The organism is Streptomyces sp. CA-106110, assembly GCF_050936285.1.
Classification (GTDB): Bacteria; Actinomycetota; Actinomycetes; order Streptomycetales; family Streptomycetaceae; genus Streptomyces.
This window is the reverse complement of the sequence record NZ_JBNJNB010000001.1, coordinates 6,829,156-6,885,792: the sequence shown is the minus strand read 5'-3', so window position 1 is coordinate 6,885,792 and position 56,637 is coordinate 6,829,156. Positions and strand designations below refer to the sequence as shown.

45 protein-coding genes and 4 pseudogenes are annotated in these 56,637 nt (G+C 70.0%); 25 read left to right on the top strand and 24 right to left on the bottom strand.

Annotated features, from left to right (window positions below; all coding sequences use genetic code 11):
* Positions 1–294 precede the first annotated feature (294 nt).
* On the top strand, positions 295–915 hold the full coding sequence (locus ACQEXA_RS31725) for a DUF4328 domain-containing protein (protein ID WP_432929173.1): 621 nt from the start codon (positions 295–297) through the stop codon (positions 913–915).
* Positions 916–1,005: 90 nt separating this feature from the next.
* Here the strand turns inward: ACQEXA_RS31725 and ACQEXA_RS31720 are convergent, their stop codons facing one another.
* The 3 genes from ACQEXA_RS31720 to ACQEXA_RS31710 all read right to left on the bottom strand — a co-directional run bounded on the left by ACQEXA_RS31720 (position 1,006) and on the right by ACQEXA_RS31710 (position 4,005).
* Positions 1,006–1,797, bottom strand: a complete 792-nt coding sequence (locus tag ACQEXA_RS31720) for a PP2C family protein-serine/threonine phosphatase (RefSeq protein WP_432929175.1) — start codon at positions 1,795–1,797, stop codon at positions 1,006–1,008.
* Between the two features lie 60 nt (positions 1,798–1,857).
* On the bottom strand, positions 1,858–2,973 hold the full coding sequence (locus ACQEXA_RS31715) for a PAS domain-containing protein (protein WP_432929177.1): 1,116 nt from the start codon (positions 2,971–2,973) through the stop codon (positions 1,858–1,860).
* A gap of 540 nt (positions 2,974–3,513) precedes the next feature.
* A complete protein-coding gene (locus tag ACQEXA_RS31710) occupies positions 3,514–4,005 on the bottom strand; it encodes a YfbM family protein (protein ID WP_432929179.1) in 492 nt (163 codons plus the stop codon).
* A 263-nt stretch (positions 4,006–4,268) separates the two neighbouring features.
* Between ACQEXA_RS31710 and ACQEXA_RS31705 the strand changes: the two genes are divergently transcribed.
* From ACQEXA_RS31705 to ACQEXA_RS31695, 3 genes are read left to right on the top strand one after another with little or no spacing between them, the layout of a single operon-like run.
* Positions 4,269–4,424, top strand: a complete 156-nt coding sequence (locus ACQEXA_RS31705) for a hypothetical protein (RefSeq protein ID WP_432929181.1) — start codon at positions 4,269–4,271, stop codon at positions 4,422–4,424.
* A 42-nt stretch (positions 4,425–4,466) separates the two neighbouring features.
* Positions 4,467–4,928 (top strand): fumarylacetoacetate hydrolase family protein, encoded by a 462-nt coding sequence (locus tag ACQEXA_RS31700; protein WP_432929183.1) that lies wholly within the window; start codon positions 4,467–4,469, stop codon positions 4,926–4,928.
* 34 nt (positions 4,929–4,962) lie between these two features.
* Entirely contained in the window at positions 4,963–6,291 is a 1,329-nt protein-coding gene (locus tag ACQEXA_RS31695) for an IS701 family transposase (RefSeq protein WP_432933157.1), read from the top strand.
* Positions 6,292–6,644: 353 nt separating this feature from the next.
* Here ACQEXA_RS31695 and ACQEXA_RS31690 read toward each other — a convergent pair whose 3' ends face one another.
* Entirely contained in the window at positions 6,645–7,412 is a 768-nt protein-coding gene (locus ACQEXA_RS31690; protein ID WP_433134663.1) for a transposase, read from the bottom strand.
* A gap of 81 nt (positions 7,413–7,493) precedes the next feature.
* Positions 7,494–7,714 (bottom strand): annotated as a pseudogene (locus ACQEXA_RS31685) (TIGR00730 family Rossman fold protein); the annotation flags it as partial.
* A gap of 468 nt (positions 7,715–8,182) precedes the next feature.
* On the opposite strand from ACQEXA_RS31685, the pseudogene ACQEXA_RS31680 reads away from it, so the two are divergent.
* Positions 8,183–9,301: pseudogene (locus ACQEXA_RS31680) on the top strand (ATP-binding SpoIIE family protein phosphatase); the annotation flags it as partial.
* Positions 9,302–9,451: 150 nt separating this feature from the next.
* Here the strand turns inward: ACQEXA_RS31680 and ACQEXA_RS31675 are convergent.
* The 3 genes and pseudogenes from ACQEXA_RS31675 to ACQEXA_RS31665 form a co-directional block, all read right to left on the bottom strand.
* A complete protein-coding gene (locus ACQEXA_RS31675; RefSeq protein ID WP_433131772.1) occupies positions 9,452–10,654 on the bottom strand; it encodes an MFS transporter in 1,203 nt (400 codons plus the stop codon).
* A 299-nt stretch (positions 10,655–10,953) separates the two neighbouring features.
* The gene (locus tag ACQEXA_RS31670; protein WP_356006332.1) at positions 10,954–11,730 is read right to left on the bottom strand and encodes an alpha/beta fold hydrolase; all 777 of its coding nucleotides are present in this window, start codon (positions 11,728–11,730) and stop codon (positions 10,954–10,956) included.
* 488 nt (positions 11,731–12,218) lie between these two features.
* Positions 12,219–12,584 (bottom strand): annotated as a pseudogene (locus ACQEXA_RS31665) (transposase family protein); the annotation flags it as partial.
* A 153-nt stretch (positions 12,585–12,737) separates the two neighbouring features.
* On the opposite strand from ACQEXA_RS31665, the gene ACQEXA_RS31660 reads away from it, so the two are divergent.
* Genes ACQEXA_RS31660 through ACQEXA_RS31650 form a run of 3 tightly spaced genes read left to right on the top strand, consistent with a single transcriptional unit; the run spans position 12,738 to position 15,322 of the window.
* Complete coding sequence (locus tag ACQEXA_RS31660; protein ID WP_433131770.1) at positions 12,738–13,355, top strand: IS607 family transposase; 618 nt, start codon at positions 12,738–12,740, stop codon at positions 13,353–13,355.
* Positions 13,352–13,489 (top strand): hypothetical protein, encoded by a 138-nt coding sequence (locus ACQEXA_RS31655; RefSeq protein ID WP_432929191.1) that lies wholly within the window; start codon positions 13,352–13,354, stop codon positions 13,487–13,489. The genes ACQEXA_RS31660 and ACQEXA_RS31655 overlap by 4 nt, the downstream gene beginning before the upstream one ends.
* 18 nt (positions 13,490–13,507) lie before the next feature.
* Positions 13,508–15,322 (top strand): zinc ribbon domain-containing protein, encoded by a 1,815-nt coding sequence (locus ACQEXA_RS31650; protein ID WP_433131768.1) that lies wholly within the window; start codon positions 13,508–13,510, stop codon positions 15,320–15,322.
* 5 nt (positions 15,323–15,327) lie between these two features.
* Here ACQEXA_RS31650 and ACQEXA_RS31645 read toward each other — a convergent pair.
* Positions 15,328–15,900, bottom strand: a pseudogene (locus tag ACQEXA_RS31645) (hypothetical protein); the annotation flags it as partial.
* A gap of 281 nt (positions 15,901–16,181) precedes the next feature.
* Positions 16,182–16,961 carry an SDR family NAD(P)-dependent oxidoreductase gene (locus tag ACQEXA_RS31640; protein ID WP_360993473.1) on the bottom strand — a complete coding sequence of 260 codons (780 nt, stop codon included), beginning with the start codon at positions 16,959–16,961 and terminating at the stop codon, positions 16,182–16,184.
* A 482-nt stretch (positions 16,962–17,443) separates the two neighbouring features.
* Here ACQEXA_RS31640 and ACQEXA_RS31635 point away from each other — a divergent pair, with 482 nt between their 5' ends.
* From ACQEXA_RS31635 to ACQEXA_RS31625, 3 genes are all read left to right on the top strand, one after another.
* Positions 17,444–18,550: a hypothetical protein gene (locus ACQEXA_RS31635; RefSeq protein ID WP_432929196.1), complete on the top strand. Its 1,107-nt coding sequence runs from the start codon at positions 17,444–17,446 to the stop codon at positions 18,548–18,550.
* 275 nt (positions 18,551–18,825) lie between these two features.
* On the top strand, positions 18,826–19,527 hold the full coding sequence (locus ACQEXA_RS31630; protein ID WP_432929198.1) for a DUF4232 domain-containing protein: 702 nt from the start codon (positions 18,826–18,828) through the stop codon (positions 19,525–19,527).
* Positions 19,528–19,688: 161 nt separating this feature from the next.
* Positions 19,689–20,198: a hypothetical protein gene (locus ACQEXA_RS31625; protein WP_432929200.1), complete on the top strand. Its 510-nt coding sequence runs from the start codon at positions 19,689–19,691 to the stop codon at positions 20,196–20,198.
* Positions 20,199–20,345: 147 nt separating this feature from the next.
* On the opposite strand, the gene ACQEXA_RS31620 is transcribed toward ACQEXA_RS31625, so the two are convergent.
* Positions 20,346–20,924 (bottom strand): hypothetical protein, encoded by a 579-nt coding sequence (locus ACQEXA_RS31620; protein ID WP_432929202.1) that lies wholly within the window; start codon positions 20,922–20,924, stop codon positions 20,346–20,348.
* 307 nt (positions 20,925–21,231) lie between these two features.
* Here ACQEXA_RS31620 and ACQEXA_RS31615 point away from each other — a divergent pair, with 307 nt between their 5' ends.
* Together ACQEXA_RS31615 and ACQEXA_RS31610 are read left to right on the top strand one after the other, a co-directional pair.
* Positions 21,232–21,765, top strand: coding sequence for a SigE family RNA polymerase sigma factor (locus ACQEXA_RS31615; RefSeq protein ID WP_433131766.1), 534 nt, complete (start codon positions 21,232–21,234; stop codon positions 21,763–21,765).
* A gap of 9 nt (positions 21,766–21,774) precedes the next feature.
* Positions 21,775–22,641 (top strand): hypothetical protein, encoded by an 867-nt coding sequence (locus tag ACQEXA_RS31610; RefSeq protein ID WP_432929206.1) that lies wholly within the window; start codon positions 21,775–21,777, stop codon positions 22,639–22,641.
* A 114-nt stretch (positions 22,642–22,755) separates the two neighbouring features.
* Here the strand turns inward: ACQEXA_RS31610 and ACQEXA_RS31605 are convergent, their stop codons facing one another.
* On the bottom strand, positions 22,756–24,288 hold the full coding sequence (locus tag ACQEXA_RS31605) for a PH domain-containing protein (RefSeq protein WP_433131764.1): 1,533 nt from the start codon (positions 24,286–24,288) through the stop codon (positions 22,756–22,758).
* A 733-nt stretch (positions 24,289–25,021) separates the two neighbouring features.
* Positions 25,022–27,463, bottom strand: a complete 2,442-nt coding sequence (locus tag ACQEXA_RS31600) for an N-acetylmuramoyl-L-alanine amidase (protein ID WP_433131763.1) — start codon at positions 27,461–27,463, stop codon at positions 25,022–25,024.
* A 402-nt stretch (positions 27,464–27,865) separates the two neighbouring features.
* On the opposite strand from ACQEXA_RS31600, the gene ACQEXA_RS31595 reads away from it, so the two are divergent.
* The 4 genes from ACQEXA_RS31595 to ACQEXA_RS31580 all read left to right on the top strand — a co-directional run bounded on the left by ACQEXA_RS31595 (position 27,866) and on the right by ACQEXA_RS31580 (position 30,774).
* Positions 27,866–28,132 carry a hypothetical protein gene (locus ACQEXA_RS31595; protein ID WP_433131761.1) on the top strand — a complete coding sequence of 89 codons (267 nt, stop codon included), beginning with the start codon at positions 27,866–27,868 and terminating at the stop codon, positions 28,130–28,132.
* 210 nt (positions 28,133–28,342) lie between these two features.
* The gene (locus ACQEXA_RS31590; protein WP_432929213.1) at positions 28,343–29,230 is read left to right on the top strand and encodes a slipin family protein; all 888 of its coding nucleotides are present in this window, start codon (positions 28,343–28,345) and stop codon (positions 29,228–29,230) included.
* Between the two features lie 80 nt (positions 29,231–29,310).
* Complete coding sequence (locus ACQEXA_RS31585; RefSeq protein ID WP_432929215.1) at positions 29,311–29,820, top strand: glutathione peroxidase; 510 nt, start codon at positions 29,311–29,313, stop codon at positions 29,818–29,820.
* 96 nt (positions 29,821–29,916) lie between these two features.
* Positions 29,917–30,774: a MerR family transcriptional regulator gene (locus tag ACQEXA_RS31580; protein ID WP_433131759.1), complete on the top strand. Its 858-nt coding sequence runs from the start codon at positions 29,917–29,919 to the stop codon at positions 30,772–30,774.
* Positions 30,775–30,800: 26 nt separating this feature from the next.
* Here the strand turns inward: ACQEXA_RS31580 and ACQEXA_RS31575 are convergent, their stop codons facing one another.
* Both ACQEXA_RS31575 and ACQEXA_RS31570 read right to left on the bottom strand, forming a co-directional pair.
* Positions 30,801–32,801, bottom strand: a complete 2,001-nt coding sequence (locus ACQEXA_RS31575; protein ID WP_432929219.1) for an MFS transporter — start codon at positions 32,799–32,801, stop codon at positions 30,801–30,803.
* Positions 32,802–33,051: 250 nt separating this feature from the next.
* Complete coding sequence (locus ACQEXA_RS31570) at positions 33,052–35,931, bottom strand: D-alanyl-D-alanine carboxypeptidase (RefSeq protein WP_433131757.1); 2,880 nt, start codon at positions 35,929–35,931, stop codon at positions 33,052–33,054.
* Positions 35,932–36,159: 228 nt separating this feature from the next.
* On the opposite strand from ACQEXA_RS31570, the gene ACQEXA_RS31565 reads away from it, so the two are divergent.
* The 3 genes from ACQEXA_RS31565 to ACQEXA_RS31555 all read left to right on the top strand — a co-directional run bounded on the left by ACQEXA_RS31565 (position 36,160) and on the right by ACQEXA_RS31555 (position 38,613).
* Positions 36,160–36,912 (top strand): GOLPH3/VPS74 family protein, encoded by a 753-nt coding sequence (locus ACQEXA_RS31565; RefSeq protein WP_432929223.1) that lies wholly within the window; start codon positions 36,160–36,162, stop codon positions 36,910–36,912.
* A gap of 424 nt (positions 36,913–37,336) precedes the next feature.
* Positions 37,337–38,194, top strand: coding sequence for a helix-turn-helix domain-containing protein (locus ACQEXA_RS31560; protein WP_432929225.1), 858 nt, complete (start codon positions 37,337–37,339; stop codon positions 38,192–38,194).
* Between the two features lie 230 nt (positions 38,195–38,424).
* The gene (locus ACQEXA_RS31555; protein ID WP_359394126.1) at positions 38,425–38,613 is read left to right on the top strand and encodes a DUF397 domain-containing protein; all 189 of its coding nucleotides are present in this window, start codon (positions 38,425–38,427) and stop codon (positions 38,611–38,613) included.
* A 230-nt stretch (positions 38,614–38,843) separates the two neighbouring features.
* Here the strand turns inward: ACQEXA_RS31555 and ACQEXA_RS31550 are convergent, their stop codons facing one another.
* Positions 38,844–39,683 carry a hypothetical protein gene (locus ACQEXA_RS31550; protein ID WP_433131755.1) on the bottom strand — a complete coding sequence of 280 codons (840 nt, stop codon included), beginning with the start codon at positions 39,681–39,683 and terminating at the stop codon, positions 38,844–38,846.
* Between the two features lie 81 nt (positions 39,684–39,764).
* Between ACQEXA_RS31550 and ACQEXA_RS31545 the strand changes: the two genes are divergently transcribed.
* Both ACQEXA_RS31545 and ACQEXA_RS31540 read left to right on the top strand, forming a co-directional pair.
* Positions 39,765–40,550 (top strand): SDR family oxidoreductase, encoded by a 786-nt coding sequence (locus ACQEXA_RS31545; RefSeq protein WP_432929230.1) that lies wholly within the window; start codon positions 39,765–39,767, stop codon positions 40,548–40,550.
* A 372-nt stretch (positions 40,551–40,922) separates the two neighbouring features.
* Positions 40,923–42,476 carry a sodium:solute symporter family protein gene (locus ACQEXA_RS31540; protein WP_432929232.1) on the top strand — a complete coding sequence of 518 codons (1,554 nt, stop codon included), beginning with the start codon at positions 40,923–40,925 and terminating at the stop codon, positions 42,474–42,476.
* A gap of 26 nt (positions 42,477–42,502) precedes the next feature.
* Here the strand turns inward: ACQEXA_RS31540 and ACQEXA_RS31535 are convergent, their stop codons facing one another.
* Positions 42,503–43,618 carry an ADP-ribosylglycohydrolase family protein gene (locus tag ACQEXA_RS31535; protein ID WP_433131752.1) on the bottom strand — a complete coding sequence of 372 codons (1,116 nt, stop codon included), beginning with the start codon at positions 43,616–43,618 and terminating at the stop codon, positions 42,503–42,505.
* A gap of 167 nt (positions 43,619–43,785) precedes the next feature.
* Here ACQEXA_RS31535 and ACQEXA_RS31530 point away from each other — a divergent pair, with 167 nt between their 5' ends.
* Positions 43,786–44,295, top strand: a complete 510-nt coding sequence (locus ACQEXA_RS31530) for a DUF2165 domain-containing protein (RefSeq protein WP_433131750.1) — start codon at positions 43,786–43,788, stop codon at positions 44,293–44,295.
* Positions 44,296–44,304: 9 nt separating this feature from the next.
* Here the strand turns inward: ACQEXA_RS31530 and ACQEXA_RS31525 are convergent, their stop codons facing one another.
* Positions 44,305–46,893 (bottom strand): bifunctional FO biosynthesis protein CofGH, encoded by a 2,589-nt coding sequence (locus ACQEXA_RS31525; RefSeq protein WP_432929237.1) that lies wholly within the window; start codon positions 46,891–46,893, stop codon positions 44,305–44,307.
* Between the two features lie 215 nt (positions 46,894–47,108).
* Between ACQEXA_RS31525 and ACQEXA_RS31520 the strand changes: the two genes are divergently transcribed.
* Together ACQEXA_RS31520 and ACQEXA_RS31515 are read left to right on the top strand one after the other, a co-directional pair.
* The gene (locus ACQEXA_RS31520; protein ID WP_432929239.1) at positions 47,109–48,629 is read left to right on the top strand and encodes a CehA/McbA family metallohydrolase; all 1,521 of its coding nucleotides are present in this window, start codon (positions 47,109–47,111) and stop codon (positions 48,627–48,629) included.
* A 102-nt stretch (positions 48,630–48,731) separates the two neighbouring features.
* On the top strand, positions 48,732–49,127 hold the full coding sequence (locus ACQEXA_RS31515; RefSeq protein ID WP_432939272.1) for a nitroreductase/quinone reductase family protein: 396 nt from the start codon (positions 48,732–48,734) through the stop codon (positions 49,125–49,127).
* 26 nt (positions 49,128–49,153) lie between these two features.
* Here ACQEXA_RS31515 and ACQEXA_RS31510 read toward each other — a convergent pair whose 3' ends face one another.
* The 6 genes from ACQEXA_RS31510 to ACQEXA_RS31485 form a co-directional block, all read right to left on the bottom strand.
* On the bottom strand, positions 49,154–50,605 hold the full coding sequence (locus tag ACQEXA_RS31510) for an aldehyde dehydrogenase family protein (RefSeq protein WP_433131748.1): 1,452 nt from the start codon (positions 50,603–50,605) through the stop codon (positions 49,154–49,156).
* Positions 50,602–52,332 (bottom strand): N-acyl-D-amino-acid deacylase family protein, encoded by a 1,731-nt coding sequence (locus ACQEXA_RS31505; RefSeq protein ID WP_433131746.1) that lies wholly within the window; start codon positions 52,330–52,332, stop codon positions 50,602–50,604. Before ACQEXA_RS31505 ends, ACQEXA_RS31510 begins: the two co-directional genes overlap by 4 nt.
* A gap of 139 nt (positions 52,333–52,471) precedes the next feature.
* The gene (locus ACQEXA_RS31500; RefSeq protein ID WP_432929245.1) at positions 52,472–53,590 is read right to left on the bottom strand and encodes an LLM class flavin-dependent oxidoreductase; all 1,119 of its coding nucleotides are present in this window, start codon (positions 53,588–53,590) and stop codon (positions 52,472–52,474) included.
* A gap of 100 nt (positions 53,591–53,690) precedes the next feature.
* Entirely contained in the window at positions 53,691–54,467 is a 777-nt protein-coding gene (locus tag ACQEXA_RS31495) for an SDR family NAD(P)-dependent oxidoreductase (protein ID WP_432929247.1), read from the bottom strand.
* Between the two features lie 8 nt (positions 54,468–54,475).
* Positions 54,476–55,417: an LLM class F420-dependent oxidoreductase gene (locus ACQEXA_RS31490; protein WP_433131745.1), complete on the bottom strand. Its 942-nt coding sequence runs from the start codon at positions 55,415–55,417 to the stop codon at positions 54,476–54,478.
* A 138-nt stretch (positions 55,418–55,555) separates the two neighbouring features.
* A complete protein-coding gene (locus ACQEXA_RS31485; protein ID WP_432929249.1) occupies positions 55,556–56,509 on the bottom strand; it encodes a hypothetical protein in 954 nt (317 codons plus the stop codon).
* Positions 56,510–56,637: the final 128 nt, after the last annotated feature.

The following is a 56,637-nucleotide window of genomic DNA, read 5'->3' as shown; positions in this document are numbered from 1 at the left end:
AACAACGGACCGGACAGGCGAGTTTGCAGTAGTCAGGCCCATGCAGCGCACCGCAGGTCACTCGCCGAGTCGGCGGCAGGTGATGCTTGACGTCTGGCCCAGACATCGTGGCTTCCTGTCTGGGCGACCCCGCCAGGGCTACGTCAAGCCCGGCAAGCGGGCCGTGACTTCCGTTCGGACCAACGACTAAAATCCGCTGCGACCTGCGGAAAGTCCGCACAAGCGGGCCTCCGGAGGTACGGCATGCGTGGAAAAGTGGCGTTGCCGCGTGGGCTCGCCCCATGGACGTGCGGCATGCTCGTCTGCTTTGCGTTGCTGACGGTGGCCACCGAGGTGGCAGGCTGGCACAAGTACCAGGTGCTACAGGCACTGCCGCTGAGGAAGTCGGACGACGGCGAGGCTCTGGTCAGGGCCGACATGTGGTTCGGGAACCTGACCGGGTGGTTGCAGGGGTCGTTCCTCGTGACCATGCTGCTGTTCTTCCTCTGGCTCGACAGCATGCGCTCACTCGCAGAGACCGTTTGGCCTCAGGGACAGCGCCGCCACCGTGCTTGGGAGCTCTTCGGCTGGCTGATTCCACTGGCGCAGCTGTTCGTACCGAAGATGTTCGTCAACGACCTGTGGGCTGCCGCCCAGCCAGAGGCGCGACGCCGTCGCGGTAACCCCCTGCTGACCGTGTGGTGGCTCACCGTTCTGGCCGCCGGCTACTGGGCCACGCTCGACTACTCGCCCCTGAAGCACGCTGTGACAGCAGACAAGGCCCGCCAGGCGCTGCGGCATGTGATGCTCAGCGATGCTCTGCACATCGGAGCCGCCGCGCTGACGATCGCCGTCGTCTGGCGGCTGAGCGGCATCCTGCACCGCGCCGTGATCGAGGGGCAGCAGCGAAGCACCGGCGGATTCGCACAAGGATGAGGCCCGGCAAGGACGAGGCTGGATCTCAAAGCCTGCGCCGGAGTGGGCGTCGTCTTCGGCCGATCGATGGCGTCCGCCGGCCCGCGGCAGTCACGTACGCCGGATGACCAGCACCGCCACGTCGTCGAGGTGGTCCACCGCGACCGCGGCGTCGAGGACCCGGTCGGCGGTCCCCTCCGCGTCCAGTCCGTCGCGAAGTGCCTGGGCGGCCAGCGTTCCGGCTCGCTCCAGTCCGGCCTCCAGCGTGAGACCCGGTCCCTCGACCACGCCGTCGGTGACCATGACCAGGGCGCTGTCCTCGTCCAGGATGAAGCTCTCCTCGCGGTACTCGGTGTCAGGCAGGATTCCCAGGACCGGCCCGCCCGGCAGTTCGTGGATGCTGTGGCTGCCGTCCGTGCGCGGGCACAGCATCGGCACATGGCCGGCGCTGGCGCCGATGATCCGTCGGTCGCGCGGGTCGAGATGCAGCATGGTGCAGCTGGCGAACCGTGCCACGCCCATCGTGACGAGCAGTTCGTTGGCGCGCGTCAGCACGGTTGCCGGATCCGGTTCGTGGGCGGCGATCGCGCGTATGGAGGCGCGTATCTGCCCCATGGCCGCAGCGGCGTCCACGTCGTGGCCTTGGGCATCGCCGATCTCCAAGGCGATCGCGCCGTCGGGCATGACGAAGGCGTCGTACCAGTCTCCGCCGATGTCCAGTCCGTCCCGGCTGGGCCGGTAGCGGGCGGCGACCTCAAGGCCCGCCAGGTGCGCGGGCAGCCTGGGCAGCATGGTCTGCTGCAGCGCCGTGGCCAGCTCAACGCGCGCCTGCTGCAACCTGATGCGCCGCAGCGCCTGGCCTGCCAGGTCGGCCAGCGTGCCCATGAGGGTCCGCTCGTCCAAGGACGGCTGGTGTCCGCTGCCGAAGAACACCATCCACGCCCCGAGTGGCTGATTGCCGGTCTAGCTGAGGGGCGTGATGGAGATGCTGTAGTCGCTGCCTTGCCGGTCGATCCATGGAAATCCGGCTCCATGCGGCCGGCGGTGGACGTAGTCGTCCAGGTCGGGGATGAACTGCGCCCGGCCGCGGCGTATCGCCTCGGGCAGCGGGCTCGGCTGGTCCAGCCGCAGGCCGCGCAGGGCATCGACCTTCTCCATGGCCACTCCGGCATCGACGCAGACGCGCAGGCGGTCGTCGTCGACGAGTGCGAGCAGAGCGCCTGCACCGCCGAAGGTCGCGGTGAGACGGGTCAAGATGACCTGGTGCAGTTCCTGTTCCGTCGCTGCGGCGATCAAGGCGGAGGAGAAGTCGGCGATCTCTTCGGCGCGCTCTCGCTCGGCACCCAGCGCGGCTTGCAGTTTCTCCCTGCGTTTCTCCTGCTTGGTGTCGTCGCGGACCATCCCGAAGATCAGTTCGGGGCCGTCATACCCCAGCCGGATCCGGCGGATCTGGGCGGCCAGTCGGTGCCAGCCGTCGTGCTCGGTGAGGTACCGAAACCTGATCCAGGGGGACTGGGAGGCGGTCAAGCGCATGAGGTGCCGCAGGGGCTCCCGGTCATCAGGGTGGACTCGCGAGATCACGCTGGACATGGCGACAGTGGCCTCCGGGAAGACCGCGGCCAGGGTGGGTGCGCCACCCATCCATTCCAGCCGCTGCTCCTGAGGTGAGTACATCCACAGGCCGAGGTCGTTGGCCTTTGCCGCCAGCCGGAACGGGATCAGCAGGCTGGCCAGGTCGTTTCGCGCGTCCAGGGCGTGCACCCATACCAGCCGCTCGCCACGTGCGGGATCCTCCACCGGCCGCGCCTCGATCAAGCAGGCAACGGTGGCTCCGTCCGGCCCGGGGAACTCCAGCGCCCGCATCGCGATCGTCTTCGTCCTCGCGGCGTGGGCCACGAGATTCTCGGCCAACATCTGCTGACTTTCGGGCCACAGACCACCGAAGTCACGTCCCAGACATTTCTCCACCGGCCTGCCCAGCGCGGTGGCCATCGCGACGTTGAGATCGCGGATGCATCCGTCCAGCGTCAGCAGAGCCGCCGGCTCAGGCTGATGAAGGAGTTCGTCCGAGGCGTCCATTCCGTGACTCCCTGGCACATACCAAAACGACCACTTCAGCCATGTTCGCGCATTTTGCTCTGATGTCTCGATGAAGGGCGTGTTCGACCGCCTGCATCGAGTGACGATGGCCGAGGAACCCGCTGGAAACAGAGGACGGGCAGCCCGGTGAAGAGGGGGCAGTGAGCATGGCTGCGGTACGGCCCACGCCGCCGACCGGCTCCGGTTGTGCAGGGTCAACCGGCTCCTGCGCGTACGAGGCGGCCACCGACCAGGCTGCCCTCGCCCGCCTCCTCGGCGCGGGCTTCCGTGAGCTCGCGCGCACGGACCGAGGCTGGAAACACCCGTCCGTACGGCCGTGAGCGGGTGGGCAGTTGGGGTCGTGGACGCCTCAGTGCAGGCAGTGTTTGCGGTGCTCGCTGTCTACGTCGAGTCGAGCCGCGAACACGGGATCACCGCGCGGCTGGGCCGGCTGATGTCACCGGGCTTGCCACGCCCGTGGCGCGGAGGATCAGGTCTCCTCGTCGCACCGCCGCCGCCTCGTCCAGACGCGGCCCCGGTCTACTGGTCGACCGTGAAGATCACCGCTCGGCCGTTCTCCGCCGCCGTACGGTAGAAGTCCTGGAGTCCGGGCAGAAAGACCTGGGTGTAGGCGATGTCTCCCGCGTCAGCGGCGCCCTGGTAGTCGGCGAACGTGAGCGTGGCGAAGCGATCGCGCAACCACTGCGCGCCGAGGGGTTCGAGCGCGGACGCGACCTCGCGGACCTCATCCGGGTCGACGTAGCAGACGATGTAGTCGTCGCCGCCGTACAACGGCACGCCGCCCAGGATGACGTGCGACAGCGGGAACTCGCCGTTCTCGAAGGACAGATCGCCGTCCGTGAAGCAGCGGTGCAGCGCGTCCCAGGACTTGTCGAGCTCGCAGAGATGGTCCAGGTCCCAGCGTTCTTCGATCTCCTCGACGAGTTCCATCACCTCGTCGTCCTCCCGGCACGCCAGGAGACGTTCAGCGTCTTTGGCATCCAGGGCGAAGAGCACTCCGCGCGCCGCCATCGTGTCCTCCCACCGATACGAAGAATCGCTCGGCGTGAGCGAACCACACGCCCCCGACGGTGAGCCGGTCAGGGTCGACGATCGGCCGGTCCGCTACATCGGCAACGGGGACGACTCGGGGAGCGGCTGGGTGCCGTCTCGGGGCCGCCGGAGTCCGGCCGTTCCCGAGTTGCCGGAGGTTGAGGCCCGTGCCGTAATTGGTGAGGGCGTATCTGCGAGCGGCGGAAGCCGGTCGAACGGGCACTGCTACCGAAAGGTGAGCAATGAAACTCGCGACGTTCGACGCCGGTGCCGGCCAGCATGTCGGTTTCGTCGACGATGAGGAAGTGGTGGACCTGACGGCAGCCGATCCATCGATAAAGACGATGATCGATCTGCTGGAGCTCGGTCCGAGGGAAGCGTGGACGTCCGCCGGCTAGGCCCCGAGGCTGCCGCTGTCGGAAGTACGACTGTGCGCGCCGGTGCCCAGGCCGCCCAAGTTTCTCGCCATCGGCTACAACTACGCCGCCCACCTTGAAGAGACCCACATGGAGCGGCCGAGCCGCCAGGCCTGGTTCAACAAGCAGCAGACCAGCATCATCGGGCCCGGCGATCCGATCTGGATCCCGGCGATCGCCCCGGACGAGATCGACTACGAGGGCGAACTCGGTCTGGTGATCGGCAAGCGGTGCAAGAACGTCCCGAACGAGAAGAACGCGGTGCTGGACGTGACCGCGGGGTTCACCATCGTCAACGACGTCAGTGTGCGCGACTGGCAGGCGCTTGAGCCGGGCATGGTGGTCAGCAAGTCCTTCGACACCCACGGCCCGATCGGCCCGTGGATCGTCACCACGGACGAGATCGGTGACCCGCTCGATCTGCGGTTGCGTACGTACGTCAGTGGGGACTTACCCTTCAGTTGGAGATCAGCGGCCCCGCTGTAGTTCCTCGGTCATCGTGTGGGGGTAACTGCCTTGTATGAAGGCGGAGTTACTGGACATTATGCCGGAGATCACCGATCGGGAGCGGGCCGAGGAGTTCTCCGATCAGTTGGAGAACCTGCTGGTGGAGGTTGGCGGGATCTTCCCGCGGGCGGATCTGCGGATGCGGGCCGCGCGGTGCATCCGCGGCCTGCTCTCCCCGGTGTCACGCAAGAATGGCTGGCAGCTTGCCGAGTACGGCGGCGACGCCGAGCCGTGGGGGCAGCAGCATCTGCTGGACCGCTCGGTCTGGGACGTCGATGCGCTGCGGGACTTCACCCGACGCTACGTCATCGATGGCCTGGACGACGGCGGGAGGGGAGCTGGGCCCGGCGGAGCGGGGGTTTTGGTGGTCGACGAGACCGGCTTCGCCAAGAAGGGCCGGGCCTCGGTCGGGGTGGCCAGGCAGTACTCCGGCACGCTCGGCGGGGTCTTCCCGTGCCAGATCGGGGTGATGGCCGCCTGGGCCACCGGACGCGGGCAGGCACTGATCGACCGGGAGATCTACCAGCCCCGGGAATGGACCGAGGACCGGGCCCGCTGCCGCGCCGCACACGTCCCCGACACCGTCGGTTTCGCCACCAAGCCCCGCCTGGCCGAGCAGATGATCGCCCGTACGCTGCCCAACCTTCCCGAGGACCGGGTGTGGGTGGCCGCCGATGAGGTCTATGGACGCGACGGCGCCTTCCGCGTCTTCCTGGAGGAGCACCATCTGCCCTACGCGGTGAACGTGCAGGCCAACCACACGGTGCTGCCCCGTCCCGGCTGGCGGCACGCCGCGAGGCTGGTGGAGCGGCACGCCGCCGAGGACGACTGGGTCACCCTGCCGGCCGGCCCCTCCCAGCTCGACTCCCGCGTCTGGCAGTGGTGGGTACGCCCTATCCCCGACCCTGAGGCGGAGACCGGCGACGGGGCGTGGGCGCGGTGGTTCATCGCCCGGCGACGGCCGCAGACCCCCACCGGGCGCGACTACTACCTGGCCTGGGGCCCGCCCGAGACCACCGTGGAAGAGCTGGTCTGTGTACCCGGGGCCCGCTGGCGAGTGGAGGAAGCGATCAAGCTCGCGAAGTCGGCCGCCGGGATGGCCGATTACGAGGTGCGTTCCTTCCACGGCTGGTACCGGCACATCACCCTGGCCCAGCTGGCCGCGGCCTTCCTGGCTGTCCAGGCCGCGGCCGCCACCCGCGACGAGGAGCCCGCCCCCGGCCCCGACCGCGTCGCGGAGATCCTGCACGCCAGCTTGGACACGCCTCCCGGCCACACAGGGGGACCTCGCCGATCCCACCAGCCCTACCGGCACCGCCGCTATCGCGTTCACGGCGTATGAAATCGCCCGACTGCTGTGGGTGATGGCACCCCAGCCCACCCCGGCCGAGCGGATCCGCCACGGCCTGCACTGGTCCTGGTGGCGACGCTGCCACCAGGCCGTCGCCCGCGCCTGTCACAGGCGGCGCAACCATGCCCGCGAAGCCGAACACCCCACGGCACGGCCGCCACCCACCGGTCCTCAAACTACAGCGGGGCCGCTGATCTCCAACTGAAGGGTCTGTGCGAGACTTGGTGGCCGAGGGCCTGGAGCTGGCGGACGAGGTCGCGGGTTTTGCTGGCGGGGTCGAGGTGACGGCGGTGCCAGTCGACACCGAGCTCCTGGGAGTCGGCATCTGGATCGTTGATCAGGCGTCAGGCGATGACGAGAATCGAGCGGGCGACGCCGACCAGAGCGTTGGCATGGCAGCGGCGTTTGACGATGCGCCGGTAGCGGGCGCCGAGGAAGGTGCCGGTGCGGGCGGCGGCGTTGGCGGCCTCACCGAGCGCGCCCTTGAGCCAGGGGTTTCCCTGCCCGGCCGGCCCCGAGGGGTTCTTCGCTCCGGACTGGATCGTGCGGGGGCACAACTTGGCCCAGGACACCAGGTGTTCAGGGGTGGGGAAACGGCTCATGTCCGCGCCGATCTCGGCGAGGATGATCTGCGCGATGGTCGGCCCGATCCCGGGCACAGCGTCCAGCTTTTCGGCCAGAGTCCGCGCACTGACCGAGGTGGCCTCCTCCTCGGTGCCTGTGCTGCCTAGCGGGGTGGTGATCTCCTCCAGCGTCCGGGCGATCAGCCGGTCGAGTTCGTCGATCCGTGCGGTGAGGTGGTCGACGGTGGACAGCAGCACCGGCAGCAGCCGGGCGTGGTGGTCTTCGAACTGCCCGGTCAGGGCCTCGATGAGGGCCGGCTTCTTCTTGACCAGGTTGCCCTTGCCGAGGTCGGCCAGGGTGCGCGGGTTGCGTTCTCCGGCGACCAGCGCGTCGAGCATGGCCCGCCCGGACATGCCGAACAGGTCCGAGACGACGCCGGACAGTTTGATCTGCGCGTCCTGCAGGGCCTTGTCGACGCGGTGCTTGTGCCGGGTGCGTTCCTGGACGAACACGGTGCGGGTGCGGGTGTAGTCCCGCAGCTGTCGCACCGGCTTCGGTGGGACGAACGAGGCGCGGACCCGCCGCGTTCGGCGATCTTGGCCAGCCAGACCGCGTCCAGCTCGTCCGTCTTCGGACGCCCTGGGACGTTCTTCACGTCGATCGACCGAGATCGCCGTGAGCCGCCCTCCCGGCGCCTGCACTCCGTCGGCGACGATCTTGATCAGCCCGGTATCGGATCCGCCCGCACCAGGGCGTGGTCGGCCCTGCCGATGAGTTCCGCAAACTCGCGAGTGGTCAGGGTGTAGTGCTCGTCGAGGTCAGTGGCTGAGAGGAAGACACCGATGTTCATCGGGCGTGGGCGCTGTTGCAGCCATGATCGGAGCGTATGCGTGCGTCCGCCCACACGTGTGGACCATTTTCACTTCGCGTCGAACGGCCAGGCGGGTCCCTGGGCGCCGCCTGTGAGACCAGTTGCACCGCGAAGCCGGGGCGCCACGTCGCATGCTCGGGGCGCCACGCTTGGGAGTGGGTCAGAGTCCCAGCTCCGTAGATCGCGATCTTGCTTTGTCCGCAGAATTGGTCTGGGAGTCTTTCATAGAAATGGACCATACTCCGGTGCCACTGGGTACGTAGCGTTGTGGGCATGAGCAGGAACGAAGCACAGGGAAGCCCGCAGCGCCTCCCCGAGCACAGGGCCTGGAGGAAACGATCCGCGTCGACCGAGGCGAATCACGGGCCGACTGGCTGTTCGTAGCAGGTCACCACGCGACGCTGCCCGACCTCCTGAAGATCGGCTTCCCTCGCACCTACGCACGTGATGGGAACCGGAATGGCGACCACCGACCAAACCGCATTCGCTGAACCGCCGAAGCCCCGCGAGATATCCGACGCGACGACAGCCCTCGCGCTGCAGTGCAGCCTGCTCCCGCATTGTTTGAGGGGCGGCGTCGCGGTGGAGGCGGCCTCGCGCTACCTGCCAGCCGACATGGACGCAGGGGTGGCTGGCGACTGGTTCGACGTGATCCGGCTGTCCGGCGCCCGGGTGGCCCTCGTCGTTGGGGATGTGGTCGGACATGGCATTGATGCTGCATCGACCATGGGCAGGCTCCGCACCGCCGTCCGCACGCTCGCGGACCTGGATCTGCCTCCCGACGAGCTGCTGGGCCATCTCGATGCCAGCGTCCGGCGGATGACCGAGGAAGACGGCGACGCGGACCAGGCCCCGGTGGTGGGCGCGACCTGTCTGTACGCCGTCTACGACCCGGTCACGGGGCGGTGCACGATGGCACGGGCCGGGCACGTCCCGCCCGCGATCATCGACCCGCAGGGGCAGGTCACCTTCCCCGACCTGCCCACTGGGGCGCCGCTCGGCCTCGGTCTCGGGCTGGTTCCCTTCGACGCCATAGAATTGGAGCTGCCCGAGCGAAGCCGGCTTGCGTTCTTCACGGACGGCTTGGTCGAGTCCCGTGACGAGGACATCGACGTCGGCCTGCACCGACTGGGCACCGCCCTGGCGCAGCCTGAGCAGTCCTTGGATGACTTGTGTTCCTCGGTGATGGAAACCGTGCCGACTCAGGCACCGTCCGACGACGTCACCTTGCTCCTTGTCCGGACCCGCGCACTCAGCGCGGCACAGATCGCCTCCTGGGAGCTGCCGACTGACCCGGCCGTCGTCTGCACCGCGCGCCATGTGACCGCCTGTCAGCTCAGTGAATGGGGACTGGAGCATCTCGTGTCCACCACGGAGCTGGTCGTCAGTGAACTGGTCACCAACGCCATCCACCACGGCGCCAGCCCGATCCGGCTACGGCTCATCCAGCACCAAGTCCTGACCTGCGAAGTCTTTGACAGCGGAAAGTGTTGCCCGCGCCTGCGCGATGCTCGCATCGCCGACGAGAATGGCCGGGGCCTATTCCTGGTTGCTCAGTTGTCCAGCGGGTGGGGCTTCCGCTCCGCAACGGGCGACGTCACGCTTGTGGGCACTGGTGTTCTGTCTGCCAGGACCGTCTTCCCGGACCGGGTTCGTGTCACCGGTACCGGCGTGCTGAGCCTGGTCCTCGAAGGGCTCGTCGTGTGCGACAGCGGCTCAGCGCTTGGTGAGCTGGCTCGGCGCCGGGCCGGGGTCAGCGGTCACGGCGGTGCGTCGGCCGCGGCGTTCCAGGGCGGTGGACCACAAGGCGAGCCCGAGGGCGGCGGCGGCCATGAGTGCGCCGACCCAGTTGGGGGCGGTGTAACCGAAGCCGGCGGAGATAACGAGGCCGCCGAGCCACGCGGACAGAGCGTTGCCGAGGTTGAAAGCACCGACGTTGAGGGCGGAGGCCAGGGTCGGGGCACCGTGGGCCTGGTCGAGAACACGCTTGTTCAGTGGTGGCACGGTGGCGAACCCGAACGCGCCGACGAGCATGGTGGTGATCGCCGCGAGGATCTTGTTGTGTGCGGTGAAGGTGAACAAGGCCAGCACCACGGCCAGTCCGCCGAGCGCGACGTAGAGCATCGGCATCAGCGCACGGTCGGCGAGTCTGCCGCCGGCGAGGTTGCCGATGACCATGCCGATGCCGAGCAGGATCAGCAGCCAGGTCAGTGAGCCCTCGGAGAAGCCCGCGATCCGGGTCATCATCGGGGCGATGTACGTGATCGCGGCGAAGACGCCGCCGAAGCCGAGCACGGTTATCGCCATCGCGAGGGGAACCTGCGGGTTGCGCAGGGCGGCGATCTCGTGCCGCAGGTGGACGCCTTCGGGGCGGGGCATGGCGGGGACGAATTTGGCCAGCGCGAGCAGTGCGATCACGCCGAGGGCGGCGACAAGGGTGAAGGTGACGCGCCAGCCGGCGGCCTGGCCGATGTAGGTACCGAGCGGGACGCCCACGACGTTGGCGACGGTCAGGCCGGTGAGCGTGATGGCGATGGCGTTGGCCTTCTTCTCCGGGGCGACCAGTTCGGTGGCGAGGACCACGCCGATGCCGAAGTACGCGCCGTGCGCGAGCGAGGTGACGACGCGCCCGGCGAGCATCAGCCCGAAGTTGGGGGCGAGCGCGGACAGCAGGTTACCGAGGACGAACAGGGCCATCAGCAGCAGCAGTATCCGCTTGCGGGACATCTTCGTGCCGAGTGCGGTCATCAGCGGGGAGCCGAACACGACGCCGAGGGCGTAGACGGTGACCAGCAGTCCGGCGGTGGGAATGCTGATGTGGAAGTCGGTGGCGATCTGGGGCAGCAATCCCGTGGGGATGAACTCCGTGGTTCCGAGGCCGAAGGCACCGATGGCGAGAGCAAGAAGCGCCAGGGGCATGGGTTCAACCCTTCCGTGTTGCTTGAGTGAGTACTTGATGTCCATGCCGCTTCCGGACTGCCGGGCAACAGTGCGCTGGAGATTGTGTGGGGTAGAGGGGAAGCTGAAGCCGGCCGGCCGCGACCGCGGCCTCGGGCCTGACCGGGCGGTGAACCACGTCCTGTTCATCCGGTCCCTCGACCGTTGCGGCACGGGATCGCGCCGGTGGAGACTTTCGTGACCACCGACGCGATCCTGTCTACGGAGCTGTTCCTTGCCGTCCGCGGGGATGGCCGTTGCTCATCCCTGGATGGTGAGAGTTACTTCTGCAGGAAGGACTGCAGTGCGGCGGTCACTTCCTTCGGCCTCTCCTCGTTCACGAAGTGGCCGGTCTTGGCTAGGACTCGTCCCTGGACGTCCTCGGCGTACTCGTGCCACTGGTTGGGGACTCCGGAACCGAAGGAGTACTCACCACCGATCGCGAGAATGGGCATCTTCAGCTTGCCCTGGGCCAGGAACTCCTTGTTCTGCTGAACATCCGTGCGGAGCCCACGGTAGACGTTCATCCAGGCCGTCGCACGGCCGGGCTCCTTCAGGAAGTGGGAGTAGTAGTCGAAGTCCGACGCCGTGAACGGCGACTTGTCGCGGTTCACGTACTCAAGCATCATGTCGTGGACGATGACGCGCTCGTGACCGGCGATGAGCTTTTCAGCGAGAGGCATCTGGAACAGGCCGAAGTGCCACGGCGAGGGCCTGTTCGGGTCGGCGTTGAGCGCGGCGTAGGTGTAGATGCTCTTGTCCGGGACGGGAGCTTCCATCACAGCCATGCTCCGTACCTCCGAGCGGTACTGCGCCGCGTAGCCGTAGGCGACCCACATACCGATGTCGTGGGCGACCACCTGGACGCCGTTGTTGAGCTTCAGCTGTGTCAGCAGCTGATGTACGTCCTTCGACAACTGCACTGCGTCGTAGCCACTCTTGGTGACCTGGGACTGGCCGGCACCACGCAGGTCGACGGCGATCACGGTGTGGTTCTTGGAGAGCGGAACCATCTCCTTGCGCCACTCGGACCAGTCCTCGGGGAACCCGTGGATCATCACCACAGGTGAACCCTTACCACCCCGAACGTAGTGCATACGGAAGCCATTCACTTCCGCGAACTTGGACCGAAAACCAGCGGGTGGCTGAGACTGCGGGTAAGACGACGTCGGGCGGAGTGCCGAGGAGTCATGCTCGCGACTCTCACCCCATGCTCCGGAGCTCAAGGCCACGGAACCCACCAGGAGAGCCACCACAGCCGTGATGAGCGCGATGAGCTTGTTGATCTTCCCTGCTCCGGTACGTGGATCTTCGCTGGACAGCTTGCTGTCGCTCATCTTCTTGCTCTCTCTGTGTGTCGGGGTTCACTGCAGGCGCCGTGTACGCGGTGCTGCCGGGCTCCCGTACGGGTTGGTGCCGACGGTCGCTTTGGGCTTGTCGGCCCACTCCTGGAGTTAACGCTGTCCGGGACTGGGCTGTCAAGCCCAATCCAGGTATCGTCCGAAGCATGAAACCCACCACAGAAGCTCGGGAGCCCCAGCGCGGTGGCGCTCTTGGAGCACTCCGAGGCCATCCAGGCGGCCTGCTGATCGAAGGCGTAGGTGTGTCCGGTGCCGTGACGGGCCCAGGGCACCGCCGTCACCGTCACCCCGTGTCGGCGGCAGTCCACCCGCGGCGCGTCGGCCTCCAGGAAGACCCGCATCACGCCGTGGTCGAGGTCTCGCCACCGACGCCGGCCCCGCCCCGCGTCGAACCAGGGCGCCGGCCGTCCGCACCGGCCGCACCGCTGCCGACGGCGGGCATCGGGCCGTACCGACACGACCACACATTGTTCGTTCTCATCGATCCGGACGCCCTCGACCACGGTGTTTTCCGCCGTCAGGGTCCGCTTCCATATGCTGAAGACAGACACGCCGTTTCTCTGCTTGATCAAACTTGAGCCTAGACACCTCAAGGATCACAGGAAGCGGCGTGTTTCACGTATCAGCCCAGGCCACAGCACCCACGCATACGGCAGGAGAGCCTCAATTTGCTTAGAGCTCCTCAGTGATCGTACGGTGATCGTGTGGAACTTCTTCGACTCTCAAAGGCCGCCAAACGCTTGGGTGTTCACCCCGTGACGCTTCGTCTTTGGGCTGACTCAGGCAAGATCCCGGTGACTTGGGTCGGGCGTGAGCGCCGGTTCTCCTCGATCGATGTGGAGGCGATGAAGGTCTCCACCGGTGGCGAGCGTGTCCGCCTGGAGGGCCTGTACGTGCGCGTGTCCGGCTCCCACGGGCAGGAATCCTCGCTTCAGGCGCAGGAGAAGGAGCTGCGGGTCACCTCCACCGGCGAGATCGTCAAGGTCTTCCGTGACCGGGCCTCTGGCCTGCGGGAGGACCGGCCCGGTCTGAGCCGGCTCCTGCGGGCCGTTGCTGACGGCTCGGTGACCGTCGTGCGGGTCACGCACGAGGACCGGCTCGCCCGGTTTGGTGTCGGCTGGCTCAAGCACCTGCTGTCCGTGTACGGCGCGCGTCTTGAGGTGCTGCACCCAAAGAAGCTCGGCGACCGGGACGAACTCCTTGAGGACTTCGCGTCGCTGGTCACCACGTTCGCAGGCCGCCTGTACGGGATGCGGTCGGCTGAGAACCGGCGTCGCCTGCTGGCCGAGTCCGGGCAATGCCAGGCCGGTAGCCACCAGTGAGCCGGAAACCGCAGCTCGCCCACGGTGAGACCTCCCGCACCGCGTGCGCCCGCACCCTTGTGCGCACCGGCGTGGATGAGAAGACGGGCGAAGTCCTGACCCAGGCCGTGCTGGCCGAACGCATCGGCTGGTGAAGCGACCTGGTGGCGGGCATGGTGTCTGTCGTGCTCGCCGAGCGTTGGAACAGCCGTGATGTGAAGGTACTCGCCTCCGGCGTGGACGAGGTCGGTCGGAAACTGCCGTCGAACGCGTGGATGGCGCTGCGGCGTCTGGGCTGGAGTACCGCCCCGCCCGAGGGCGTGAAGGTCAACGACCGGATCGTGCGCATGGCCCAGGAGCAGGCCGGGCGGGCGCTGCGCTCGGCGAAGTGGCGTGCCGAGATGACTGCCGGAGTCCTGGCGACGTGGCCCATCGATCCGGGCAAGCGCACTCCCAGCGAGTGGGACGCCGTACGCGCAGCGGTCCCTGGTGGAAAGTATCTGCCGTCCAGCATCATCAAGGCCCGCACCCGGCAGGCCGCCACGTATCTCAAGGCCAACGGCCGTCTGCCCGTGGACGTGTTCGAACTCGAAGGCGCCCCGAAGGTGGCGCGCCTGCTGCTGCTCGCCGCATGCGACGGGCAGCAGGCCACGATCGAACGCTCCGAAACCGGCACCGGGCAGGCGCTGCTACGGCTTCAGCTGCCCACCCGCCCCGACCCACAGACATACCGGGACTGGACGTGGGTGGCCTGCCCCATCGCTTTGCCGCCGACGGTCCCGGCATCGGCGGTGCTCCACCTTCCCACCCTTCGCCTCGCGGGTGACACCGTGCGCGCTGACCTGGCCTACACCCACGCCGTTCCCAAGGCCCACCGCACTGGTCATGCGGTGGCGCTCGGCGTGGACTGGGGCCTGAACACGCTCCTCAGCGCGGGCGCCGTGCAACTGAACGGCGAGGGGCGGATCACCGCGCTCGGTGCCGGCGGCCAGTTCCGGTCCGCCGGTGTGCTCGCCAAGCAGCACCGCCTGCGCCGCCTCTCGGAGCGACTGCACACCAAGGCCGACCAGTATGAACGGCTGATCGCAGGCCACGACCACCAGCTTGCCCCCAAGCTGGACGTGCTCCGCAGCGAGATCCAACATGTCTCGCAGCGCCGGTCGAGCCTCAATGACGCGCTTGCGTGGGCTGCCGCCAGGTGGGCCGTCGACCAGGCGATTGCCGCCGGGGCCACGGTGATCTATGTCGAGGATCTGCGGTCGATGGAAGCCGGGGGCATGGGCCGCACCCTGAACACCCGCCTGTCCCAGCAGGTCCGCGGACAGATCGCCGACCGCATGCGGCACCTCGCCACCGAACAGGGCATCGCCGTCGTCACGGTTCCGGCCCGCAACACCTCCAAACTGTGCCCGCACTGCCTGACCCCGCTGCGGCACCGCAAAACCCCCGACCGGCCCACCCTTGCGGGATGGAAATGGGCCATCTGCCCCCACCAGGACTACCGTTGGCAGGGCGACCGCGACCACGGTGCCTGGCGACGAATCGCAGCCCGCGGCCTGGCCCACCAGGCCACGACCGTTACCGACCACACCAGCGGCCACATGGCGATCCGGACGGTCCTCGACAACCTCGAAGCGAACGCCGTCCTCACACCGACTCCCAAGACCAGCCGGAAGGACCGGACCAAGACCGGCCCCACCCGGCCACGTTCCACACGCCCCGCGCCCAGGCGACGCAGGGCACCCTCCCCAGCACGGCCTCACGGTCGTGCCGGCCAGCGTCCGGAGGGACACGCTCACACGGACCGGACCCGGCTGCCCCGCGCAGCCCACCGACACCAGGGCATGAACACGACCAGCACACCCACCACCGGCCACCGGCCACAAGGGGCAGCACTCGGCGCGGGATTCCACCTCCACGCCCACGCCCCCCCACCACGGTGGGAAACGATCCCGGAAACTCAATCCGACTCAGGATCGCATAGCTAATCAGAGACGCTGTCCCCCAGAAGCTCGTACTCCCATTGCGCCGCCGCCTCGGCGAGACGCCGGTCGCTGAGGTACCCGGTCTGCTTCTCCCATTCGGCAAGCCAGGGGCCGAGCGTTCCGGACGCCTCGGCACACAGCACGAAGACCTGGTGCGCCGGGACGACCGCGTCCGGATCGGTGAGGCTCTGCTCCCACCAGGCATGCAGAAACTCGCGTACCGGACCGGCGTGTTCGTCAGGCCATTGCTGCCAGCGGCCGCGGGCGAAGGAGTACCCGGCCTCTTCGAGTCCGAACAGCGGTTCCACGCGACCGGCGACCAGAGCTGTGGCGAACTGCGGCAGGATGCGCCGCAGCACGGCTGCGTGATCGGTCCAGTCGATGGCCCGCCAGGTCCGGTACAAAAGATCCGGCTCCAGCTCCACGTCCGGCGTCTTCAACAGGGAGAGCTCCTCCGAACTGCCCCAGTGACACTCGCAGTTGTTCTCGTCCGGGTGCGCTGTCATACCGCGGAAGGTGACGGCGAGGTTGTCCAGGGCGGCGCTGAGGCGGCGGCGTGCGGGACGGTCGGCGAGATGCATGATGTGCCCGGCCTTCGAGGACTCCGTACGGCGTCTGCCGACCGAAGGTCACCACTTTACCGGGTGAGGCCGGGCGGACACCGGCCGATTGAGAGAGGTGCGGGGCCGGGTGGCCGACAGGGTCGGTGTACGACGTCAACGGCCTCGTCGAGGCATCGCGCGACCCTCCCTTTCAGGCCCGCCCCGCAGTCGCGCACGTAGTTCCCGAGTGCGATCTCCACGTGCTTGGCCAGGCTGTGGGACCCGTCCTTTCGGACTGCCCTCAGAACCGGCTGCACGCATCAGTGGACCGAGAGGCCGCCGTCGATGAAGATCGACTGGCCGGTGATGTACGCGGATGCGCGGCTCGCCAGGAACACCGCCGCGCCCGCGAAGTCCTCCGCCAGACCGTTGCGCCCGATCATCGTCCGGGCGGCGAGCTCCGCCACCTTGGCCGGATCGGCGGACAGGCGCTCGTTCAGCGGAGTCATCACAAAGCCGGGGACCAGCGTGTTGCTGGTGACGCCGTACGGGGACCACGCCTCCGCCTGCGAGCGGGCCAGCGACTCGAGGCCGCCCTTGGACACTCCGTACGCACCGCTCTGGACGAAGGCCCGGTGGGCCTGCTGCGAGGTGATGTGGATGATCCGTCCGAAGCCCCGCACGGCCATGCCAGGGCCGAAGCACTGTCCGAGGAGATATGGGGCCTCCAGGTTCACCGCCATGGTGGCGTCCCACACCTCGTCCGTCAGCTCGCCCAGCGGTGGGCGCAGGTTGATGCCTGCAGAGTTGACGAGGATGTCCGGCTCCCCGAACACCGTCGCCGCCTCGCGAGCTGCCGTCCGTACCCCGTCGCGCGTGCCCAGGTCGGCACTCACCCACGCCGCCTGGCAACCGTCGACCACCAACTCCTCGACCACGGCGGCCAGTTCCTTCTCCTTGCGCGCCACGATCACGACCCTCGCCCCGGCGTGGGCGAGGGCCCCAGCGATGGCCCGCCCGATCCCTGAACTCCCGCCGGTGACAAGGGCGACCCGGCCCTCCAGTGAGAAGAGTTCGGTGAGGTAGGGCTGCGAGGTCATTTTCGTCCTCCGGGCACGAGCTCTGCAGGCAGGTGGTGGGCACCACGTCCGACTGGCGACTCTACGTGAACGGTGTCGAACCGGCTCTCCCGCAACGAACGTGTCCAACGGGTCGCGCCGTGGCTGGCTATTGATTGCCCACGTAGTTCTGCGGTCTCGCCGACACGGGGGCCTGCCGTGATGGGCTCCACTACGTGAATTCGGCCGACACCACCGACAGCGGCAGGGCCCGTCGCGTCCGAACTGGTCTAAGCCCCAGGCTTCTTCTGTCGTACCCGTCAGTCTGGAGGGGTCTGCTGACGGCGGCAGGCAGGTGAACTCCTCTCTGCCGGGGAGTTGGCGTATCGGCCGTTCGTCCTTCACCTTTCCTTCGTCCTCGATTGCAGCGACGAATGCACCCTTGCGCGATGCGGTCGAGGTCCAGGGGGTGGCCCTCGACGCAGTACGGGCACGGGCATCGTGCTTCACCACAAGGGGGGACGATGACGCGACCGCGCGTGCCGGCACTACGGGGGAACTCCCCACGGGCACGGCTTCGGCGCTGGTCCAGGGGCGCCGCTGCCACGGCGACAGCGGTGTTCCTCGTCGCCATGGGCGGTGCCTCCCCCGCCCACGCGGCCGGAACGCCGGTTGCGGGCGCCGGCTCGACATGGGCCCAGGACCCGACCGCCGAACTGCTGAACCGCGCGGGATATTACGCAGCCCCCAGCGCCGGCGCCGTGGCGATCGGGCTCTCCTCAGCCCCGTCCGACCCGTCCGGCCCCGTCGGTCTCAGCGCTGCCTACAGCAATCCGGATCCGCGGACCTATCCACTTCCGCTCGTCAGCTATCTGATCGTCCCGACCACGACGGGCGGCACATTCACCACGGCGAAGGGGCAGTCGCTCAGCTCGTTCGCCTCCTATGCGCTGTGCCACCAGGGTTCACAGAGCGGCCTGGGCTACGCACCGCTGCCGCCCGATCTGGTCCGAAGCGGCCTCGACGTCATGTCCCGCATTCCCGGATCCTCGCTCAGCGAGGTCGACACGTCGGGCTGCGCCACCTCGTCCGCCGCCGAGCTCCAGGACGTTCCGCAGCCGCAGGAGTGCGACCGGGTGGGCAGCCCGTCGTGCGACATCCCGGGAGGCTGGACGGAGTCGATCAGGACAACGCTCGAGCCTGGGGCGCTGGCGATCTCGATCGCGGGCGACGAGCACATCATGCTGCCCAGTCCGGTGCTCGACCCGTCGGGCGCGTACCTCCACACCTCAGGGCAGATGAGCCCCATCACCGTCACCGACAGCCGCCCCGGCAACGTCGGCTGGACGGCCTCCGGCCAGGTCGGCGACTTCACGGATTCCGCCGGCGGCACCATCGACGCGGCCAGCCTGACCTGGACCCCCGCCGTCGTCGACCGCGGCAATGTCCAGACCGTCACGGCAGGCGCCCCGCTCGTCCCCGGCAACGGCAGTGGGTTGAAGAACCCCCGGACCCTGGCCACCGGGATCGGCCCCGGCACCGCGGGTCTCGGGGCGACGCTCGACCTCGACGCCCCGACCTCCACGACACCCGGTACCTACACCACGGTCCTCACGGTGACCGTCATCTGACGGGAGGACGGAACACGCGGGACGAGCATCTCGTCCCGCGTCCGGACCCGCCGACTGCGTGGCTTCCTCACGTGTCCAGTGCTGCTGCCTGCCGCCAAGAGGCGCTGGCCTGACCACGTGTCACGGGCTCGTGACACTCCTCGTGACAGACGTGACACACCCGCGACGGGCCCGTGACAGCGATCTTCGAACTTCCCCGCAGAGGGCCACATCACATGGAGTGTCCGGCAAAAGAGCCGGACCGAAGACCGGACCACGAATCCCTGGGGGACCCCATGTCGAACCGTCGTGCGAACCTTCGCCTCCGCAAGAGCGCCGTGGCCCTGACGGGCGCCGCCGTCCTGATGGCCCTGCTCACCGCCTGCAACGGCGACGGCACCCCGCCGAAGGCCGTCTCCGGCAACGCCGCCCCCGCACCCGGCGACTCCGCCACCAAGGACACCACCACGGGAGGCGGCACCGCCTCCGCACCGTCGGCGGCCTCCACCGGTTCGGCCGGCTCCACGGGGAGCAAGGGCGGCGCCACCGGCACCGGCACCGGCACGGCGGCCAGTGGCTCGGTACCCGCCTGCCAGGCCTCCCAGCTCGGCTACGCCTGGGCGGGCACCAAGACGGCCCCTTCCGGGGGCAGCGGCCAGATGCAGGCCACCGTGGCGCTCACCAACAAGAGTGGGCACGCCTGCTCGATGTACGGCTTCCCGGGCGTCGACCTGGTCAACAGCGGTGAGCAGTGGTCGCTGATGCGCGAGGGCACCGCCCCGCACAAGGTCACCGTGTCGAGCGGGGCGTCCGCCCACTTCACCATCACCTATCTGGTCTCGCAGAGCGGTGACTCCGGCGCGTTCAGTCCGACCACGGTGGTCATCACCGCACCGAACCAGCGCACCTCCTACGACCTGCCCTGGCGGTTCGGCGCCGTCCTGAAGCAGGACGGCGCGACCCACCCGGGGACGTTCATCGGTCCGGTCGGCGAGTGACGCGTTCCCGCACGCAGCCCGGGAAAGCGCCGGGTCACCGGCCCTGACCTCACGAAAGCCTTGGTGAGTACGGGACTTGAACCCGCGCCGACTCGCGCCACGATCGGCCCGGCAGTTGATGCGGGGCACAACTTTTGCGCCCGCTGAGGAGTCGTACGGGCATGATCGACATGCGCGCACGGCACACCTTCGGTGCATCCATACTCGTCGTGACCCTGGCCTCGTTCCTGCTCTCCTGCTCGGGCAGCCCGGCTGAAACGTCGAGCGACGGGCAGACTCCCGGCCACGGTGTCCGCAGCACAGCATCGGCCACCGCGACCGAGGAGCCGACCCCCGAGAGCACGGGCGAACCGTCTCCGGGCGTCGAGAAGGTCCGCGATGTGTTCGCCCGGCTTCAGGCCACCTACAACGACGGATGCACGACCCCGGGCAACTGCGAATACTTCCTGGGCCGCGTGCGCGACGAACTCAGCAGCCTCGACGAGGCGATGAAAGCGGACCCCCAGGGTGCCGGACACTTCGCTAAACCCCTCGCATGGATCGCGAGACTGCGGGCCAAACTGGGCGACGACACCTCCTTCGCGAGCCTCAAGAGGCACCAGGGCCTGCTCACCGGAACGCGCGACAAGATCAACTCATGGATGCAGGGCCACCCGGAGGACTACCGATGACACCCAGGCCGCGAGAGCGCTGAAGGCCGCCGCACGCCCGGGACGGCCTTCAGGGACGGCAGCGTGCCGATCTGCGTGCCCGATCCCGCCGCACGCCCGCCGGACGCACCCGTGCCGGTGACATTCACCAGAGGTCCGGCAGGGCACTCATAAACCGGACGGCTCCGGCTCGGCTCCCCGCTCCGGGCGCGGTGCCGACCCACCAGGTGGGCAGTCGCGCTGGTCCTGCGGCCCAGCGGGCGTCGCCGTCGGCGGCTGCGCGTATCCCTGTTCGGTCACGCAAGGGTCGAACGTCGGCTCGCCCGGGCTGAAGGGGTCGGCCGGGAGGGCCCTGTTCGCGGCGCCCCCGCGGTGGCCGGCGGACTCGGTCGGCGACGGTTTGGCGGTGGCGTCCTTGCCGTTCATGCCGTTCGTACCATCCTTGCCGTTCGTACCATCCTTGCCGCCCGTACCGTCCCTGCCTTCCCGCCCGTCCCGGCCGTCCTGACCTTCCCTGCCGTCTCTCCCTTCCCTCCCGTCCTTCCCGTCCTTCCCGTCCTTGCCTTCCAACCCGCGGGGGCCTTCGGGACCGGAGGGGCCGGGCGGACCAGAGGGGCCGGGCCTCGTGTGAAGATCGTCGATCTGCATCTGCTGGGCGACGAGCGAAGCCGACTGCAGGACGAGCACGGCGATCAGTGCTCCACCGAGCACGAGGTGAAGACGCGGTCTTCCCGGTCTCTCGTTCACGTTGCTCACCTGACCCCTCGCTGTGTGACGGCGTCAGAGTAAGTGACGAGGAGTCATATACAGCGGACAGACTCGACGGGGTCCGTCGCCGGGATGACTGCGAAGGTCCCGAGTCCGTGATCGCTGCGGGCCGGTCGCGGCGACGCCCGATGCCCACCGCCCCTGGGGCCCCGAGGACACCGTCCGCCGTTGCGAGCCGGGGCACGCGTGGACGAGGGCGAATCCGGTTTCAACCTTTAGGGTGCGGCAGCGCTCTGAAGAGGGGTGACAGGACAGGGCCGTAGACAGAGCCTGGAAAGGAGTGCAGATGCCGGAGAACGGCCGGAGCTCCGAAGCGCCACAGGTGTCCCAGGCGCCCGAGAGCTTCGAGGCCTTCGCACTGGCGAGCCAGAGACGGTTGTACCGGACCGCGTACCTGCTGTGCGGGGACCCGGACACCGCCCGGGACCTGACGCAGACCACGCTCGCCAAGCTGTTCCAGCACTGGCGCCGGGCGAGTACCGCCGACCACATCGAGGCTTATGCCAGGACCGTGCTGGCCCGCACCTATCTGGCCGAGCGCCGGCGCCGGCTGCGGGACCTGCTGGCGCACGCTCGTCCCGGTCCCCGGCCCGCCCCCGACCGCACCGATCTGCGCGTGACGCTGATGTCGGCACTCGCCGGGCTGCCGCCCAGGGCGCGGGCCATGGTCGTGCTGCGGTACTGGGAGGACCAGAGCGTCGAGTCCGTCGCCGAACTGTTGAAGTGCAGCGAGTCCACGGTCAAGAGCCAGTGCTCACGCTCCCTTGCCAAGCTGCGCGCCCAACTGGGCGAGGCCCACATCTACGCCACGGGGAGCTGAGGAACCGCCATGACAGCCAACATGTCCGAAGAAGACCGCCGCAGCGCCCTGCTGGTCAGGGATGAGATGGAGCGTACGGTGGCGGAACTCCCGCCCTCGCTCGACCTGGTGCCCGCCGCGATCGCCCAGGGCCGACGCCGCAAGGCGCGCGCCCGTCTCGCGCTGGCCGCCGGGATCGCCTGTGTGGCCGGGGCGGTGGTGTTCGGTTCCCTGACGCTGCCGGCCGGGGGCGGCACCCCGACGACCGTCCGTCCCGCGACGAGCGCCACACCCTCGCCGCACGAGTCGGTCAAGGAGCCGGAGCCCTACCGCACGCCGGTCCATGTCGAGCCCACGAGCGACGACGAACGGGCGATGGCCCAACTGCCGCCCGCCGAGCGGAAACGGCGCGCGCGGTTCCAGCAACAGGCGGCAGTCCTCCTCGACGAACTGCTGCCGGACACCGTCGGCCTGATCCGGCCTGTCGACCTCGCCGTGTCGCGGTATCAGGCCGAGACCAAGGACGGGAAGGTCTTCCCCGTCATCTTCTCCGTACGGCCCTCCGGCGACGGTTCCGGCGCGCGGCCCTGCCTCTCGGCTGCTCTTGCCGTGAAGGGCGGAAGCTGTGCGCAAGCCATCCTGCCGGGCGGCATCACGGCGACCTCGCTCAGCACGGTCGCCGACTCGACCGGGACCACGGCCACCGAGGTCCATTTCTCCTACGGGCACAGTGACGTCGCGCTCGAAGTCGTCCCGGACGCGAAAGCCAGGGCCTCCGCTCCCGTCACCAACGAGGAACTTCTGGCGGCCGTCGCCGACTCCAGGTTCCTGGAGCTGGTGCGGTACGCCGACGAGCACCCGATGGAGAAGAAGCAGATCTCCATCGTGGGCGGCTGAAGAGCCGGTGGCGGTGCCGAGTAGGGGCGGTACTGAGGTGAGTGGGCCCTTGCCGGATCGGGAAGGGCCCACCGACGCTCTACGCCTCAGCCGTCATCGCTCGTGCCGCGCTGTTCACTGAGCCGGGGCAGGGCGCAGCTCGCGGATGATGCGGGTCAGGTCTGCGGGGGCGGCCGCGAGGCGGACCGGCTCGCCCGCGTCGTCGAGTTCGGCGATGTGCCAGCTGCTGGGGACGATGTCGCCCTCGCTGCCGCGGGCGCGTCGCACGTTCTTGACGGTGAGCCGCTCCACCGGAATCCGCTTCGCCGCGAACCGGCCCGGACCGGAGTGGGGGATCACCGCGGGGGAGCCGTCGCCGAGGACTATGTGGGTGCCGAAGCCGTGCGGGTTGTAGTCGGTGTGCTCCAGGAAGCGCGCGGCCAGGAGCACCTCGTGCTCTTCCTTGACGGGCCGGGCGGCCGCCGTGACCGCTTCGGGCGCACGGATCCGGGTGGCTCGCCAGGCCCACACGAAGAAGGCCAGTGAGACCAGTGAGCCGGCGGCCTCCCAGCCGATCGCCACGTGCGAGGAGAGCAACGTCGTGGGGTGGAGGTAGCACAGGGGCAGCAGCCACAGGGCGGTACCGGCGAGGGCGCCCGCGAACGGGAGGGCCGACGGAAGGACCTCGTCGTCGGGCAGTCGGCGCCCGCGCAGGCGCAGCAGCACCAGGGCTCCTGGGCAGCCCGCGGCGAGGGCCAGCACGGCGGCGAGGACGGACATGTCCCCGGGGGCAGGGACATGCCTGTTCCACACGTGGCCCGCTCCGGCGACCTTCATCACATGGTGGCGCCATACGGTCAGTTCGACGGCGTCTCCGGCCTGGAAGTCCTGGGCCGCCTCGTAGGAGACCTCCAGGCGCTCCAGCGGCCTGCCGTCGGTGAAGTACAGCCAGCTGTACTTCTTGGGGCGGTGGGCCTCGGTCCGGGCGATCCTGGCCGGAATGGTCGTCAGGCACTCGCCGCGCTGCGCGGCGGGTGTCGCGGCGGTGCACGGGGTGGCGGACCTCCACTCGTGCTGGTACGACGCGGCGGCCGGCGCGAACCACGCGGACAGGCCCGCGCCGGCGAGCAGCAGCGCGCACAGGCTCAGCGAACCCACCCAGCCGCGCCCGGCGGTGCGGTTCGAGACGACCACCAGGTGGCCCGACTCCGGGGTTCCGTAGCGGCGGTGCAGCGCGCGGAGCGCCTCCACCCGTGCGTCGAAGTCCTGGTCGTCGGGCGACGAGCTGCGCGGCAGCGGAAGGAGCCGCTTGTGCCCGTCCCGCAGCACCAGGATGACGCCGCGGGTCTCCCGGGCGCTGCCGATGTTCTTGTGGTACAAGCGTACGCGGAAATCGGCGATGTCACGCCAGGGAACGCTCCGTCGGTGCAGCAACGTTCGGAAGCGCAGGCCGTACGTGTCGGCGTCGACCCGGGCGGTGACCGCTAAGAGCGACGCGATGCCCACCACCGCAACGGACAGCCCGATGTACACCCACACGTGCGGGACCTCGCCCCAGCGCGCAATGCCCGCCACGGCCAGACCAGCCCCGGCCGCCCCGAGCGCGACGCAGGGCCACAGAACTCCCCTGCTGCGGGGACGGTAGGTCACTTCCGAGCCGGACGTCATGCGCGGAATCCTTTCAACAGCCGGGCGGCAAGGGTGGCGGACGGCTTCGGCCGACGGCGGGACAGCCCCTCGAGCGGAGACCCTCTGGTCGGCGGGCCGGACGAGCGACGACGCTCGGCACACAGAGCTGACCGGCGGTGTTCCGGGCGTCCCCGCCCGGCCTCTGCCGGCGCCGGAGTGCCGCGGCCGGTCGAAGGCCTGGCTCCGTGGTCCAAGGACGCCGGCGTGCGGCGTCGGGAACATGTGGCCGCCTGCGATCCCTCGCAGCGGGTGAGAGGCATCGCGGCCCAAGGCCGAGATCCCGCGGAGGCGCTGTGGGACAAAGACGCCCCGGCTTCACATCCGGTCCGCCGATACGCGGAACACCGGCCCTCGGGCGCCGAACAGCCCAGGCGCTCCCCCTCAGCCATCGCCCCGCCCCCTACGCCCGTACCCCCGCACGGGCACAGAAGATCCAACGCCGCGCGGCACACAGAATCAACGGGCCGCGGCATCAATACGCCGTCAAGATTCCTCCTGCCGCCCGGCAATCGGGCCACGAGAAGCAGCCGTCGGCGAGAAGCAGGTACAGACCGTCGGCAGCGGCGGCGGTGTCGCCGGCACCGGCATGACGAAAGGGCCAACTCGGGGCGTCTGCCACACGAGTTGGCCCTCACCGTCTTCATCCGGTCAGCCGGTCAGCCGGTCAGCCGGTCAGCCGGTCAGCCGGTCAGCCGGTCAGCCGGTCAGCCGGTCAGCCGATGATCGCGATGCCGTCCGTGGTGATGGCGGGGCGGCCCGAGGTGCCGACCACGACGATCTTCACGGTGTGCTTGCCGGAGCTGGACCAGCTCTTGGTCCAGATCGCCTGCCGGTACTGGGTGGTGGAGGACTTGAGGTCCACGGTGGCGGCCTTGGTGCCGTCGACGTAGACGTACGCCTGGCCGGAAGTGGAAGCCCGCGAGACGATCCAGGCCACCGAGCGCCCGGTGAAGGTCCAGCTGATCGAGGCCTTCGCGGAGGAGGAGCTGTAGGAGTATCCGCCCAGGTAGCTGCTGCTGCTCTTACGGGTCCAGGTGCCGGTCCTGGTGGTGGAGGTCTCCTGGATGATGCTCGGCTTGCGGGTGACGGAGGCGGCGGCGGTGTTGCCGACCGCGTCGTACGCCTTGAGCGCGAACAGGTCGGAGGCGGCGGGCTTGGCGCTGGTCGCCCAGGAGGTGACCGTCGGGCCGAAGGTGGCCGCCGAGGGCGAGGTCGCCACGACCTTGGCCAGCGCCGCGCTGTCCGCGGCCTTCCAGGTCACCGTGACCGGGACCGCGGTGGAGTTGACCGTGCCGGTGCGCACGGTCACGGCGGGAGCACCCGGGAAGGTGGGGGCGGTGGTGTCACCGACCAGGGACATCGCGCCGGACGTCGTGGTCGATCCACGGACGTGGGTGGCCCGTACCTGGACGCTGTGGCTGCCGGAGGCGACCGGGAACGTGGCGGAGCGGGCGGAGCCGGAGGTGTGCGCCACGGTCCTGCCGTCGACCAGGACGTCGAACCCCGAGATCAGCACGGACGGTGTGGAGGTCGTCCAGCTGACCGTGGCCGCGCTCTTGGTGTAGTACTTCGTCCCGGACTTGACCGCTCCGCCGGACATCCCGGTGACGGTGACGGCACTGACCGGACCGGCCGCGTAGGAGCGGATCGTGGACAGGGCCCGGTAGAGCTGATTGCCGGGGCAGTCGGTGGCGAAGCCGTCGCGGTGCCCGGAGATCACGGAGAACCCGTAGGTCTTGCCCAGGGTGAAGCCGGAACTGTCCGCGGAACCCTCGGGCAGTGAGGCGGTACCGGTGGCCGGGTCCACGCCGGTCATGCCGAACTTCCAGGCAGCGATCCGGGCGATGGAGGCCAGCATCGCCGTGCTCGGCGCGGCTCCGGTGTAGGTGGTCTCCGTGGAGTCGCCTCCGCTGAGGTCGGTGTAGGTGCCGATGGCCGCCACACCCATGCTGTTGGTGTTGAACCCGTACGTCTGGGCGCCGACGACGGGCAGTGCCTGCCCGCCGAAGCGGCCCTCGAAGATGGTCCCGCACTTGTCGACCAGGAAGTTGTAACCGAGGTCCCGCCAGCCCTGGCTGAGGTGCGCGGCGTACAGACTGCGCACGATCGACGGCGAGTCCGAGCAGGAGTAGTCGTTGGGGGTGTCGGTGTGGTGGACGAACATCACCTTCACCGCCGAGCCGTACGTCGGGTAGCCCGTCTCCCGGGCGCACTCGTCGGCACCCCAGCCCGCCCTGCTGACCACCGTCGGCGGGGCGACCTTCGAGGTGGTCGCGGCCGGCATCGGGTCGGGCGCCGGCGACGCCGAGGCGGAGGGGCCGGCCGGGCAGGACGGGTACGCCTGGGCGAGCGTCGGGAGCTGGCTCGGCCATGAAGTGGCCGACGCGCTGGGCGAGGTGGAGACGGGGGCGGAGGTCGCGGTGGACGGCGAAGCGGAGCCGGTCGCCGTCGGGCTGCCGGTCGCGACCGAGGGGGACGCGGAGTCCGACGGAGTCGTGGTGTCCGATGCGCTCGGGCTGTCGGTGGCGGTGTCGGTCGGGGAGCCGGTGTCCGTCGGCGTACCGGTGGCGTCGTCCGTCGGAGTGGCGGAGTCACCGGCCGTCGCGTCCACGGCGTAGCCCGCCGGGTCCATCCCGGCGCCCGTGCTGCTCCCGCCACTGCTGGGGGCCTTGCCCGGGTCGATCAGGTCCACCCGCAGCCCGGCGGGCAGCGCGGTCGTCCTGTGCGCGCCGCTCGCGCGGACCTGGATGCCGTCGGACGGCCCGGACCACAGCGGGGACATCCCGCCGCGCACGCCGGGACGGTTCAGTTCGGCGGCGTCGGGGATCTCGTCCGGCTGCTGCATCTCCAGCCACCGCGTCCACCGGCCGTCGGCGGCGGAACGGGTCCGCACCTCCACCGTGCCGCGCAGTTTGGCGTGGGCACCGGCCCAGGTGACGCCCACCATGCTGAACGGGGCTGTGGACCTGGCCTGCAGCGTCTTGAGCGACGCGTCGGTCCCGGTCAGCGAGAGCGAGTGCACATGCGTCCTGATCGGTGCCTGCGCGGCCGACGCTCCGGCGCCACCGCCCGGCCCGGTCAGCGCGACGGCCACCGCCGCCACGGTGCCTCCGGCGACGACCGCGCCCACCGCCACCCAGGCACGCGTTCTCAACCCGGCAGGACGCGCGCGTCTGCCGCTGTGCTCTCTTCTCATGCCCCACCCTGAAGAAACGTGGCTCCACAGGCCACACGGTGAACGCGGGGGGCCGCTGACGTGGCGCCCGTGGGCCACGCCGGATTCCCCCTGGTCCTGACTACTGCTGCTCGGGGGCACACGACTGTCACAGAAGGTGCCCCATACACCCTGCGCCGCGGAGTTCTCAAATGTCACTGCCGGATGCGGGGCCCGGCGGCGGGCATCGGGGGGCGGCTGAAGTCGGTCGCGTGGCCGCTTATCTGATAGTCCGTCCGGTGGCTTCGGTGGGCCCGGCCGGGAGTGTTGCCCGGGGGCGGACGCTTCGGCGCGTAACCGTTTGAGGACGAATCCTCCCGTCCGCCTTGAAGGAGATCTCCAATGAAGCGCCTAACCACGGCTGTTGCCGCTGTCGGCGTGGCCGGAGTGCTGACGATCGCCCTCCCGTCGAGCGCCCGGGCCACCAGCGGCACATCCCCACACATGAACGCCCATACCGGGCAAACCCTCGGCCCGGCGAACGCGACCGGCGGCATGTGCGTCCAGTGGTCGCCCGGCCAGGCGGCGACAACCCTCCCGGTACCCGCCCTCCCGCCCGGCGCCCCGTGCCGCGTGCCGTCCCCGCGCACGCAACCCGGCCCCTCGTAGGAACACGGCGCTGGTGAGAGCGCCGAGGAAGACGAGGGCGGCCCTCACCGCGACCGCGGCCTTCGGACCGCCCGGGGGCGGCCATGGCGCCTGAGCCCGGCCGTCGGCTTTCTTGACCAATTCCTGACGCTGCTTCCGCATCCGAAGATCCGTGCGTGGATGTCCACTTGGGTGTCACTCTTCGGCACCCTGTGAGGGAAGTGAAGTGCCATGGAAGTCACCGTCGTCGCGGTCGTGGTGATTGCCGTCTTTGCGCTCGTCGTGCTGCGCAGCGGAATGCGGGTGGTCAACCAGGTCGAGCGCGGTGTCGTGTTCCGCTGGGGGAAGGCGCTGCCGCAGCACCGGCAGCCGGGTGTCACGTTCCTGATTCCGTTCGCCGACCGGATGCGGAAGGTCAACGTGCAGGTGGTGACCATGCCGGTGCCCACGCAGGAAGGCATCACCAAGGACAACGTCTCGGTGAAGGTCGACGCCGTCGTGTACTTCCGGGTGACCGACCCGGTGCGGGCCGCCATCGAGGTCCAGGACTACGTCTTCGCCGTCGGACAGGTCGCCCAGTCGTCGCTCCGCTCCATCATCGGCAAGAGCGATCTCGACGATCTGCTCTCCGACCGTGAACGGCTGCACGAAGGGCTCGCTCTGATGATCGACAGCCCGGCCGCCGGGTGGGGCATCCACATCGACCGCGTCGAGATCAAGGACGTACAGCTCCCCGAGTCCCTCAAGCGCTCCATGTCCCGGCAGGCCGAGGCCGAGCGCGAGCGGCGGGCCCGGGTCATCACCGCGGACGGCGAGTTCCAGGCGGCCCAGCAGCTGGCGAACGCGTCGCGCATCATGTCGGACACCCCGGAGGCCATGCAGCTCCGGCTCCTCCAGACGGTCGTGGAGGTCGCCGCGGAGAAGAACTCGACGCTCGTGATGCCGTTCCCGGTGGAACTGCTGCGGTACTTCGACCGGGCGGCCCGCAAGCTCGGGCACGAGGAGGAGCCACAGCACGGCAAGGACACGGCCGCCGCGGTCCAGCGGCCCGCGGACCCGCGTCTGTCGGCACCGGCGGTACCCGCGCCCGGGGACGAGGGCCGGAACACCGGAGCCTGAGCCCGCTGCCGGCGGTCCCGGATCCGCCGGGCCGGGTCCGTTGTCCTGGGTCGTCATGGAGCGGAGTTAGCATCCGCTCCATGACGACTACAGACAACACCGGCAGCCCCCTCCTCGACATCGAGATCGGCGCCCTGCAGGGCGGCTCCGCGAACCTGTCCCAGTACGCCGGCAAGGCCGTCCTCGTGGTGAACGTGGCCTCCAAGTGCGGGCTGACCCCGCAGTACGCGGGCCTGGAGCGCCTGCAGGAGCGGTACGCGCCGCTGGGCTTCACCGTGCTCGGGGTGCCCTGCAACCAGTTCCTCGGGCAGGAGCCGGGAAGCGCCGAGGAGATCGCGGAGTTCTGCTCGGCGACGTACGGCGTGACCTTCCCGATGACCGAGAAGATCGAGGTGAACGGGGAGGGGCGGCACCCCCTCTACGATGGCCTCGTGGGCTTCGCGGACACCGAGGGCCACACCGGGGACATCCGCTGGAACTTCGAGAAGTTCCTGATCGGCAAGGACGGCCGGATCGCCGCCCGCTTCTCGCCGCAGACGGAGCCGGAGTCGGCGGAGATCGTGGCCGCTGTGGAGAAGGCCATCGCCTGACGTCCCGCGTCCCGCCCCTCCTTGACCTTGCCCCTGGGGCAAGCGGGAGCGTCCCCGTCACCGGGCGGAAGGCGCCCGGTGACGGAGGATGACAGGGTGAGGAACGATCTGCTGACCATCGGCGCCTTCGCTGCCCGTGCACGGCTGTCGGCGAAGGCGCTGCGGCTGTACGACCGGCTCGGCCTGCTCGCGCCCGCGTACGTCGACGAGGCCAGCGGCTACCGCTACTACCGGGCCGACCAGGTCGAGCGCGCCCGTCTGGTCGCCCTGCTGCGCCGGCTCGACATGCCGCTCGCTCAGGTGGCCGAAGTGCTCACGGCACGTGAGTCGGACGGTGTACGGGCCTCCGCCATGCTCGCCGGCTACTGGGCCGGCGTGGAGGTGCGGATCGCTGCACAGCGGACCCTCGCCGAGTACCTCCGTGGACGACTGTCGGGGAGGAGCTCCGAGATGTACGGGAAGTTCGAGATCGGGACGGTGGACGTGCCCGAGCAGGTGCTGATCACCGAGACGCGGCACACGCTGGTGGACGAGCTGCCGGCGTGGATCGGGGCGTCACTGGGGCGGCTGGAGGATGCGGCGCGGGGGTGCGGCGGGACGACCGGGGCACCGTTCGTCGTCTACCACGCGGAGGTTTCGCAGGAGAGCGACGGGCCCGCGGAGGCCTGCGTGCCGGTGGCGGACCCGGAGGCCGCGCGGGCCTGGACCGAGGCACAGGGCCGGACGTGGGAGACGAAGGTACGGATCGAGCCCGCACAGCGGCTCGCGTACACGCGCATCACCAAGGCACAGGTGGTGCATCCGCAGATCCTCGCGGCGTTCGAGGCCGTGGAGGCGTGGATCGCGGAGCAGGGGCTGGAGTACGCCGGGCCCTGCCGGGAGGTGTACTTCGCGGACTGGGACGCGGCGGGGCCCGAGGACGCGGTGTGTGACGTGGCGTTCCCAGTGCGGTGAGCCGGGGCCGGAGGAGCTGCGCTCGCTCAGCGCAGTTCCTCCGGGCACGGTGTCCCCCGCGGCAGCTGGTACGGCGCCGCCAGGCGATAGGTACCCGGGTGTGGGGCCACGAGCTCCGTCCACTTGTCCCCTGACGCGTCCGGGACGGTCTCCATCAGACAGCCGTTGACGTTGTCGTACGTCTTCGGCATGCCGTCCGCGCGGTGCTTGGACTCCTCCGTCTCCTGCGGCGGCTTGACGCTCTTGCCCTGCGCGTCGACGAGGCCGAGCCATGGCGAGTACGGGACCCGGATGAGCACCCGGCCCGCCTTCTTCACCTCGATGGTCAGCTCGCCCTGCTCCGCGCGGTCGACGAGGGCCGGCGGATCTGCCAGCGGCGTGGGGTCGGTCACCGCGAACAGCTGCCAATTCGCGTCGCCCCAGATCTGCTTCAGATACGGCATGCCCCGCTGGACGAGTTCCCTCTCGCGCTCGCCGCCGTCGCCGTCCGGCTCCCCCTTCGGCAGCACCACGTAGTGCACCGCCCAGCGCTGCAGCCACGCGTGGTAGTTGGCGGAGTTGAGCGTGTCGTCGTAGAAGAGCGGGTTGCGCTGCATGTCGGCCTGCCGGTTCCAGCCGCGCGCCAGGTTCACGTACGGGGCGAGCGCCGACGCCTCGCGGTGCGAGCGCGCCGGGACCACCTCCACCCGGCCCCTCTCCGCGCCCACCACCTGGAGCTGGTTCACCAGCGGCGCCAGCTCGCGCGCCCAGGACGCCGCAGGCGTCGTGTGCACGATGTCGTCGACCGTCTTGAATCCGATCCAGCCGGCGAAACCGACGAGCGCGAGGACGACGGCGTACCACTTCCGGCTGCGCGGCACGGCGAACGGCAGCGCCGCGACCAGCGCCACCCCCGCGAACAGCATCGCGAGCCTGGTGATGTTGGAGCCGATCTGCGAGCTGATCACCCAGACCAGCAGGACGGAGAGCCCGTACACCGCCGACGTGATCCGTAGCGTCTTCCACTCCTTCGGGACCAGGAGGGAGACCAGGACCGCATAGAGGAAGGGCAGGAGCGCGGACGCCCACGTCATGGGCTGGGTGCCGGAGAAGGGGAAGAGCCAGGCCGACACGGCGACCACGACGGTCGGTGCCAGACCCAGCGCCCACGCTCCCGGGCGCCGCCTCTCCAGGAACAGCGCCACCGCGACCAGTCCGAGGAAGAGGCCGGCCACCGGGGACGACATGGTGGCCAGGGCGGCCAGCGCCGCGGCGCACAGCGCCTTCGCCCAGCGTTTGTACCGCCACCGGTGAGGCCAGCAGAAGACGGCCGCCGTCGCACCCAGCGCGAACATCGTGCCCAGCCCGAACGTCACACGCCCCGAGATGGCGTTGCAGAGCAGCCCGAACACTCCGGCCAGGGCCGGCCACCACGGCTCGCGGACCGCACGGCTGCGGATGAGGATCAGCGTCAGCAGCCCGGCCGAGATCGTCCCGGCGACCATCATCGTCGTACGGACGCCGAGGACCGACATCAGATACGGCGACACCACGCTGTACGACACCGGGTGCATGCCGCCGTACCAGGCGAGGTTGTACGCCGAGTCCGGATGCCGGCCCACGAACTCCGCCCACGCGTCCTGCGCGGCGAGGTCGCCTCCGCTGTTCGCGAAGGTGAAGAACCAGACGAGGTGAAGCACTCCGGCGAGCACCGTGACCGTCAGGGCGGGATGGCGGCGGGCCAGATCCGCCGGCCCGGACGACCTCATCCGGGCGAGCAGAGCGCGCAGCCGCGAGGCCGGCGCCGTACCGCCTGCCGGCGGTTCGGGGCCGTCTTCGGGTGCCGTGCCCGATGCGGGAGGGCGGGGGCCGTCGCCGGAGGCCGTGTTCGCGGAACGCGCCCTGGTGCCGTCAGCCGCGGCCGGGGCGGCGGACCGGCGCATCCCGTCGGCATCGGAGGCGCCCGGTGGTATTCGCGGGCCCGCTGCCCCGCCCGGAGGACGGCCCGGATCGCCGTCGTCGGCGTGTGTCGGCTCCGCTGTGGCCACCTGAAGGCACTCCCCGTGTCCCGTCTTCTGTTCCCGCCCCGGGTCCGGTTCCGTACCTCCCCGTGTCCGGACCCGAAAGAGTTCCGACACCGTTCCATCAGGATTCCCTCGGGCGTCCGTCCCGGGCCAGGTGCGCGAGGTGCGACCTGCCCCGGTCTCGCGACGCTAGCACGCACCCCGCCGACGGGCTCCCGGGTGGGGGCTCCGTGGGCGGGGTGCGCCGCGCCGTACCGACGTCCGGCAGGGAGGATCAGCCCAACCGGGTGAACTTCGCGCCGTACCCCGGTTCGGTGAGGTCCTTCTGCACGGCGACCGGGATGGTCACCGCGTGGCTGGAACCGTCGCCGACCTTCAGCTCGCCGACGACCGTGCCCGTCTTCGCCTCGTGCGGGATCGCCTTGCCGCCGTCGCTGATGGAGATGCCGGTCTTCAGGCCCGGCCAGCCGACGGCCGTCATGTTCTTCGTGGCGACCACTGGGGTTTTCCCGCCGAGCTGGTCGTCCACGTACCCGACGACCTGGCCCTTCTTCACGACCATCGCGGTCGTCAGGCTCTGCTGGACCTTGTCGATCAGCTTCTGGCTGTTGGTCAGCGCCAGCTGCAGGCTGTCCCAGACCCGGCCGGTGTGGGCGTCCTGGTTGAGGACCGCGCCGTAGACCGTCTGCGTCTTGCCGTCGACCACCTTGGTGGCCGCCCAGACGAGGTTGCCGCCGGCCGGGGTCGACGAACCGGTCTTCAGGCCGATCACTCCCACCTGCTTCACCAGCAGGTCGTTGTTGTTGTAGATCGGCTGGTCCAGGCCCGGGATCTCCGCCTTGGCCATCCCGACGACGCCGCGGAACACCTCGTTCTGCATGACCGCCTTGGCCAGCTTGATCTGGTCGACGGCGGTGCTCACGGTCGTCTTGTCCAGACCGCTCGGGTCCGTGTACGTGCTCTTCGTCATGCCGAGCTTCTTGGCGGCGGCGTTCATCTTGCCGACGAAGGTCTTGTTGTCGGAGTCCCAGCGGGCCAGCAGACGCGCGGCGTTGTTCCCGGACGGGATCATCAGCATCTGGAGCATCTGCCGCTCGCTGAACCTCTGGCCCTTCTTCATGGCCGCCGTCGACTCGTCCTCGTTCTTGGACTCGTCCTCGGCCTGCTGGTCCGCGGTGATCGTCGGGCCGCCCTCGTTCCCCTTGAGCGGGTGCTCCTGGAGCGTCACATAGGCCGTCATGATCTTGGCGACGCTCGCGATGGGCTTCGGGCTCTGGCTGCCCTCGGTGCCGATCACGCCGACACCCTGGACCTCGATCGCCGACTGGCCCTGCCCCGGCCAGGGCAGGTCGAGCTTGCCGCCGCCGAAGGTGTACGTCTCGTCGGCGGTCAGCGCGAGGGAGCCCGCGGGCAGCGGGCGTACCGCCTGCACGATCGCAAAGATGATCAGCAGCAGGACGACGAGCGGCGTCCAGATCTTGATCCGCCGCAGGACGGTGCGCACCGGGGTCTCCGGCGGCGGCGGGGTGTTGGTCAGCTCGGCGAGCAGGTCCAGCGGCGGCTTGGGGGGCAGAGGTTGCTGGGCGGTGCGCTCGGGGCCGACCCGGGGCAGCGCGGTGGTCGCCTCGGCGGGGCTGAGGGCGGGCTTCGGCTTCGCCGGCGCCGGCTCGTCCAGCGGCTTCAGCGCGACGAACTTGCTGGTGCGCTCGGAGTCGGCGGGCTCGGCCTGATCCTCGGCGGGAGCGGGCTTGTCGGTCTTGCCCGCGGGCTTGGCGGAGGGCTTGGCCCCACCCAGCTTGAGCATGGTCGTGGGCTGATCCACGGCCGGCTTCCCGGCGGCCGCCTCGTCCTCCGCCTCGTCTGCGGGCTTGTCCGAGGGCTTGTCGGCCGGCTTGGCACCGCCCGACTTGAGCATGGTCGTCGGCTGATCCACCGCCGGCTTCGCGGCAGCCGCCTCGCCCTTGCCCGAAGCCCCGTCCTCAGCCTCACCCGCGTCCTTGTCGGCCGGCTTGGCGCCACCCAGCTTCAGCATGGTCGTCGGCTGGTCCACGGCGGGCCGCTGCACCTTGAAGATCGCGGTGGGCTGGTCCACGAAGGGAGCGTCGGCGGTGGAACCCTCCCCGGCCCCGGACTTGGAGCCGGTCTCGGCCGCGGAGCCGCCCTCGGTCCCGGCGGCGTCCGGGTCCTCGTCCTCGGACTCCGCCTCGGGGGCTTCCTCGTCCTCGGTCTCGGACGCGGCAGACCCGGCGTCGGCCGCGACGGAACCACCGGAAGCGGTACCGGCGTCACGGGTCGCCACGTCCTCGGCCTCGTCCTCAGCCCCGACCGCGTCCTCGGCGTCCTCGTCGCTCGGCTCGGCGGTCTCCTCGGTGCCGGAGGCGTCGCCGGACTTCGTCCCGGCCTCACCCTCCGCGTCCTCGCCCCCGGACTCGTCCCCGGAGTCCTCGTCCCCGGCCGCGTCCTCGGCGCCCTCCGCGTCCTCGGCGCCCCGCTCGGCGGTCTCCTCGGTGCCGGAGGCGCCGCCGGACTTCGTCCCGGCCTCACCCTCCGCGTCCTCGCCCCCGGACCCGGCAGTGTCCCGGTCCTCGGTGTCCGCGCCCTCGGCGGCCTCCTCGGGCTTGCGCGCGGCCTTCGGGGACGACGCGTTCCCGGTCTCCTCGGCCGGCTCAGGCCCTGCCTTCGCGGTGGAGGTCTCCCCTGCGCCGCCGGAACCGCCCTCGGCAGCCTCCGACTTGGCGCCGGGGTCCGAACCCTCACGGGCATCGTCGGCCGTGTCCTCGGACCCGGCCTCGTCCTCGTGCTCCGTCTTGCCCTCGTCCGCGGTCCGCACCCAGGAGGCCAGCGCGGCTCGCTCACGGCCCCCGTCGGCCGAACCCTTCGCAGGGCCCGCGTCCTTCGCGCCCGGCCCGGCGGAGCCCTTGTCGGCCCCGTCGCCCTCAAACGCCGGGTCGGCCTCGTCCACGGCCGTCCGGGCGGAGCCGCGCGGCAAGGAGAACACCGCTGTCGCCTGGTCGACCCGCACCGCCTCGCCGGCGAGCGCCAGCCGGGGGTCTCCCCCGGCTTTGGCGGACGCCGGAACCGCGGTCCCGCTCCCCGACGTCGGTTCTGCCGACGACTCGTGCTGCTTCGACCTGTCGGGGGACTCGCCCGCCACCGATGCCTCCTCCTTGTGCCACGCACGCACCCGCGCGTCTCGCCGAACAGTGAATCGCCGCCCGGACACAGCTGTCCGAACCATGTACCAGTGTCCTGTGTGAGGGGTTGACCCCCGCGGTAGACGAGAACGACATACCTACCGGTTCCACTACATTCCGGTCACGCACCCTCGACAGACCAATGTGAGAGGGGTCACCCTGTCATTCATCCACGCGGGGAGGCATGGATGGGCAGGAGCCGCAGAACAATTCCGGAGGAGCTTCTGCTGCTGGCACTGGACCCGACGACGGGTACCACTGCACAGCCGCAGTCGCTCGACCTCGGTCTGGCCGGAGCACAGCTAGTGGAGCTGGCGCTGGCCGGACGGATAGCCCCAGACGGGGATCGTATCGCCGTGGTGGTGCCACGGCCGACTGGAGATCCAACTTTGGACTGCGCGTTGGAGTTGCTGCGACGGCGCGGCGCTCCGGTGCGGGCCGTCCATTGGATCGGCGGGCCACGTCTAGGGCTGCGCCAGATCTATCTCTCGCATCTGGAGCGGTGCGGCATGGTCCAGGCCGTGCCAGGCCAGATGTGCGGGGTGCTGCCGACGACCCGGTACCAGGCGACGGACACCGCCATCAGCCGGGAGATCAGGGCCCGGCTGGATTCCGCGATCCGCACCGGCGTACCGCCGGACCCGCGGACCGCGGCGCTCGCCGCACTGGCCCATGCGGTCGGTCTCGGCAAGCACCTGTATCCGGGCAACGAGGGACGCTCGTCCCGTTCCCGGCTGCGGGACCTGATCCGGCACGACCCCATGGGCGGCCTCGTGGCGCACGCCGTGATGGACGTCCAGAACGGAGCGGTCGCGCAGCCGCGCCGAGGGCCGGCCACGGCCGCCCGCCCGGCCACCGCCGCAAGGCCCGCACCGGAACCCGCTCGTGGTGTTCCGATGCAGCCGAGCCACGGATCCATGGCGCGCGTCGTGGCCCACTGAGCCGCGGTCCCACGACCCGGCAGGATCACGGCGCAACCACCACCGGCTGAACCAGCAGGATCGGTACAGCAGGTACCGCACCACCCGGCACACGACCAGGACGAGCCGACCAGCACCGGCCCGGTCCGGAAGCCGCCGGCCCGCGCGGGGCGATGAGACCGTACGTCCGGACGACGACACGGTCCCGCCGCCCCGCGCGGCCGCATGCGAAGGCAGGACGAGAACGGCCGGCACGGTGCTCCGTACGCCGGCGCGTGGTCGTGGCCCATCCGTGGTGCCCAGGTCCGGGCGTCGGCCAAGGACCTGCCAAGTTGTGCGCGGACGCCGCATATCCAGGGTTTCCCAGCGGTAGAAAGCACCTTGGTGGCAATCTGCTCAGCAGCAGATACGCAAAGTAGAGGCATGCAGCCGGAGGTGCGCGTCCGTGGCGTCGAATGTCAATCCCACCGTCCGGCGGCGCCGGCTGGGCCAGGAACTGCGCCGGCTCCGTGAAGTCAAGGGCATGACGGCCGAAGAGGTGGCGGAACGGCTGCTCGTCTCGCAGTCGAAGATCAGCCGCCTGGAGAACGGCCGCCGCAGCATCAGCCAGCGCGACGTCCGCGACCTGTGCGGGGTCTACGAGGTCGAGGACCAGCGTGTCGTCGAGTCGCTGATGGAGATGGCGCGGGACTCCCGTCAGCAGGGCTGGTGGCACGCGTTCGGTGACATCCCGTACAGCGTCTACATCGGCCTGGAGACCGACGCGGAGTCGCTGCGGGTCTACGAACCCCAGATCATCACCGGCCTGTTGCAGACCCGCTCCTACGCGGAGGCGCTCATCCAGGGGGCGTTGCCGGAGACGTCGGCGGCCGACATCGACAAGCGCGTCCAGGTGCGGATGCGCCGACAGGAACGTATCGCCGCCGAGAACACCCCGCTCCGCCTGTGGGTGGTCCTGGACGAGGCCGCGCTGCGCCGTGTCGTGGGCAGCAACAACGTGATGCGCGAGCAGTTGGAGCATCTCGCGGAGATGTCCCAGCTCCCGCACGTCACCGTGCAGGTGCTGCCGTTCGGGGTGGGGGCCCATCCCGGGCTCAACGGCCAGTACGCGATCCTCGAGTTCGCCGACGCGGCCGACTCGAGCGTCGTGTACCTCGAGGGCGTCACCAGCGACCTGTACCTGGAGAAGGCCCACGACGTGCAGAAGTACGCCGTCATGTACGAGCACCTGCGGGCGCAGGCCCTCAACGTGGAACAGTCCCGTCAGTTCATCGCGGACAGGGCCAAGGAATACGCTCGCTGAGCGCCTCTCGGACCAGGGCGGCGGATCTTACACCAGTGCAACCTTCAGGCGGAAGACACGCCTGGAATATGCCATCCGGTCGAGTGAACGACTACTCCGGACAGGGATGTTGACGAGTAGCTTCGATCACGCCACCAGTCAAACAAGTTGGCGTGAATCGCATCACGGCCACCGATTGGGAACCCGTGACGCGACGAACAGCAACTCAGCAACTCGCTACCGGAGTGAACATGGCAGTACTTCAGGGGGCCACGGAAACGTGGACCAAGTCGTCGTACTCGGCGGGTAACGGCGCGTGCGTGGAGGTCAAATCGCCCACCGTGGCGGCCCTCTCCGTACGCGACTCCAAGACTCCCGACGGACCCGTCCTGGCATTCCCCGCCGACGCCTGGAACACCTTCGTGGCGTCGATCAAGTAGCACCGCCCGAAACAACAACCCCTCGATATCACCGACAGCCCTCTCGACTGGCCCGCCGTCCCGGCCGAGGGGGCTCGCTCTTGCTCCGCAAGGGCTCGGCTCACCCCGGGACGTGTGAGTCGGTTTCGAGAGGCGGACCGTGCCCAGCCCTCTTCGTCAGGGTCGATGCGCGCTCGTCCTCTCGGAACCGACGCGCCCTTCCGCCCACTCGCCGCAGGCGCGCGTGTGGTTCAGCGGAGTTCGTCCACGTACCGGTCCGTTCCCGGCACCGTGGGAACGAACGGCGCCACCAACTCGACCCTGCCCAGCCCTCCTTCCGCCACCGCCGCGTCCAGACCGGTGAAGTGGCTCTCCCAGCACTCCCTCGGGTCCGCCTCCAGGAACCACAGCAGGGTCAGGCGCGTGTCCACCCCCTCCACCTGCTTCACATACGTCATGCGGTCGCCCGGCAACGGGGTCGGACGGAAGAGCGCGACCATGGCTGCGGGGGATCCCACGAGGCGGCGCGGGAGGTGGCGGGTGCGCAGCCACTCCAGCAGCGTGGCACGTTCCCCGGGCCCGTCCGCGTCGACGACCTCCAGGACCAGGCCCGCGTAGGGGTGGTCCAGCGCGTGGAAGTCGCGCGGGCCCGCCGCGCCGTCCCGGTACACGGTGGCCTCGTGGTCCTGGAACGCCGTGAAGACATGGGTGCGGTCCCGGTAGACACGGGCGTCGCGGTTCAGGCGCTTGTTGATGGCCACCGTCCAGCGCATGTGGTCGTCGTAGCGGCCGTCCGTGACCCAGTACGTCGAGAGGTAGCAGCCCGCCGTCACCGGCTGCGCCACCGCCGACTTCTCCGGATAGCGCAGGAGTTGCAGTTCCCGGGTGGCGACCCAACGGCGGCCCGCGAACATCCACGGCATGGCCATCGCGCCGGCGTAGTAGTGGTCGTCCTCGTACCAGCGGTTGTACGCGTACTCGTGCCCCGGGTGCGGTTCCACCATCGTGATCAGGGCATGGCCCGCGCGGGCGCCATAGGGCCCCAGGGCCGCCAGTTCGGCGTAGATCTCGCTGCGCGTCTCCTCACTCATGCCGCTCCCCTTCCTTCCTCCGCCGTCCGCCCATACTCTGACGCTCCGTCAGAAAATCCGCCAGAGTCCGGGAGGCCTGCGATGCCACTGCTGCAGGGCAGGACCGTCGTCGTGTCGGGGGTCGGTGCCGGACTCGGCCACCAGGTCGCGGCGGCCGTGGTGCGGGACGGCGGCAACGCGGTGCTCGGGGCGCGCACGGAGGAGCATCTCGCCAAGACCGCGGCCGGACTCGACCCGGACGGCGTGAACACCGCGTACCGGACGACGGACATCACCGACGAGGCGCAGTGCGAGGCGCTCGCCGCGCTGGCGCTGGAGCAGTTCGGGCGGATCGACGCGGTCGTCCACGTCGCCGCCTGGGACAGCTACTTCGGCGGCCTTCAGGACGCCGACTTCGCCACCTGGCACGCGGTCATCGACGTGAATCTGCTCGGCACCCTGCGCATGACACGGGCGTGCCTGCCGGGCCTCAAGAGGTGCGGCGGCTCGGTGGTCCTCATCGGCACCCAGTCGTCCGTCGCGGCGCCCTCCCAGGTGCAGCAGGCGGCCTACGCGGCTTCGAAGGGCGCACTGACCAGCGCGATGTACTCGCTGGCCCGGGAGCTCGGCCCGCACCGGATCCGGGTCAACACGGTGCTGCCCGGCTGGATGTGGGGCCCGCCCGTCGAGGCGTACGTGCGGTTCACCGCCCATACCGAGGGCGTTCCGGAGGCGGAGGTGAAGGGGCGCCTGACGGAGCGGATGGCGTTGCCCGAGCTGGCCACGGACGGAGACGTGGCGAACGCCGCGGTCTTCCTGGCCTCGGACCGAGCGCGGGCGATCACGGGCCAGTCCCTGCTCGTGAACGCCGGCGAACTCATGCGGTAGTCCGGCCGACTCCTCGGACGACCGGACGGAACGGGTCTCCCTGCTCGTGCCGCGACTCCCTTCCGGACCGCCCGGGACCCGCATCCCGGAGCCCGATTCATCGGATGTCTCCCACTGGCGAAGTGCCCGCTCATGGTGTGTTCCTCGCCACGTGCACGACAATCGCCCCACAGGTCAAGAGAAGGTAAAATCGTTCTGCTTTCTGATCTGCGTTCATATCCATGACCGCCCAGGGTCTTGACCGCCCGCCTGACCGGCGGTTCAATCCCCGAAGTCCCCCGCTCCCGCACGGGGGCGCCGCCCGAGTGCGCGTACTGGCGAAGTGCCGTCCGGTACCTGCAAGTTCACAAGGCGGACCCCTGGAGGGGGCACATGAACGGTCTCGACTGGGCCGTCCTGATCGCGTACTTCGGAGTGATGACCGCGATCGGTGTCTGGTCCCACAAGCGCGTCGACGACGTCAGCGACTTCTTCACCGCCGGCGGCAAGATGCCGTGGTGGCTGTCCGGCATCTCGCACCACATGTCGGGCTACAGCGCGGTGATGTTCACCGGTTACGCCGGTATCGCCTACACCTACGGCATCACGTCCTACGTCACCTGGGCGCTGCCCATCGCCATCGGCGTCCTGATCGGCGCCAAGCTGTTCGCGCCGCGCCTGAACCGGCTGCGCTCGCGGATGCACATGACCTCGCCGCTGGAGTATCTGAAGGACCGCTACAACGTGCCCACCCAGCAGGCGCTGGCCTGGTCCGGCATCCTGCTGAAGATCGTGGACGTGGGCGCCAAGTGGGCGGCGATCGCGACCCTCCTCAGTGTCTTCACCGGGGTCTCGCTCACCCAGGGCATCATCATCACCGGCGGCATCACCGCGGTGTACTGCACGATCGGCGGCCTGTGGGCGGACGCACTGACCGAACTGGGGCAGTTCGTCATCCAGTTGCTGGCCGGTCTCACCATGCTGATCATCGCGCTGAACAAGATCTCCGACCAGGGCGGCCTGTCGAAGGCGCTGGACTCGCCGAAGCTCGCCGGCCACGGCCACGGTTTCGCGGGCCCCTACCTGACCGTCTTCTTCATCTCCTATCTCTTCATCAAGCTGTTCGAGTACAACGGCGGCATGTGGAACCAGGCCCAGCGCTACATGGCGACGGGCAGCGCGAAGCAGGCAACGCGCTCGGCTCTGCTGTCGGCGGGCCTGTGGTTCGTCTGGCCGGTCATCCTCTTCATCCCGATGTGGCTCGCGCCGCTGCTGGTCACGGCCGAGAAGCCGGACGGCTCGGACGCCTACGGCCTGATGAGCGAGCAACTGCTGCCGCACGGCCTGCTGGGTCTGGTGGTCGTGGGCTTCTTCTCCCACACCATGGCCATGTGCTCCTCGGACGCCAACGCGATCGCGGCGGTGTTCACCCGGGACGTGGTGCCGGTGATCTCGAAGGCGGCGCGGGCGTGGAACACCCGGACGGGCCTGATCGCGGGCCGGATCACCACGGTGGCCTTCCTCGGTCTGTCCATGGCGGTGGCGACGCAGGTCAACTCGCCCACGTTCAAGGACATCATCACGGTGGTCATCAAGTGGGTGGCCGGCCTGATGGGTCCGATCGCGATCCCGTTCATCCTGGGCCTGCTGCGGCCGTTCCGTAAGTCCGGCCCCTCGGCCGCGCTCATCAGCTGGGCGGCCGGTCTGCTGGCGTTCTTCTTCGTCAACTACCACCTGGACTTCTCCCAGCGCACGGATGTGAAGCTGGAGTACCAGGTGGCGCTGCCGATGGTGATCTCGCTGGTCCTGTACATCGTGATCGGCCTGGTGCGGCCGGAGGACACCCCGGAACGGGACGCGGTCATCGACCAGCTGAACACCGACGACGACGGCGCGACGGCGGCCGTGCCGGCCCAGGGCACGACGACGACCCCTTCGGGCGTCTAGGGCGGGGGCGCGGCCCCGGGCGGTGCCTACGCCCGGGGATACCGCCCGAGCCACCCCGGCGAGGACCCCGTAGGGCCGTGGAGCGCGGCGCCCTGCGTCATCTCCATGGCGAAGTCGTCCGCCAGCACGAGCATCGTGGGACGGCCCTCCAGCTCGACCAGCCAGGCCGGCGGGAGGGCCGTCTCGCCGTACAGGGCACCGAGCAGTCCGCCCGTCAGCGCCCCTGTCGCCGCCGACGGCCCGCCGTGGTTCACCGCGAGGCGCAGTGCGTGCCGGACGTCCTCCCCCACCAGCGCGCAGTACACGGCGACGGCCAGTGCCCCCTCGGCCGTACCGGTCCCGGCGAGCTCCTCGATCCGCGCGGGGGTGGGCATACCCTGCCGCACCGCCCCCAGCGCGTGCTGCAACGCGTCGGCGACCGGCTGCTGCCCGGGCCGTGGGGCGAGCAGTCCGAGGGTTCGCTGCACGGCCGCGTCCAGGGTCTCGCCGCGGGCCAGGGCATGCACGATCACGGCGTACGCGCCCGCCGCGAGGTAGGCCGTGGGGTGCCCGTGCGTCTGTGTGGCGCACTCGGCCGCGAGTTGCATCACCAGCTGCGGTTCCCAGCCGACGAGCAGCCCGAACGGCGCCGAACGTGCGGCCGCCTCCGGTCCCGGCTCGCCGGGGTTCTTCGGGGCCTCCAGGGTTCCCATGGACTCGTCGCCGAAGCCGAGCAGACAGGCCCGGTCCGGGGAGCGGCGGGCGTACAGCCACTCCTCGCGGGCCAGCCAGCCGTCGTCCTTGCGGCGCTCGTCGGGTCCCCAGTCCCGCTGGGTCGCCGCCCAGCGCAGATACGCGCGGTGCAGATCCGTCGGCGGATGCCAGGCGCCGGTGTCGCGGCGGACCTGGGCGCGGATGAGTCCGTCCACCGAGAACAGGGTGAGCTGGGTGAGATGCGTGATCGCGCCGGGCCGGCCGTACCCGGACTCGAGGTCGACCAGTCCCTCGTGGCCGTGCGCCTCACGGATCTGCTCCAGGGAGAGCCCTTCGAGCAGGGCTCCGAGGGCGTCGCCGACGGCCACGCCGAGGACCGTCCCGCGTACGCGGCTGCGAAAGTCCTGCTGCTCGGTGCGGCCCCAGACGGCACCGGCTGTCGCACCCACCCAGGCCTCCTCTCGGCACCGTCCGCACGTCCGACAGTCCAGCACTGTAATAGAATGGGAACGGTCGATTCAGGACACCGAAGAGTCAGGCGCGCCACATTCCCGGGCCTGATCGACCAGCCGAAAATCATCTGTAAGCGACCGAACGCCCTCTCCATAGTGGGATCATGGCCACCACGCGATCCCGGATCCCCTCCGCGCTCCCTCTGGCTGCCACCCTCCTCACCGCCACCGTCGCCCTCTACACGGCGCTCGTCGCATTCGGGAACATCACCGACTTCGGCACCAACCAGCAGTTCGTCCGCCATGTCCTCGCGATGGACACGACCTTCAAGGACGACGACCTGATGTGGCGCGCCGTCACCTCGCACGCATGGGAGGACGCCGCGTACGTCGCGATCATCGTCTGGGAGTCGCTCGCGGCTCTGCTCCTGATCGCCGCGACGTTTCTCTGGGCCCGCCGCCACCCCCGCGCCCGGCAGCTGTCCACCGTCGGCCTGCTGATGCTCCTGCTGCTGTTCGGCGCCGGGTTCATCGCGATAGGCGGCGAATGGTTCGCGATGTGGCAGTCCAAGACGTCGAACGGACTGGACGCGGCCACCCGCGTGGTCGTCCTCTCCGGGGTGGCCCTCCTGGTGACGCATCTGCCGGGAGCGGCCCCGGCAGATGCCGCATAGCGCCGCTTCTCAGTCGCCCAGCACAGGGAGCAGTTCGGGCAGGTGGCCGTCCGATGCCGCGGCCGCCCGCTGCCGTTCCTCCGGGACCTCGCCGTACAGCGTCGTGCGCGGTTTCGCCGGGCGGCCCGCGGTCTCCGCCACCGAAACGAGGTCCTTGACGGACTTGTAGGAGCCGTAACGGGAGCCGGCCATACGGGAGATGGTCTCTTCCATGAGAGTGCCGCCGAGGTCGTTGGCGCCCGAGCGGAGCATCTCCGCGGCGCCGTCGGTGCCGAGCTTGACCCAGCTGGTCTGGATGTTGGGGATGTGGGGGTGCAGCAGGAGGCGCGCCATGGCCGTGACGGCGCGGTTGTCGCGCATCGTCGGGCCGGGGCGGGCGATGCCCGCCAGGTAGACGGGGGCGTTGGTGTGGATGAAGGGCAGGGTGACGAACTCGGTGAACCCGCCGGTCTCCTGCTGGATACGGGCGAGGGTGCGCAGGTGGCCCAGCCAGTGGCGCGGCTGGTCGACATGGCCGTACATCATCGTCGAGGAGGAGCGGATGCCCAGTTCGTGCGCGGTGGTCACCACCTCGATCCAGGTGGCGGCCGGCAGCTTGCCCTTGGTCAGGACCCAGCGGACCTCGTCGTCCAGGATCTCCGCCGCCGTGCCGGGGATCGTGTCGAGGCCCGCCTCCTTCGCCGCCGTCAGCCACTCCCGGATCGACATCCCGGTGCGGGTGGCGCCGTTGACCACTTCCATGGGGGAGAAGGCGTGCACGTGCATGCCGGGGACGCGTTCCTTGACCGCCTTCGCGATGTCGAAGTAGGCGGTGCCGGGCAAGTCGGGGTGGATGCCGCCCTGCATGCAGACCTCCACGGCGCCCACCTCCCACGCCTGCTGGGCGCGGTCGGCGACCTGCGTGAGGGAGAGGGTGTAGGCGTCGGCGTCCGTGCGGCGCTGCGCGAACGCGCAGAAACGGCAGCCGGTGTAGCAGACGTTCGTGAAGTTGATGTTGCGGGTCACGATGTAGGTCACGTCGTCGCCGACCATCGTGCGACGGACGTCGTCGGCCACCCGGCACAGCGCGTCCAGCGCGGGACCGTCCGCGTGCAGCAGCGCGAGGGCCTCGGCGTCGGTCAGCTTCGCCGGGTCGTCGGCGGCCGTGCGCAGCGCCGACCGTACGTCGGTGTCGATGCGCTCGGGTGCCATTCCGGGGGCCGCCGCCTCGCGCAGCGCCGCCCAGTCGCCGTACACCTCGTCGAAGTCGTCGCGGCGGTCGCCGGTCCGCCCCTCGGTGTCGATGGTGTGGTGCAGGTCCGTGCGGCCGGATGCCTGGAACACCTCCTCCGGCTCCTGCCAGGGATGCCCTTCGACCACCGCGTCCGCGCGCGCCAGCCCCGTCTCCGGATCGGCCAGCGCCCGGACGTGCGGCAGCAGCCGCGGATCCAGCCACGGCTCTCCGCGCTGCACGAACTCCGGGTACACACAGAGCCGTTCACGCAGTTCGAACCCGGCAGCGCGGGACCGCTCGGCCAGTCGTTCGATCTGCGGCCAGGGCCGCTCCGGATTGACATGGTCGATGGTCAGCGGGGACACCCCGCCCCAGTCGTCGATGCCGGCCCCGATCAGCCGCTCGTACTCGCCGTCGACCAGGTTCGGCGGGGCCTGCAGACAGGCGGCCGGGCCCATGATGTGCCGGGCGACGGCCACCGTGGCGACCAGCTCGTCCAGTTCCGCGTCCGGCATGCCCCGCATCGCCGTGTCCGGCTTGGCCCGGAAGTTCTGGATGATCAGTTCCTGGACGCCGTGATACGCCCGCGCCACCTTGCGCAGCGCGAACAGAGACTCGGCCCGCTCCTCGTACGTCTCACCGATCCCGATCAGGATGCCCGAGGTGAAGGGCACCGACGAACGCCCGGCGTCCTCCAGGACCCGCAGGCGGACCGCCGGCTCCTTGTCCGGGGAGCCGTGGTGCGGGCCGCCCGGCTCGGACCACAGCCGGGTCGCCGTGGTCTCCAGCATCATCCCCATGGACGGCGCGACCGGCTTGAGGCGCTGGAAGTCCGTCCACGACATCACCCCGGGGTTGAGGTGCGGCAGCAGGCCCGTCTCCTCCAGGATCCGGATGGAGACGGCCCGCACGTAGGCGATCGTGTCGTCGTACCCGTGCGCGTCGAGCCATTCGCGCGCCTCGGGCCAGCGGTCCTCCGGCTTGTCCCCGAGGGTGATCAGCGCCTCCTTGCAGCCCAGCGCCGCCCCCTTGCGGGCGATGTCGAGGACTTCGTCCGGAGACATGAACATCCCGTGCCCCGCCCGGCGCAGCTTGCCGGGCACCGTGACGAAGGTGCAGTAGTGGCACTTGTCCCGGCACAGCCGGGTCAGCGGGATGAAGACGCTCTTCGAGTACGTGATGACTCCGGGCCGGCCCGCGGCCCGGAGCCCGGCGTCGCGCACCCGGGCGGCCGAGGCGGCCAGGTCGTCCAGGTCCGCGCCGCGGGCCTGGAGCAGCACCGCGGCCTCGGTGACGTCCAGCGCGACACCGTCACGGGCACGTTTCAGGGCGCGGCGCAGTGAGTTCTCGGTGGGACCGGTTCCGGAGGACGCGGAAGTCGTCATCCTCCGAGCATACGTTTGCGGTGATCAGGTCATACAGGGCGTTCTTGTGTCGGTCGGGGCAGGTCGTAGGTCACCAGGGGCCGCGGCCACCGCCCGTTACGCCGACACGCGGCTGCCGATCGACTTCCCGTGCGGCGGAGTTCACGGGGCGACCCCAGAGTGGGAGGCACCAGCACTGCACCACCCCTGTCATCCGACATGTTGGGAGCAGCAGCATGTGCGACGACGACCACGGCCTCGGCAGACGCGCGCTGTTCGTGACGGGCGCGGCCGCCGCGCTTACGTTGGGAACCGTGAGCTTCTCCAGTGGTCCCGCCGCCGAGGCGGCCGACAACCAGGAGACGAGGACGGTGCGCGGCACGCTGCCCACCGGCTCGCCCGACTTCGTCTACCTCCCCGTCGACGTGCCCGGGGACGTCCGCGAGATCAAGGTCGCCTACACCTACGACAGGCCGTCCGTGCCGGCCGGCGCCCAGGGCAACGCCCTCGACATCGGCATCTTCGACGAGCGCGGCACCGAACTGGGCGGCAAGGGCTTCCGCGGCTGGTCCGGCGGCGCGCGCACCGAGTTCTTCATCCGTGCGGACGACGCCACTCCCGGCTATGTCCCCGGCCCGGTCCGCCCCGGCACCTGGCACATCGCTCTGGGCCCGTACACGGTGGCCCCGCAGGGTCTCGCGTACGAGATCACGATCACTCTCACCTACGGCGCGCAGGGCCCCACGCCGGCGCCCGTGTACCCGCCATCCCGTGCCAAGGGGCGGGGCCGCGCCTGGTACCGCGGCGACTGCCACATGCACTCCTGGTACTCCGACGGCCGCCGCACGCCCGCGGAAATCGCGGCTCTGGCCCGGGCCGCCGGTCTCGACTTCATCAACACCTCGGAGCACAACACCCACTCCTCGCACGCCCACTGGGCCGACCAGGCGGGTGACGACCTGCTGATCCTGACGGGCGAGGAGGTGACCACGCGGAACGGGCACGTGCTGGCCCTGGGCACCGACCCGGGCACCTTCATCGACTGGCGCTACCGGGCGCGCGACAACCGCTGGGCCCGGTTCGCCCAGGAGATCCGCCGGGCGGGCGGCCTGGTCGTCCCGGCCCATCCGCACGCCACCTGCATCGGCTGCGGCTGGAAGTTCGGCTTCGGCGAGGCGGACGCTCTCGAGGTGTGGAACGGCCCCTACACGCCGGACGACGAGGCGACGCTGGCGGAGTGGGACAACACGCTGGTGGCGGCGGTCCGGGAGGGGCACGGCCGGTGGCTGCCGGCGGTGGGCAACAGCGACGCCCACCGTGACCCCGACGCGATCGGCACCCCGCAGACGGTGGTCCTCGCCGACGACCTGACCCGGGAGGCCATCCAGGAGGGCATCCGCGCGGGCCGCTCGTACGTCGCGGAGTCGAAGAACGTGTCGCTGACGTTCACGGCGTCCGGCAGCCGCGGCGAACACGCCGGCATCGGCGAGCGGTTGCGGGTGGACCAGGACACCCCGGTCACGGTCCGCGTGGAGGCACAGGGCGCCCCTCGCTGCACCGTCCGCTTCGTCACCGACCAGGGCGTGCTGTTCACGAGCGATCCGCTGCCGGTGACCGGGTCGGGCACCGTCGAATGGCACGCGACCCCGCAGTACGCGGCGTACGTACGGGCGGAGCTGCGGCACGAGGCCGCGGTGGGGCCGGTGCCGGGGGTGCTGGCCGCGTTCACGAACCCGATCTTCCTGGGCCGGTCGTAGGCCCACGGGGGCGCGTGGCCGATTTCACGCGCCCCCGATGGCCGGTCTGCGAGACTGCGCGTGAGTGCTCGTTCTTCACGCCGTCAGGGGGAACACGAGACCATGCCGGGCTTCGCCGACCTCAAGTACCGTGCGGTCACGGCGCTCCAGCGCCACGTCGTCAATCCGGTGCAGCGCCGCATGCCGGTCCAGACACTGCTGGAGACCACGGGCCGCACCTCGGGCCTGCCGCGCCGGACCCCCCTGGGCGGGCGCCGCATCGGCGACTCGTTCTGGCTGGTCTCCGAGCACGGCGAGAGGTCCCAGTACATCCGCAACATCCGGGCCGATCCCCGGGTGCGGGTGCGCATCGGCGGCCGCTGGCACACGGGCACGGCCCATGTCCTCGCGGACGACGACCCCCGCACCCGCCTCAAGACCCTGCCCCGCCTCAATAGCGCGGCGGTACGGGCGCTGGGGACCGGACTCCTCACGGTGCGGGTCGACCTGGACGACTGAGGTCACCCGGGCTGCCGCCCCTCACCTCACCCGGGCCACACGATCGCCTGCACCTCGCTGTACGCGTGCAGGGCGTACGAGCCGACGTCCCGGCCGACCCCGCTCTTCTTGAACCCGCCGAACGGGGCCTCCATGTTCCGGCCGACGGTGTTCACACCGACACCGCCCGCCCGCAGCCGGCGGGCCACGCGGAAGGCGCGGGCCACGTCCCCCGACCAGACGTAGTCGATCAGGCCGTAGTCGGTGTCGTTCGCCAAGGCGATGCCTTCCTCCTCCTCGTCGAAGGGGAGGACCACGACCACCGGGCCGAAGATCTCCTCCCGGACCACCCGCATGTCGGGCGTGCAGTCCGTGAGGAGGGCCGGGGCGACATAGAAGCCGCGCTCCAGGGGCGGCCGTCGGCCCCCGGCGACCAGCCGCGCGCCCTCCTTGCGGCCGAGTTCCACGTACGACTCCACACGGTCGCGGTGCGCCGCCGAGATCACCGGACCCACCACCGTGCCCCGCTCACGTGGATCACCGACCGTCAGATGACTCGCGTAGCCGGCCAGTCGGGACACCAGGCGGTCGTACACGCCCCGCTGTGCGATCACCCGCGTCGGGGCCGTGCAGATCTGCCCGCTGTAGAAGGAGAACGTGGTGCCGATGCCGGCCACCGCGGACTCGAGGTCGGCGTCGTCGAAGACCAGCGCCGCGCCCTTGCCGCCCAGCTCCATCAGCTGCCGTTTCATGGACCGGCCGCACACCTCGGCGATGCGCTGCCCGACGGCAGTCGAACCGGTGAAGCTGACCATGTCGACGTACGGGCAGTCCACGGCCGCCTCACCGACCTCCGGGCGCGAACCGCTCACCACGTTCACCACACCCGGCGGGGCGCCCGCCTCCTGGAGCGCCTCGGCCATGCGGTACACCGACAGCGGATCCTGCGGCGCCGGCTTCACCACCACCGTGTTGCCCATCGCCAGCGCGGGCGCGACCTTGCCCGCCGGGTTCGCCCACGGGTTGTTGTACGAGGTGATGCAGGCGACCACGCCGACCGGCTGGCGCACGGCGAGGGCGCCCATGACGGCGGCACCGCCGAACGGTCCCGCCTCGTTGATCTGCGGCGGCAGCGGCTGCTCCACCGGCTCCACCCGCGCGTACCGCCGGAACCGGGCCACCGCCACCCCGACCTGCATCCCGCGCGCCGTGCCGGTCGTGGCGCCGCTCTCCGCCTGCGCCAGGTCGGCGTACGGCACGAGGTTGCGCCGCATCACCTCCGCCGCGCGGGCGAGGACGGCGGCCCGCTCCTCGGGGGTCTTCCGCGACCACGGTCCGAAGGCCTCACGGGCCGCGGCGGCCGCGGCGTGCACCTGCTCCCGGGAGGCCTCCGGCGCCCACCCGACGATCCCTTCGGTCGCCGGGTCGACGACCTCGTAGTGGCCCCCGTCGGGCTCGACCCACGCCCCGCCGACGAACAGCCGCTGCCGCTCGGTCACGTGGTGCTCACCGTCCTGGTGTCCCGTCCGGAGCGGAGCACCCGGCCCGGTACGGCACCGGTCACCACGTCGTCCCGTAGCGCCGCGACACCGTTGACCCAGACCGCCCGCAACCCGATCGCCCTGCAGTCGAGCCGCGGGCTCTCTCCCGGCAGGTCGTGCACCAAGGTGGCCTGACCGGCGTCGATGCGCTCCGGGTCGAACAGGATGAGGTCCGCATGGAAGCCCTCCCGTACCCGGCCGCGCTCCCGCAGCCCGAACAACCGGGCAGGATCGTCCGTCAGCATCTTCACGGCCTGCTCCAGCGGCACCAGCTTCCGGCCGCGCAGGCAGTCCCCGAGGAACCGGGTCGTGTACGGAGCACCGCACATGCGGTCTAGATGGGCGCCCGCGTCCGAGCCGCCGAGCAGGACGTCCTCGTGCCGCCAGGTCTGAGCCCGCAGTGCCCAGGAATCGGGGTCGTTGTCGGTGGGCATGGGCCACAGGACCGTCCGCAGCTCGTCGTTCGCACAGATCTCGACCAGGCACTCGAAGGGGTCCTGGCCGCGCTCGGCCGCGATGTCGTTCACCACCCGCCCGGTCAGACCCTCGTTCCGCGGGCTGTAGGTGTCCCCGATGACGTACCGTCCGAAGTTCGCGAGGCGCCGGAAGACGCCCGCCTCCTTGGAGCCGGCGCGCCGGAGCATCTCGGCGCGGACGTCCGGGTCGCGCAGCTTCCCGATCCGCTCGGGCACGGGCAGGCCCAGGATCGGGCCCCACCCGGGGATCAGGTTGAGCGCGCAGAACGTGCCGAGCGACATGTTCATCGGGGTGAGGATCGGCATGGTGAGGGCCACCACGCGGCCGCCCGCCTTGCGGGCACGCTCGCTCGCCAGCAGCTGGCGCGGTACGCGTTCGGGCACGGACGCGTCGACGGTGAGCACGTTCCAGTTCAGCGGACGTCCCGCCGCCGCGCTCATCTCCACGAGGAGGTCGATCTCCGCGTCGCTGAACTGGTCCAGGCACCCGGCGACGATCGCCTCGATCTGCGTGCCCTCGTGTTCACCCACCGCCTTCGACAGGGCCAGCAGCTCCGCCGGCTCCGCGTGCCGCGAGGCGACCGGCTTCCCGTCGCCGTCGGAGTGGGTCGCCGACTGGGTCGTGGAGAAGCCCCAGGCACCCGCGTCCATGGCCTCATGGAAGAGCCGCAGCATCTGCGCGAGCTGGTCCCCAGTCGGCTGCCCGCCGACCGCGTCCGGCCCCATCACATACCGCCGCAGCGCGCAGTGCCCCACCATGAAGCCCGCGTTGACGGCGATCCGGCCTTCGAGGGCGTCCAGGTACTCCCCGAAGGTGTGCCAGTTCCAGGGCGCCCCCTCCTCGAGGGCGACCAGGGACATGCCCTCCACCTTGGACATCATCCGGCGGGTGTAGTCGGCGTCCTCGGGGCGCCCGGGGTTGAGCGGGGCGAGCGTGAAGCCGCAGTTGCCCGCAGCGACGGTGGTGACCCCGTGGTTCAGGGACGGTGTCGCGTACGGGTCCCAGAAGAGCTGGGCGTCGTAGTGGGTGTGCGGGTCGACGAAGCCGGGGGCGAGGACGAGGCCGGACGCGTCCTCGGTGGTGCGGGCCTGTTCGGTCACCGAGCCCATCACGGCGATACGGCCGTCCCGCAGGCCGACGTCCGCCGTGTACGCGGGCGCTCCCGTCCCGTCCACGACGGTCGCGCCCTTGATGACGTGGTCGAGCATGGACCTTGCCTCCTTGACCTCCGGTGCGGGTGAGCGTCCCGATAGGGGCGCGGGGCGGGGCCGGTGCGTGCGACGCCGCGTGGGCGCGACCGGCCGTGTCGCGCCCACGGTCGCCGGACGGCCCGCGGCCCGGCCGCGGTCAGGCGCTCTGCCTGAACCGCGTGGTGCGGTGCACCGGGTCCGTGTCGATCTTCGGGATGACGTGCTCACCGATCAGCCGGATCGTCTGCAGCGTCTCCTCCTTGGGGATCCCCACCGGCAGCCCGAAGCTCAGCTGGTCGGCTCCCGCCTGCTCCCACCTCTTGCACTGCCGCAGCACTTCGTCCGGGTCGCCGCAGATGAGCAGCTCCTCCTCGATGAGCAGTTCCATGAACTCCTCGGTGTACTCGGGGAGCGTCTCGGGCCAGACCGGGAAGCCCTCGGGGCGCGGGAAGGTGTCGTGGTAGCGGAAGACGAGGGACGGCAGGTAGTGCAGTCCGCCGTTCACCGCGATGCGGATCGCCTCCTCGTGGGTGGGGGCGCAGACGGCGGTGGTCGTGACCATCACGTTGTCGTTGACGAAGTCCCCGACGGGCTCGGCGTCGACGACGGCCGTCTTGTACTGCTCGAGGACCCACTCCATGTCGGAGACCTTCTGCACGCTGAAGCCGAGCACCCCGAGGCCCTTCTTCGCCGCCATGGCGTACGACGGCGGGGACCCGGCGGCGTACCACATGGCCGGGTGCGACTTCCCGTACGGCTTGGGGAGCACCTTGCGGGGCGGCAGCGACCAGTGCTTGCCCTGGAAGCCGGCGTACTCGTCCTGGAGCCACATCTTGGGGAACTCGGCGATGGTCTCCTCCCAGATCTCCTTCGTGTGGTTCATGTCGGTGATGCCGGGGAGGAAGCCGAGGATCTCGTGCGAGCCGGCTCCGCGTCCGCTGCCGAACTCGAAGCGGTTCCCGGTGAGGTGGTCGAGCATGGCGACCTTCTCGGCGACTTTCACCGGGTGGTTGACCTGGGCGAGCGGGTTGAAGATCCCGGAGCCCAGGTGGATCCGCTCGGTGGCGTGGGCGAGGTAGCCGAGGAAGACGTCGTTGGCCGAGAGGTGGGAGTACTCCTCCAGGAAATGGTGCTCGGAGGCCCAGGCGTACTTGAAGCCGGACTTGTCCGCCTGGATGACGTACTCGGTCTCCTCCATCAGCGCCTTGTGCTCGGCGAGCGGGTCGGTCTCGGCGCGCTTGCCCACGTATCCCTGTACAAAGAGCCCGAATTCCAAGGAGGTTCACCGTCCCCAGGAGTCATTATCTGACGATCCGTCAGTTCTTTGCCGCCGACTGTGGCACCGCCCGAGTGGAGCGTCAATAGCTGACTGTAAGTCAGACAACGGACACTCCGGCCAGCCAGCCGCCGTCGATCACGAACGGCTGCCCGGTGATGTAGGAGGAGTCGTCGCAGCTCAGGAAGAGGGCGAGCCGCGCCACCTCCTCGGGCCGCCCGATTCGGCCGAGCGGCACCAGCCTGCGGTACAGCTCTTCGAGGGCCCTGGACATCTCCTTCGCGTCCGCGTCCGGGTCCAGCCGGGCCGGGTTGGACATCGGGGTGTCGACGGCACCCGGGCACACGGCGTTCACGCGGACCTTCCGGGACGCCAGCTCGATGGCCGCGACCCGGGTGAGACCGAGGACGGCGTGCTTGGTCGCCGCATACGTCCCCACGGCCGCCATGCCGGTGACCGCGGTGTGCGAGGCGGTGTTGACGATGGTGCCGCCGCCGGCGGCCGCGATCTCGGGCGCCACGGCCTTGATCCCGAGGAAACAGCCCACCTGGTTGATCTGGACGACGCTCATGAACTCGTCGAGAGGCGTGTCGACCAGCGCGTTGAACCGCAGGATCCCGGCGTTGTTGACCAGCCCGTCGATGCGCCCATACGTCTCCTTCGCGGCGGCCACCGCGGCGGCCCAGTCCGCCTCGCGGCCCACGTCCAGATGGACGTACGCCTGCCCGAGCTCCTTGGCGAGCGCCTCGCCCCGGTCGTCGAGCACATCCGTGAGGACGACCCGGGCGCCCTCCGCCGTGAACAGCCGCGCTTCCTGCTCGCCCTGCCCGCGCGCCGCACCGGTGACGATGACGACGCGCCCGTCCAGCTTGCCCATGACACTCCTCAGTTCAGATGGGGGGCCACCTCGGCCCCGAACGCCGCGATCTGATCGGTGAGTTCCGTGCGGCTCCGGCAGCGGAACCGCACCTGGATCTGGTGCACACCCATCGCGCGGTACGCACGCAGCGACTCGGCGACCGCCTGTGCGGGGCCGCTGATCGTGCGCCGTCCCACGTCCCAGCCCGACTCGCCCACATACAACGGCTCGGTGATGGCACCGACGGTGAACGGCCCCTCCATGCCCGCCTGCGCGCGCAGCCCGGCGAGACGGGCGATCTGCGCGGGCAGCCGGTCCCGCGGGTCGCCCTGCGGAAGCCAGCCGTCACCCTTCAGCGCCGCCCGGCGCACGGCGGCGGGCGAGGAGCCGCCGACCCAGAGGGGGACGTGCTCCTGCGCCGGGCGGGGGCGCTGCCCGAGCCCCTCGAAGTCGTACGCCTTGCCGTGGTGCTCCGGAAACTCGTCCGGTCCGAGGGCCGCCCGGAGCGCGTCGACGGTCTCGTCGAGGACCTCCCCCCGCCGCCGGAAGTCCACGCCCAACGCCGCGAACTCCTCCGCCACATGACCGGCCCCCACCCCGAGGACCAGGCGCCCGCCGGAGAGGTGGTCGAGGGTGGCGTACTGCTTGGCGGTCGCCAGGGGATGCCGCAGCCCGACGATCGCGACGTGACTGAGCAGCCGGACGCGCTCGGTGACGGCGGCCAGGTGGGCGAGGGTGGCGACGGGGTCGTACCAGACCGTGCTCATGGCCGGGGCCAGCCGGAGCGGGACGGCGACGTGGTCGCAGCAGGCGACGTAGTCGAAGCCGGCGCCCTCGGCGGCGAGGGCCACCGCGACGAGGTCCGCCGGCCCCGCCGCCTCCTCCCAGGGTTCGGCGTAGATCGTGCTCTGGGACTGGATCGGGAGCTGCATCCCGTAGGCCATATCCCCGTCCGGCCGCATTCGCATCGACGCACCACCTCTTTCTGACGGACCGTCAGTCAAGAACGGCCGACTTCATCGTCACGGCTGACGGTGCGTCAGACAAGGCCCGTGCGGGCCCGCGTTCCGGGCGGCCGCCGGTGCGGCCGCCCGGAACGGCCGCTCTCAGGAGCGGTAGGGGTTGCGCAGGTAGGTCAGGCTGAGATCGCCCGTGTTGCCGAAGTACTGGGAGACCAGGTACGCGGGATCGGTCGCGATCACGCCCGCCTGGAGGCCGCTGCCGTCATTGGTGTCGTCCCAGGCCCACGGGGCGTGCGCCGCGTTGTCCTCACCGTTGTCGCCGCGGAACGCGCCCCACTTGGCGTAGGTCTCGCTGTTGTTGCGCCGGCCCCAGAGGCTGTCGGAGGTGGTGAGGTCGGTGAGCCCGTAGCTCGCGTTGCGGTCGTTGCCACCGGTCGGGACGGAGCCCGCACCGCGGCTCGGCGAGTAGACGATGCCGTCGCCGCCGGGGAAGGCGGTGCCGTCCCAGGCGTAGGCGCCATGGCCGCGCGCCTCCTGGAAGCTCGTCGGGTGCGCCGCACCGTCGAAGTTCTGCATGATCACGGTGCCGTCGATGTTCTCCCGGCCGTCGGTGAAGGGACTGCCGGGCGGGGTGTACGAGTAGAAGTTGTCGTGTGCGAGCGTCACGACGGCCTGCAGGGTCCCGTACGCGCTGCCGTCCTTGCGGACGACCTCCAGCTGGCCCTCCATGTCGTTCTCGTGCGAGAAGAGGTTCAGCGGGTAGTCCTTCCAGTCCCTCGGGTGGAAGAAGGCGTAGGTGATGTACCAGTGCGTCGCGGTCTCGGCCACCGAGTAGTACACGGTGCCGGCCAGCCGCGAGGCGTTGGCGTCCAGGTCCTCCCAGTTGTTGACGGTGCTCCAGTCGCCGTCGTAGTTCACCGGCGCCAGGTAGTCGGCGGTGTAGTACGACGACGAGGTGTCCTGGTGGTGCAGCGGCGCCCAGCGGTAGGCGAGGTCCGCGTCACTGGTGGCGGCCGACGCGGGCGGGGCGACGAGCAGCGCGGTGGCGCCGACGAACGCGGCCGACAGGGTGGCCAGGGCCGATCTCCAACGGGGCACGGTGGTCCTCCGGTAGGGGGCTCGGGTAGGTGCGGGTGTGCCCATGCTGAGGACCGGCCGGCCGCGCTGCCGCCGTGGTCGATCAATGTTCAACGGGGGACGCGATTGTTCACCTGCGCAGCCCGGAC

Excerpts from the sequence above, each read along its gene's own strand:
- ACQEXA_RS31675 (WP_433131772.1), bottom strand. The coding sequence starts at position 10,654 with ATGCCCCTGGCGCTTCTTGCTCTCGCCATCGGTGCCTTCGGCCTCGGA.
- ACQEXA_RS31705 (WP_432929181.1), top strand. The coding sequence starts at position 4,269 with ATGAAACTCGCGACGTTCGACGCCGGTGCCGGCCAGCATGTCGGTTTC.
- ACQEXA_RS31715 (WP_432929177.1), bottom strand. The coding sequence starts at position 2,973 with ATGGACGCCTCGGACGAACTCCTTCATCAGCCTGAGCCGGCGGCTCTG.
- ACQEXA_RS31635 (WP_432929196.1), top strand. The coding sequence starts at position 17,444 with ATGACGCGACCGCGCGTGCCGGCACTACGGGGGAACTCCCCACGGGCA.
- ACQEXA_RS31490 (WP_433131745.1), bottom strand. The coding sequence starts at position 55,417 with ATGCGAATGCGGCCGGACGGGGATATGGCCTACGGGATGCAGCTCCCG.
- ACQEXA_RS31550 (WP_433131755.1), bottom strand. The coding sequence starts at position 39,683 with ATGAGTGAGGAGACGCGCAGCGAGATCTACGCCGAACTGGCGGCCCTG.
- ACQEXA_RS31650 (WP_433131768.1), top strand. The coding sequence starts at position 13,508 with ATGGTGTCTGTCGTGCTCGCCGAGCGTTGGAACAGCCGTGATGTGAAG.
- ACQEXA_RS31515 (WP_432939272.1), top strand. The coding sequence starts at position 48,732 with ATGCCGGGCTTCGCCGACCTCAAGTACCGTGCGGTCACGGCGCTCCAG.
- ACQEXA_RS31625 (WP_432929200.1), top strand. The coding sequence starts at position 19,689 with ATGATCGACATGCGCGCACGGCACACCTTCGGTGCATCCATACTCGTC.
- ACQEXA_RS31670 (WP_356006332.1), bottom strand. The coding sequence starts at position 11,730 with ATGATCCACGGGTTCCCCGAGGACTGGTCCGAGTGGCGCAAGGAGATG.
- ACQEXA_RS31495 (WP_432929247.1), bottom strand. The coding sequence starts at position 54,467 with ATGGGCAAGCTGGACGGGCGCGTCGTCATCGTCACCGGTGCGGCGCGC.
- ACQEXA_RS31640 (WP_360993473.1), bottom strand. The coding sequence starts at position 16,961 with ATGACCTCGCAGCCCTACCTCACCGAACTCTTCTCACTGGAGGGCCGG.
- ACQEXA_RS31695 (WP_432933157.1), top strand. The coding sequence starts at position 4,963 with ATGAAGGCGGAGTTACTGGACATTATGCCGGAGATCACCGATCGGGAG.
- ACQEXA_RS31505 (WP_433131746.1), bottom strand. The coding sequence starts at position 52,332 with ATGCTCGACCACGTCATCAAGGGCGCGACCGTCGTGGACGGGACGGGA.
- ACQEXA_RS31610 (WP_432929206.1), top strand. The coding sequence starts at position 21,775 with ATGACAGCCAACATGTCCGAAGAAGACCGCCGCAGCGCCCTGCTGGTC.
- ACQEXA_RS31630 (WP_432929198.1), top strand. The coding sequence starts at position 18,826 with ATGTCGAACCGTCGTGCGAACCTTCGCCTCCGCAAGAGCGCCGTGGCC.
- ACQEXA_RS31615 (WP_433131766.1), top strand. The coding sequence starts at position 21,232 with ATGCCGGAGAACGGCCGGAGCTCCGAAGCGCCACAGGTGTCCCAGGCG.
- ACQEXA_RS31565 (WP_432929223.1), top strand. The coding sequence starts at position 36,160 with ATGGGCAGGAGCCGCAGAACAATTCCGGAGGAGCTTCTGCTGCTGGCA.
- ACQEXA_RS31585 (WP_432929215.1), top strand. The coding sequence starts at position 29,311 with ATGACGACTACAGACAACACCGGCAGCCCCCTCCTCGACATCGAGATC.
- ACQEXA_RS31595 (WP_433131761.1), top strand. The coding sequence starts at position 27,866 with ATGAAGCGCCTAACCACGGCTGTTGCCGCTGTCGGCGTGGCCGGAGTG.
- ACQEXA_RS31725 (WP_432929173.1), top strand. The coding sequence starts at position 295 with ATGCTCGTCTGCTTTGCGTTGCTGACGGTGGCCACCGAGGTGGCAGGC.
- ACQEXA_RS31545 (WP_432929230.1), top strand. The coding sequence starts at position 39,765 with ATGCCACTGCTGCAGGGCAGGACCGTCGTCGTGTCGGGGGTCGGTGCC.
- ACQEXA_RS31710 (WP_432929179.1), bottom strand. The coding sequence starts at position 4,005 with ATGGCGGCGCGCGGAGTGCTCTTCGCCCTGGATGCCAAAGACGCTGAA.
- ACQEXA_RS31520 (WP_432929239.1), top strand. The coding sequence starts at position 47,109 with ATGTGCGACGACGACCACGGCCTCGGCAGACGCGCGCTGTTCGTGACG.
- ACQEXA_RS31525 (WP_432929237.1), bottom strand. The coding sequence starts at position 46,893 with ATGACGACTTCCGCGTCCTCCGGAACCGGTCCCACCGAGAACTCACTG.
- ACQEXA_RS31605 (WP_433131764.1), bottom strand. The coding sequence starts at position 24,288 with ATGACGTCCGGCTCGGAAGTGACCTACCGTCCCCGCAGCAGGGGAGTT.
- ACQEXA_RS31530 (WP_433131750.1), top strand. The coding sequence starts at position 43,786 with ATGGCCACCACGCGATCCCGGATCCCCTCCGCGCTCCCTCTGGCTGCC.
- ACQEXA_RS31540 (WP_432929232.1), top strand. The coding sequence starts at position 40,923 with ATGAACGGTCTCGACTGGGCCGTCCTGATCGCGTACTTCGGAGTGATG.
- ACQEXA_RS31590 (WP_432929213.1), top strand. The coding sequence starts at position 28,343 with ATGGAAGTCACCGTCGTCGCGGTCGTGGTGATTGCCGTCTTTGCGCTC.
- ACQEXA_RS31555 (WP_359394126.1), top strand. The coding sequence starts at position 38,425 with ATGGCAGTACTTCAGGGGGCCACGGAAACGTGGACCAAGTCGTCGTAC.